44 protein-coding genes (1 of these 44 running past the window's edge) are annotated in these 57,671 nt (G+C 61.4%); 31 read left to right on the forward strand and 13 right to left on the reverse strand.

Going from position 1 to position 57,671, the window contains the following annotated elements; all coding sequences use genetic code 11:
• Positions 1-247 (forward strand): hypothetical protein (locus RDW26_RS03125; protein WP_307982483.1); only part of this gene is annotated, 247 nt, incomplete at its 5' end.
• An 80-nt stretch (positions 248-327) separates the two neighbouring features.
• Here the strand turns inward: RDW26_RS03125 and RDW26_RS03130 are convergent.
• The 3 genes from RDW26_RS03130 to RDW26_RS03140 all read right to left on the reverse strand — a co-directional run bounded on the left by RDW26_RS03130 (position 328) and on the right by RDW26_RS03140 (position 4,643).
• Complete coding sequence (locus RDW26_RS03130) at positions 328-1,836, reverse strand: amino acid permease (protein WP_307982484.1); 1,509 nt, start codon at positions 1,834-1,836, stop codon at positions 328-330.
• Positions 1,837-2,219: 383 nt separating this feature from the next.
• Positions 2,220-3,401 carry a MalY/PatB family protein gene (locus RDW26_RS03135; protein ID WP_307982485.1) on the reverse strand — a complete coding sequence of 394 codons (1,182 nt, stop codon included), beginning with the start codon at positions 3,399-3,401 and terminating at the stop codon, positions 2,220-2,222.
• Positions 3,402-3,431: 30 nt separating this feature from the next.
• Positions 3,432-4,643, reverse strand: coding sequence for a PLP-dependent aspartate aminotransferase family protein (locus RDW26_RS03140; protein WP_307982486.1), 1,212 nt, complete (start codon positions 4,641-4,643; stop codon positions 3,432-3,434).
• 518 nt (positions 4,644-5,161) lie between these two features.
• On the opposite strand from RDW26_RS03140, the gene RDW26_RS03145 reads away from it, so the two are divergent.
• Positions 5,162-6,541 carry an MFS transporter gene (locus tag RDW26_RS03145; RefSeq protein WP_307982487.1) on the forward strand — a complete coding sequence of 460 codons (1,380 nt, stop codon included), beginning with the start codon at positions 5,162-5,164 and terminating at the stop codon, positions 6,539-6,541.
• A 28-nt stretch (positions 6,542-6,569) separates the two neighbouring features.
• Here RDW26_RS03145 and RDW26_RS03150 read toward each other — a convergent pair whose 3' ends face one another.
• The gene (locus RDW26_RS03150) at positions 6,570-7,628 is read right to left on the reverse strand and encodes an AraC family transcriptional regulator (RefSeq protein WP_307982488.1); all 1,059 of its coding nucleotides are present in this window, start codon (positions 7,626-7,628) and stop codon (positions 6,570-6,572) included.
• A gap of 94 nt (positions 7,629-7,722) precedes the next feature.
• On the opposite strand from RDW26_RS03150, the gene RDW26_RS03155 reads away from it, so the two are divergent.
• The 5 genes from RDW26_RS03155 (at position 7,723) to RDW26_RS03175 (ending at position 14,340) form a co-directional block, all read left to right on the forward strand.
• Complete coding sequence (locus tag RDW26_RS03155; RefSeq protein WP_307982489.1) at positions 7,723-8,496, forward strand: energy-coupling factor transporter transmembrane component T; 774 nt, start codon at positions 7,723-7,725, stop codon at positions 8,494-8,496.
• 2 nt (positions 8,497-8,498) lie between these two features.
• Entirely contained in the window at positions 8,499-10,067 is a 1,569-nt protein-coding gene (locus RDW26_RS03160; protein ID WP_307982528.1) for an ABC transporter ATP-binding protein, read from the forward strand.
• A gap of 18 nt (positions 10,068-10,085) precedes the next feature.
• On the forward strand, positions 10,086-10,709 hold the full coding sequence (locus RDW26_RS03165; RefSeq protein ID WP_307982490.1) for an MptD family putative ECF transporter S component: 624 nt from the start codon (positions 10,086-10,088) through the stop codon (positions 10,707-10,709).
• Positions 10,710-10,781: 72 nt separating this feature from the next.
• Positions 10,782-12,605, forward strand: coding sequence for an ABC transporter ATP-binding protein (locus RDW26_RS03170; protein WP_307982491.1), 1,824 nt, complete (start codon positions 10,782-10,784; stop codon positions 12,603-12,605).
• A complete protein-coding gene (locus RDW26_RS03175; RefSeq protein ID WP_374110307.1) occupies positions 12,595-14,340 on the forward strand; it encodes an ABC transporter ATP-binding protein in 1,746 nt (581 codons plus the stop codon). The genes RDW26_RS03170 and RDW26_RS03175 overlap by 11 nt, the downstream gene beginning before the upstream one ends.
• A gap of 438 nt (positions 14,341-14,778) precedes the next feature.
• Here RDW26_RS03175 and RDW26_RS03180 read toward each other — a convergent pair whose 3' ends face one another.
• A complete protein-coding gene (locus tag RDW26_RS03180; protein WP_307982493.1) occupies positions 14,779-15,435 on the reverse strand; it encodes a hypothetical protein in 657 nt (218 codons plus the stop codon).
• A gap of 112 nt (positions 15,436-15,547) precedes the next feature.
• Between RDW26_RS03180 and RDW26_RS03185 the strand changes: the two genes are divergently transcribed.
• The 9 genes from RDW26_RS03185 (at position 15,548) to RDW26_RS03225 (ending at position 24,528) form a co-directional block, all read left to right on the forward strand.
• Positions 15,548-15,880, forward strand: coding sequence for a DUF4213 domain-containing protein (locus tag RDW26_RS03185; protein ID WP_307982494.1), 333 nt, complete (start codon positions 15,548-15,550; stop codon positions 15,878-15,880).
• Between the two features lie 224 nt (positions 15,881-16,104).
• Positions 16,105-16,371, forward strand: a complete 267-nt coding sequence (locus tag RDW26_RS03190; protein WP_307982495.1) for a DUF4160 domain-containing protein — start codon at positions 16,105-16,107, stop codon at positions 16,369-16,371.
• 10 nt (positions 16,372-16,381) lie between these two features.
• Entirely contained in the window at positions 16,382-16,648 is a 267-nt protein-coding gene (locus tag RDW26_RS03195) for a DUF2442 domain-containing protein (RefSeq protein ID WP_307982496.1), read from the forward strand.
• A 149-nt stretch (positions 16,649-16,797) separates the two neighbouring features.
• Positions 16,798-19,416, forward strand: coding sequence for a DUF3516 domain-containing protein (locus RDW26_RS03200; protein ID WP_307982497.1), 2,619 nt, complete (start codon positions 16,798-16,800; stop codon positions 19,414-19,416).
• A 246-nt stretch (positions 19,417-19,662) separates the two neighbouring features.
• On the forward strand, positions 19,663-20,601 hold the full coding sequence (locus tag RDW26_RS03205; protein WP_307982498.1) for a 3-hydroxyacyl-CoA dehydrogenase: 939 nt from the start codon (positions 19,663-19,665) through the stop codon (positions 20,599-20,601).
• 302 nt (positions 20,602-20,903) lie between these two features.
• Positions 20,904-21,539, forward strand: coding sequence for a hypothetical protein (locus RDW26_RS03210; protein WP_307982499.1), 636 nt, complete (start codon positions 20,904-20,906; stop codon positions 21,537-21,539).
• A 91-nt stretch (positions 21,540-21,630) separates the two neighbouring features.
• The gene (locus RDW26_RS03215; protein WP_298629475.1) at positions 21,631-22,614 is read left to right on the forward strand and encodes a YafY family protein; all 984 of its coding nucleotides are present in this window, start codon (positions 21,631-21,633) and stop codon (positions 22,612-22,614) included.
• Positions 22,615-22,714: 100 nt separating this feature from the next.
• The gene (locus RDW26_RS03220) at positions 22,715-23,902 is read left to right on the forward strand and encodes a tetratricopeptide repeat protein (protein WP_298629473.1); all 1,188 of its coding nucleotides are present in this window, start codon (positions 22,715-22,717) and stop codon (positions 23,900-23,902) included.
• 92 nt (positions 23,903-23,994) lie between these two features.
• On the forward strand, positions 23,995-24,528 hold the full coding sequence (locus RDW26_RS03225) for an adenine phosphoribosyltransferase (protein ID WP_298629471.1): 534 nt from the start codon (positions 23,995-23,997) through the stop codon (positions 24,526-24,528).
• Between the two features lie 215 nt (positions 24,529-24,743).
• On the opposite strand, the gene panD is transcribed toward RDW26_RS03225, so the two are convergent.
• The 4 genes from panD to RDW26_RS03245 all read right to left on the reverse strand — a co-directional run bounded on the left by panD (position 24,744) and on the right by RDW26_RS03245 (position 28,040).
• Positions 24,744-25,139, reverse strand: a complete 396-nt coding sequence (gene panD / locus RDW26_RS03230) for an aspartate 1-decarboxylase (protein WP_114620913.1) — start codon at positions 25,137-25,139, stop codon at positions 24,744-24,746.
• 36 nt (positions 25,140-25,175) lie between these two features.
• Positions 25,176-26,024 carry a pantoate--beta-alanine ligase gene (gene panC / locus RDW26_RS03235; protein ID WP_307982500.1) on the reverse strand — a complete coding sequence of 283 codons (849 nt, stop codon included), beginning with the start codon at positions 26,022-26,024 and terminating at the stop codon, positions 25,176-25,178.
• Between the two features lie 237 nt (positions 26,025-26,261).
• On the reverse strand, positions 26,262-27,089 hold the full coding sequence (gene panB / locus RDW26_RS03240; protein ID WP_298629465.1) for a 3-methyl-2-oxobutanoate hydroxymethyltransferase: 828 nt from the start codon (positions 27,087-27,089) through the stop codon (positions 26,262-26,264).
• Positions 27,090-27,107: 18 nt separating this feature from the next.
• A complete protein-coding gene (locus tag RDW26_RS03245) occupies positions 27,108-28,040 on the reverse strand; it encodes a DUF2520 domain-containing protein (RefSeq protein WP_307982501.1) in 933 nt (310 codons plus the stop codon).
• 340 nt (positions 28,041-28,380) lie between these two features.
• Here RDW26_RS03245 and RDW26_RS03250 point away from each other — a divergent pair, with 340 nt between their 5' ends.
• From RDW26_RS03250 to gatB, 6 genes are all read left to right on the forward strand, one after another.
• Positions 28,381-29,775: a molybdopterin-binding protein gene (locus RDW26_RS03250; RefSeq protein WP_307982502.1), complete on the forward strand. Its 1,395-nt coding sequence runs from the start codon at positions 28,381-28,383 to the stop codon at positions 29,773-29,775.
• 309 nt (positions 29,776-30,084) lie between these two features.
• On the forward strand, positions 30,085-30,351 hold the full coding sequence (locus RDW26_RS03255; protein ID WP_302798738.1) for a hypothetical protein: 267 nt from the start codon (positions 30,085-30,087) through the stop codon (positions 30,349-30,351).
• A complete protein-coding gene (locus RDW26_RS03260) occupies positions 30,348-30,656 on the forward strand; it encodes a hypothetical protein (protein ID WP_307982503.1) in 309 nt (102 codons plus the stop codon). The genes RDW26_RS03255 and RDW26_RS03260 overlap by 4 nt, the downstream gene beginning before the upstream one ends.
• Before the next feature lie 343 nt (positions 30,657-30,999).
• Entirely contained in the window at positions 31,000-31,311 is a 312-nt protein-coding gene (gene gatC, locus RDW26_RS03265) for an Asp-tRNA(Asn)/Glu-tRNA(Gln) amidotransferase subunit GatC (RefSeq protein ID WP_042436539.1), read from the forward strand.
• Entirely contained in the window at positions 31,311-32,798 is a 1,488-nt protein-coding gene (gatA, locus tag RDW26_RS03270; RefSeq protein ID WP_307982504.1) for an Asp-tRNA(Asn)/Glu-tRNA(Gln) amidotransferase subunit GatA, read from the forward strand. Before gatC ends, gatA begins: the two co-directional genes overlap by 1 nt.
• Complete coding sequence (gene gatB / locus RDW26_RS03275; RefSeq protein ID WP_307982505.1) at positions 32,798-34,375, forward strand: Asp-tRNA(Asn)/Glu-tRNA(Gln) amidotransferase subunit GatB; 1,578 nt, start codon at positions 32,798-32,800, stop codon at positions 34,373-34,375. The genes gatA and gatB overlap by 1 nt, the downstream gene beginning before the upstream one ends.
• A gap of 351 nt (positions 34,376-34,726) precedes the next feature.
• Here gatB and RDW26_RS03280 read toward each other — a convergent pair whose 3' ends face one another.
• From RDW26_RS03280 to RDW26_RS03295, 4 genes are all read right to left on the reverse strand, one after another.
• Positions 34,727-38,755: an ATP-binding protein gene (locus RDW26_RS03280; RefSeq protein ID WP_307982529.1), complete on the reverse strand. Its 4,029-nt coding sequence runs from the start codon at positions 38,753-38,755 to the stop codon at positions 34,727-34,729.
• 117 nt (positions 38,756-38,872) lie between these two features.
• Positions 38,873-39,832: an extracellular solute-binding protein gene (locus RDW26_RS03285; protein WP_307982530.1), complete on the reverse strand. Its 960-nt coding sequence runs from the start codon at positions 39,830-39,832 to the stop codon at positions 38,873-38,875.
• The gene (locus RDW26_RS03290; protein ID WP_307982506.1) at positions 39,727-40,440 is read right to left on the reverse strand and encodes an extracellular solute-binding protein; all 714 of its coding nucleotides are present in this window, start codon (positions 40,438-40,440) and stop codon (positions 39,727-39,729) included. The genes RDW26_RS03285 and RDW26_RS03290 overlap by 106 nt, the downstream gene beginning before the upstream one ends.
• A 12-nt stretch (positions 40,441-40,452) precedes the next feature.
• The gene (locus RDW26_RS03295) at positions 40,453-40,779 is read right to left on the reverse strand and encodes a hypothetical protein (RefSeq protein WP_307982507.1); all 327 of its coding nucleotides are present in this window, start codon (positions 40,777-40,779) and stop codon (positions 40,453-40,455) included.
• Positions 40,780-41,145: 366 nt separating this feature from the next.
• On the opposite strand from RDW26_RS03295, the gene RDW26_RS03300 reads away from it, so the two are divergent.
• The 9 genes from RDW26_RS03300 to RDW26_RS03340 all read left to right on the forward strand — a co-directional run.
• On the forward strand, positions 41,146-42,855 hold the full coding sequence (locus RDW26_RS03300; protein ID WP_307982508.1) for a phospho-sugar mutase: 1,710 nt from the start codon (positions 41,146-41,148) through the stop codon (positions 42,853-42,855).
• A 485-nt stretch (positions 42,856-43,340) separates the two neighbouring features.
• Entirely contained in the window at positions 43,341-43,991 is a 651-nt protein-coding gene (locus tag RDW26_RS03305) for a Crp/Fnr family transcriptional regulator (RefSeq protein ID WP_307982509.1), read from the forward strand.
• A gap of 503 nt (positions 43,992-44,494) precedes the next feature.
• Positions 44,495-45,085 carry a twin-arginine translocation signal domain-containing protein gene (locus tag RDW26_RS03310; RefSeq protein WP_307982510.1) on the forward strand — a complete coding sequence of 197 codons (591 nt, stop codon included), beginning with the start codon at positions 44,495-44,497 and terminating at the stop codon, positions 45,083-45,085.
• Positions 45,086-45,166: 81 nt separating this feature from the next.
• Positions 45,167-52,519, forward strand: a complete 7,353-nt coding sequence (locus RDW26_RS03315; RefSeq protein WP_307982511.1) for an MBG domain-containing protein — start codon at positions 45,167-45,169, stop codon at positions 52,517-52,519.
• A 364-nt stretch (positions 52,520-52,883) separates the two neighbouring features.
• Positions 52,884-53,750: a KilA-N domain-containing protein gene (locus tag RDW26_RS03320; RefSeq protein WP_288579170.1), complete on the forward strand. Its 867-nt coding sequence runs from the start codon at positions 52,884-52,886 to the stop codon at positions 53,748-53,750.
• Between the two features lie 227 nt (positions 53,751-53,977).
• A complete protein-coding gene (locus tag RDW26_RS03325) occupies positions 53,978-54,577 on the forward strand; it encodes a hypothetical protein (protein WP_307982512.1) in 600 nt (199 codons plus the stop codon).
• A 314-nt stretch (positions 54,578-54,891) separates the two neighbouring features.
• Positions 54,892-56,133, forward strand: a complete 1,242-nt coding sequence (locus RDW26_RS03330; protein ID WP_307982513.1) for a hypothetical protein — start codon at positions 54,892-54,894, stop codon at positions 56,131-56,133.
• Positions 56,134-56,147: 14 nt separating this feature from the next.
• A complete protein-coding gene (locus RDW26_RS03335; protein ID WP_307982514.1) occupies positions 56,148-57,302 on the forward strand; it encodes an ABC transporter permease in 1,155 nt (384 codons plus the stop codon).
• A 1-nt stretch (position 57,303) separates the two neighbouring features.
• Positions 57,304-57,671: the beginning of an ATP-binding cassette domain-containing protein gene (locus RDW26_RS03340; RefSeq protein ID WP_307982515.1), read on the forward strand. The gene runs 385 nt beyond the window's last position; only the first 368 of its 753 coding nucleotides appear in the window; it begins with the start codon at positions 57,304-57,306; the stop codon falls past the right edge of the window.

Consider the following 57,671-nt stretch of genomic DNA (forward strand, 5'->3'; position numbering starts at 1 on the left):
GGCGTTGCAAGATGGCCCGTTGGCCTGCGTGGGGCAGGCCAACGGGCCGTTGTCGGTTTCGGGGCGTTTTGCGGGGTGCGTCGGCGATAGCCGTCCTGTGTATTCGCGCTATTTGCTGAAAAGTGCAGTTTATGGCGATTTCTATTTGCGAAAAAGTGCAGAATTAGGCCGATGCTATTTCCCGATTCGTGCATTAGCGCTGGTAAAGCCGTTGGCAAGCGATAACTTTATTGCGAGTAAGGGGTGAAGCGCTTGGCGGTGTTAAGGGTGCCGCCGCCAAGTGCCGTCCCGTACTTTTGTGTTCAAGCGTCGCATGCATTCGCCGCCTTACCCCAGCAGGTTGGGCAGCAGGTAGAGCAGGGCCACCAGCGCGCAGCCGATGGCGGCTGCGGCGATCCAGATGTGGAACTCGCGGTCCATCTTGGCGCGCTCGGCGGGGGTGGGCTCGCTGGTGTCCTGCACGGCGTTCACGTCGATGGTGCGCGTGCCGTACACCTTCGCACACACTGCGTAGATGACAAGGCCCACCACGCAGTAGATCACGCCGGTGACCAGGGCGTCCGTGTCAAGCTGCGTCATCATGACCAGGTAGATGACGATGCTGATCACCGCGCCGGGCACCATGCCGCGCACCTTGAATGGGCGCTTTAAATCGGGCAGCTTGCGGCGCAGGCCCAGGCACGCCACCATGCCGATGGCGTAGTAGAACAGGTCGGCGAACAGGGAAAGCGACGCGATGTAATCCAGCGTCGACGTGGCCACCAGCGCCACCGTGAGCACGCCGAGCGTGATGACGGCCACATAGGGCGTGCGGTATTTCGGGTGCAGCTTGGCGAACGCGGCGGGCAGGCTGCCGTCGCGGGCCATGGTGAACAGGTAGCGCGGCGGCACCGCGATGGATGCGTTCAGGGTGGAGAAGTCGCCGCCGAACGCCACGCCCAGTGCCAGCAGCGCAAGCGGCAGGCCCAGGATGCCGGCGCTCATCATGGCCTCGGCGTAGGGCGCGGAGGATTCGGCCACGGCGGCAAGCCCGTCGGCGGGCACGATGCCCACGAGGAACCACTGGAACAGGGCGTTCACCACGAAGATGATGAACGGCGAGAGCATCATGGCGCGGGGGATGTTGATCTGCGGGTGGCGGATCTCCTCGCCCATGGCGCAGCACGTCTCGAACCCGGCGAAACACCACCAGATCATGGCCACGGCGGCGATGAACCCGCCGGCGCCCAGGTCGCCCATGAAGTCGGGCGCGGTCACGAAGTTCGGCAGCTGTACGTTGGGGATCATGGTGAGGAACCAGATGGCGGCCACGCCCCAGAAGAAGAACATGAAGCCGTTCTGCAGCTTGCCCGTCAGCTCCACGCCGCGCACGTTGGCGATGATGAATCCGATCAGCGCGATGATGGCGATGACCACGTCGTCGACGGGAAGCTCTATGCCGAACGCCAGGAAGATGGTCTTGAAGTAGTAGCTGAATGCCAGCGCCTCGCCGCCGGTGACGGCGATGAGCGACATGATGAAGTTCCATCCGGCAAGAAAGCCCGCGGGGCGGCCCAGGCCCAGCGACGCGTACTGGTACGTGCCGCCGGCGAAGGGTAGCGCCGCGCCCATCTCGCCGTACATGAGCGCCGGGTAGATGCTGATGAGCGCCGCAAGCGCGGTGGCCAGGACCACGAAAGGGCCCATCTCGCCGACGACGTTGCCGCCGGTGGTGAACAGGCCGACGCCGATGACGGTGCCGGCGGTGATGGTGATGGCCTCGCGCAGGCCGAGCGTGCGCTTGAGGCCGACGGCAGGCTCCTTCTGTGCGCCGCCTTCGTTCGGTTGGTTGCCCATGGGCCTTCCTTTCAGCGTGCCGACCGTGCTGGCAGGCCGGCGCGCTGTCGCATGCCCGATGCTTATCGGGCATGCGACAGCGCCATGCGGATACGATGAAATCACTTTATCACTCTACCGTACTAAAGCAATAGGGATTTTCGGGTGGCGAATGATTGAGGGCGAAGGGGTTTGCGGGCGAGAGGGCGCGGGACGGCAGGTGGGGCGGTGGCCTCGCGAGGGTGCTGAGGGCGCGCGGAGGAAGGCAGGGCTGCGTGCGCGAGGGTGGACGGAGCGAAGGGGGTGCGAAAGGCGCAAACGGGTGCGATTTTCCCGTTCGCGCCTTTTTTGCTCTCCGTCTCCGCCGCTTGCTCCGGCGTTTGCCGTTGTCGCGGCCCGCGCGGCTATTTCGCCAGCTTGGCCACCGCCTGCTCCAGGCGATCGCAGGCTTGTTCGATCAGGGTTTTCGGGCTTGCCAGGTTCATGCGCACGAACCCGCTGCCCTTGGGGCCGAACATGGTGCCCAGGTCAAGCCACAGCTTCGCGTCCTGCTCCACCAGGCGTTTGATGCCGGCGTCGTCCAGGCCCAGGCCCCTGCAATCCAGCCACGGTAGGTACGTGCTCTCAAGCGGCACCAGGCTCATGCCCGGCATGCGGTCGACGGCAGCCTGCAGCACCGCGTAGTTTTCGTCCAGCACCTTCTTCAGCTCGTCGAGCCATTCCCCGCCGCGCTCGTAGCACGCCTGGGTCGCCGTGATGCCGAGCACGCTCGGCTCGTCGTAGCCCGTGCGGTTGCGGGCGCGCTTGAACGCCGCGCGCAGGTCGGGGTCGGGGATGAAGATGTTGGACAGCTGCAGGCCCGCCAGGTTGAACGTCTTGCTGGGCGCCGTGCACACCACGGCGTGGCGCGCGTAGCGCTCGCCGAGCGAGGCGTACGGCACGTGCTTGAAGCCGGGGCGCGCGAAGTCGGCGTGGATCTCGTCGGCCACGACCGTGACGCCGTGGCGCAGGCAGATGTCGCCGATGCGGCGCAGCTCGTCGACGGTCCAGGCGCGGCCGACGGGGTTGTGCGGGTTGCACAGGATGAACAGCTTCGCGCCCGTCTTCTCCAGCTGGTGTTCGAAGCCCTCGTAGTCCATGGTGTAGCGCCCGTCCTGGTAAAGCAGCGGGCTTGTGGCCATTTTGCGGCCGTTGTCCTGGATCATCAGGCGGAAGGGGTAGTACACGGGCGGTTGGATGATCACGTGGTCGCCCGGCTGCGTGAATGCGTTGACGGCTACCGCCAGGGCGAACACCACGCCCGGCGTCATGACGAGCCACTCGCGCTCGGGGCGCCAGCCGTGACGGCGCTCGAACCAGCTTTGCACCGCTTCGCAATACCCGTCCGTGGCCATGGTGTAGCCGAACACGCCGTGCTGCACGCGCTCGGTGAGCGCCTCGATGGCGGCAGGCGCCGTTTTGAAGTCCATGTCGGCCACCCAAAGCGGCAGGTCGTCGGGGGCGTGGCCGCGGCGGCTCCACGCGTCCCATTTCAGACACCCGGTGTCGCGGCGGTCGATGATGGTCTTGAAATCGTACTTGGTCATTTCCTTCTCCGTTCCGCTTCCCGTCCTGTGCTACGCGAGCGCCTGGTCAAGGTCGGCCAGCAGGTCCTCCACGTCCTCGATGCCCACCGACAGGCGCAGCAGGCGGTCGTCGATGCCCAGCTTGTCCAGCATGGGCTTGGGGATGGCGCCGTGGGTTTGCACGAGCGGGTAGGTGATCAGGCTTTCCGTGCCGCCCAGGCTTTCGGCGAACAGGATGAGCCTTGTGCGCTCGAGCGCATCGATCGCGCGCCGATGCGTGTCGGTCTTGAACGATATCATGGCGCCGAAGCCCGCGGTCTGGCGCTTCGACAGCGCGTAGTCGGGATGGTCGGGGTCGCCCACGTAGAACACGTCCGTGACGTGCGGGTTCGCCTTCAGCGCCTTGCAGATGCGCTTGGCGTTGGCCTCCTGCTGGCGCAGGCGCACGCCCAGCGTCTTCAGGCTGCGCAGCATCAGCCAACTGTCGAAGGGGCTGAGCTGGTTGCCCTCGCTCATGGTGGCGTTGAACAGCGGCTCGAGCAGGCTGTCGTCGCGCAGCACCAGAAAGCCCGACAGCACGTCGTTGTGGCCGCACAGGTACTTCGTCCCGCTGTACACCACCACGTCAGCGCCCAGTTCGAAGGGCTTTTGGAAGTACATGGTGAGGAAGGTATTGTCCACGGCAAGCACCGCGCCGCGGCTGTGCGCCAGGTCGGCGAGCGCCTGGATGTCGGCCACCTTCATGGTGGGGTTGGTGGGCGTTTCCAGGAACACCAGGCGGGTGCTGGGCGTGAACGCCGCCTCGGCGGCTTCGAGATCGGTCAGGTCGACGTAGCCGAATTCTAGCCCGTATTGCGTGTAGATGTTGCTGAACAGGCGGTAGGTGCCGCCGTACAGGTCGTCGCTGACGAGCACGCGGTCGCCTGAGCGCAGCAGCTTCAGCAGCGTGGCGATGGCCGCCATGCCGCTCGAGAACGCCATGCACTTCTTCCCGCCTTCCAGAAGCGCGATGGTGTTCTCAAGCTCCAGGCGCGTGGGGTTGCCGCAACGCGAATAACAGTAGCCGGTCGATTCGCCCCAGGCGGGGTGCGCGAACGTGGCCGACTGGTACAGCGGATAGCTGATGGACCCGGTGCGCGCGTCGATGCCCTCGTATCCGCGCACGGCGATGGAGTCGGCGTGCCAATCGGCATGTTTTGCCTGGTCGATGCCGAGCAGGCCGTCGATCTCCTGCGCCATGGCCTCGAAGCTTGAGTCGTTCATGAAGCGGCGTCCCTTTCTTCGCTGTCGTGATGGCGGTAAGCCATACTATATTTCTAGGGTTTATTTCCAGGTGGACAGTTTACCGGAGAATGCGGTGTAGTGCGCGTGAAACCAGATAGCCTGGATATCCGAATTTCCGAACGATGGTTATCGGGGATAGGCGGCGGGTGAGGCGCGCGAGCTGGGGCCCGGACGGCGAAACGCGATTCGTTCGCGCTGCGCGTCCTTCGCCATGCGGTCCGCTGTGTGACGGGTTTGTGTCTTATCCCTCGGGTTCGCCGACGGAAATTTCGAAACCCAAAGCTAAGTAGTATGATTTGGCGCCGTAGAACGATAGGTGTTACGAAACAGGCTCCTTGCCGATGCCCGAAGCGATCCTTCGGCCATCGGCAAGGAACCCGCAACCAAGAACGATGAATCCGCTCGTCGGCTGCACGCTAACCGCATTGTTGTTAGCCGTGCATGCCCTCGTGCGGATTTTTTTGTTCCGGTTGCAGGCGGAAGCAGAAGGGGAAGATATGTCACAAGCAGGCGAAACCGCGTCGAGCGGGCAGGTGGGCGAAGGCGTCGACCGCGCCGCGCAGCTCATGCATCGCATGGACGCCACGCAACCGACGGCGACGTTCAAGAAGGTGATGGCGCTGACTTCGGCCGGCGTGTTCGTGGACGCCATGGACGTTTACCTGGCGGGCGGCGTGAAGAGCACGCTGGCCGAAACCGGGTTCGCCACCAACGAGCAGACCGCGGCGTTTCTATCGGCGGGCTTTCTGGGCCTGTTCATCGGCTCGTTGATCGCCGGCCTGATCGGCGACAAGCTCGGGCGCCGCAAGGCGTTCCAGTTCAACCTGCTGCTGTTCGGCTTCGCCACCATCTTAGGCGCGCTTTCCCCGAACATGACGTTCATGATAGCCATGCGCTTCTTCGTGGGCCTTGGCCTGGGGTCGGAGCTGGTGACCAGCTTCAGCATGATCAACGAGTTCGCGCCGGTCGCGCGCCGCGGCCGTTGGTGCGCCATCGGCTCGACCATTGCCAACTGCGGCTCGCCCATCGGCATGTTCCTGTGCCTGTTCTTCATCACCATATGGAGCCCGCTTGGGCAGGAATCGTGGCGTCTGGTGTTCGCGGTCATCGGCGTTGCGGCCATCATCGTGTGCATCGCGCGCCAGGCGATGCCGGAAAGCCCGCGCTGGCTCATCCAGCACGGCCGCTTCGACGAGGCGGAGCGCATCATCTCCCGTATCGAGCGCGAGATGGCGGATTCCGGCATCTCGCCCGCTGAACAGGTGGTATTCGAGAAGAGTGCCATGGATTCCGATGCGCATCTGGCGCGCAACCTGTTCCTGGGCATCGTGGTGGTCATCGGCACGTCGCTGACGCAGTACACCTACACCACGTTCGGCCCGTCCATCCTGAAGAACATCGGCCTGGCCACGCAAACCTCGCTGCTTTCCACCACCATCACCATGCTCGCGGCGCCGCTCGGAGCGCTCATCGGCGCGCTGCTCATCGAGAAGCTCGGCCGTCGCGTCGAGGTTTCCGGCGCGTTCATCTGGGTTGCGGTGTTCGCGTTCGCCTACGCCATGGCGCTCAACGCCGGTTCGACGGCGCTCATCACCGTGCTGGGCTTTTTGATGACCATTGGCTTCTATGTGCTGAACGCGTCGGTGATCAGCGTGTACGTGGGCGAGCTGTTCTCCACCAGGTACCGCTTCCGCGGCGCGGGCATCTCGCAGGGCGCCGGCAAGGCGGTCAACGTGGTCATGCCGTTCGCCGTCACGTGGATTTTGGCGAACCTGCAGCCCAACGTCATCTACTTCGGCATCGTGGCCATCGCGCTGGTGGCGGCCGCGGTCACGCTGGCGATCGGCCCTGAGACCAAGTCGCGTCGCTTGGGATAGCGGATCGGCGAGTGGGCATCGCTTGATGCTATTCCAATTCGACTCGTAGTCTTTTGCGATAGGTGCGTGGCGTCGTGCCGTAGGCACGCTTGAATGCGTCAGTGAACGCTCCCTGGTTGCGGTAGCCCGCGCTTTTGGCGATTTCGCTGATTTTGCGGCTTTCATCAAGGAGAAGGCGTCGTCCGTGCTCCAGGCGCCGTGCGCGGATGTAGCTTTGCGGGGTGTCCCCCTGCACATTGCGAAACGCCGATATCATCTTCCCCTCGCTTACATGGGCGATGTCGCACAACGTTTTCGTGCTGAGATCGGATGATAAGTTGTCGTCGATGTAGGAGCAGAGGCACTCGACGCAGTCCCTGTCGCTTATGTTCGCGGCATCGGCTGACGCGACCCTTTCGGGAATGCTGCTTGCCAGCAGCGCGAAGCATTCAATCACCTTGGCGTGATAATACGAATCGGCGACCGATGCGGCGGGGTAGGTGATGTCGAGCCCTCGAAGCGCCGAGGGCAAGCCGGGCACGCCCTCCGACGTGGTGAGCCGTCCGATGGCGCGGTGCAGTTTCTTCTCATCGCAGTGCAAGGCATCCGCATAGCGGTGTATCGCTTCAGGGGCTATGGTGATCGACGCCGATGACAGCCGCTTGTCGGGCTCGAACGAGCTTATGTAGGGGCCGCCATCCCAGTCATGTCCCATGAGCATGCAGTTGGATGCGGCGCACTCGGGCGAGCAATACATGGGCATCGCATGTTCATAGAGGCCGAATCCCAGATAGGGAACAGTTTCCATAGCCGATTCCACGGCGCGTCTGTACGTGATGTCCATCGACACGACGATGGTGTCACCGTCCATGAGATAGAACCAGTAGGAGCCCCTGCCGTATTGGGGGTCGACGAACCATGTCTCGCCGATGCTTCGCACCAGGTCGGCCCGTCCGAATCCGCGCGCGAGCGCTTCCTTCGCGCATACGGTGTGCAGCTGCGAAAGCTGTGTGACGAACATGTCGTAAAGCGGGTTTCCCTGTCCTGCGGCGTAGCTTCCGTTTGATTTTTCGGCAGAACTTGAATTCTTTTCGGCGTAGTTTTCCATCTTCCCGTTCCGTCTTTCGCATTGCCTTATTGAACGGTATTTTACCGTAAAGAGTTACATATAGCTAACTAGCAGGAAGAAGGACGGTAATCGCATGGCTCTTTCGATGGGCGCGCCTTTGCCCTTGAACGCGGTAGTGCAGACGCAGCCTTCGACGTCTGCCAACGCCGCACCGCGCCATCTTGACCCGCGTACGTCGCTTGCGGTTCTGGCGGCGATCAACGTGCAGATGGCGCTTGCGCAAAGCCTGTTCGCCGAGATGGGCGTTTTGGTGCTTACCGTTGTCGTGATGGCGTATTGCCGTCGCTTCTCCGCAATCGTGCGCTGGCTTGCCTTCTATGCGCTGTTCGCCGTGACGGCGCAGCTGTTCGTGGCGAGCGGGAACACCCTGCTTTCGCCCTTTGCGGCGTCGCTTCTCATGTACCGCCATGTTTTGCCCGCCTTCATGTTCGCTTTCAACATGATCGCAACCACGCGTCTCGGCGAGCTCGCTTGCGCACTGCAGGCGATGCGCGTTCCCGCGAACGTGTCGGTTGGCGTGTGCGTGGCGTTTCGTTTCCTTCCCACCATGGGACGCGAATTCTCCGCTGTCGCCGATGCTATGAAGACGCGCGGTATCGCGCTCACGCCGAGGTCGGTCGTGCGCCATCCTGCGAAGACCGCCGAACATTTCCTTGTGCCCGTGATCGCGCGTTTGGGCCAGATCGCCGACGAACTGGGGAATGCGGTCGTCGTTCGCGGCGTGGGGGCGAGTGCGCACCGCACCTCGTATTACCACTTAAGGGTGCGCGCTATCGATGTTGCGTGTCTCATCGCTGCGATGGTGCTCCTTGCGCTTTCCGTTTGCTTTAGAGCGGGGGTGCTCTGATGATGGAAAATGCCGCCGCGGCGAAGGCTTCGCCCTATGCTATCGAGCTCGATGGATGCACGTTTTGCTACAAAGGCGCATCCCGTCCATCGCTTCGTGACGTTTCGCTGAAGATCCCTCGCGGTCAATGCGTTGTTGTGACCGGGCAGTCAGGATGTGGCAAGACAACGCTTACGCGCCTCGTTAATGCGCTTATTCCTCTTATGTACGAGGGGGACCTTCAAGGCGAGGTGCTTGTTGCGGGAAAACCCGTTTCCGCATGGACGATGGGCGAGCTTTCCGCGCATGTCGGGTCGGTGTTCCAGAACCCGCGTAGCCAGTTCGTCAATCTCGACGTGACCTCGGAAATCGCCTTCGGATGCGAGAACTTCGGAATCGATCGCGAGGAAATGGTCGAACGTGTGGCGCAGGCAGCGGCAACGCTCGGTGTCGAGGGCCTGCTCGGGCGCGGCACCGAGGCGCTTTCCGGCGGGCAGAAGCAGTCGGTTATCCTGGCATCGGCCTATGCGGTGCATCCTGACATCTTCGTGCTTGATGAGCCGACCGCGTCGCTCGATGTGCACGCGATGCGGAATCTTGCGCGCACGGTTGCGCTTCTGAAGAGTCAGGGGAAGACCGTGCTTATCTCCGAGCATCGCCTGTGGTGGCTTGACGGCATCGCAGACCGCTATGTGGTTATAAGCGATGGTTCGGTTATAGGAGACTGGGCGGCGGCAGAGTTCCTTGCTATGCCGTTTGAAACGAGAACAGATATGGGGCTGCGCGCCGCCTCTCTTGCTGAAATCGACTCCGTTGTGGCGGTGTCGCCCTTGGGCGACGCGGTCGCATCGAATGCCTCCAGATCACCTTCTTGCGGGAAACCCGTCGTACGTATGAGCGGCGTAGTTGCTGGCTACCGCGGTGCGTCTGCGGTCTTGAACGGTCTCGATTTCTGCCTCCTTCCAGGTAGCGTCGTCGGTATTGTGGGGCACAACGGGGCTGGGAAAACGACGTTTGCCCGGTGCATGGCCGGCCTTCTCAAGGAAAAGGCGGGGGTGATCGAGGTCGACGACGTGCCGCTTCGCGCAAGGAAACGGGCGGGGCGCGTGTACCTGGTTATGCAAGAACCGGGATACCAGTTGTTCAGCAGCACCGTCGACGATGAGCTTGCAAGCGCGTGCTCTTCGGATGGCGCGGAAGACAGCCTAGGTAATAAGGACCGGATTGCAGCAATAAAGGCTGCGCTTGCTCTCGAAGGTCTTGCCGACAGGCACCCGCTCTCCCTTTCAGGCGGGGAGCGCCAACGGCTTTCCATCGCTGCCGGCTTGCTTTCGAGTGCCCGCGCGATGATTCTCGACGAGCCTACGAGTGGCTTGGATTATCGCAACATGCGTCGAATAGATGCCCAGATCGCGCGCATGCGCGATGCGGGAATCGCCGTCTGCGTCGTCTCGCACGACTATGAGTTCCTCTGCTCGGCATGCGATGAGATAGCCCTGGTCGAAGACGGGCGCATCGCCGAGCGCTTCCCCTTAAACAAGGCAACGCTTCCGAAGTTGAAGCTCAATTTCGGGTTTGCAGAAATACGGTAACAAGAGAAAGGTTTCACAATGACAAGCAAAGCAACAATCGGTTCTGCCGCCAAGGAACGTAATGGCTTGAGCCCGAAAGACTTCGTCTTCATCGCCGTGTTCGGCATCCTTTTGTTCCTGGTGTTCATGGTGTTCTCGATTATCTTTAGCGCGAATGCCAACCTGTGCTGGTTTACTCACACGGTAGGCGCGTTGTTCGCCGGTACCGTGTTCATGTACCTGGCCTATCGCGTCCCGAAGCGTGGCGCGATCGCCATCATGGGCATCATCGTTGGTGCGGTCGGACTTCTGATGGGCATGTTCTGGAGCGGTCCTGTCGGCATTGTCGTGGGCGGTATTGTGGCAGACCTTATCGCAGGCGATCCGCAGAAGCGCACCAAGACCAAGCTTATCTGTGCCTTTGCCGCGTTCACGTTCTGCTTCTGGCTGGGGCAGATCTCTCTCATCCTTATGATGGGCGAGGCTTATGCCGAGATGTGCGTTCAAGCCGGCATGACCCTCGAGTACGGCCAAACGCTTGTTAACTCGATTCTAAGCCCAATGGGCGTCGTTACCGGCGCTGCCACCATCGCTGGCGGCCTCATCGGCGGCTTCATCGGTACCAAGGTGTTCTCGAAGCACTTTGCCAAGCTTGGCATGTAGATTAACGGCCGGGAGGTAAATATGGCAATGACCAGGGAAGACGGTACTCTAACGGCAGGAGTAGGAAAGGACGTGGGGAAAGAAGGTCCTGCCAAGAAGAAAAACGCGATTCTCGAGCTGTTGGGGTTTGCTGGCAAGCGGCGGGTCTTGGCGTATGTAGGATGCGGCCTTTCGGTGCTGAACGCCGTGCTCACCGTGATGCCGCTTGTTTGCGTATGGTTCGTGGTTCGCGACTTGGTTTCGGTGTACCCGAACTGGGCAGAAGCATCATCTGCCGCGATGTGGGCTGTGCTTGCTGTGGTTTTCGCCGTGTTGGGCATCATCGTGTATTTTGGCGCGCTCATGGCCTCGCATCTTGCGGCCTTCCGTATTGCGGCAAATATGCGCAAAGCGATGGTTCGCCACGTGGCGCGGATCCCGATCGGGTATTTCAGCGCGCACTCGTCAGGGGAGATGCGGCGCGTGATCGATGGGTGCGCGGGTCAGACTGAAGACCTCATCGCCCACAAGCTGCCCGATTTCGTTGGTTCTTTCGCCACCCCGGTGATCTTCTTCGTCGTGGCGTTCCTGTTCGACTGGAGGATGGGCCTTCTATGCCTTGTCCCCATCGCCGTTTCCTTTGCTGCGATGTGGTGGATGATGGGCCGCGAGGACGCGAAGGGCGGCCGCCATTTCATGGAGCTGTACCAGGCGGCTCTCATGCGCATGAGCGCTGCGGCAACCGAATACGTACGAGGCATACCCGTGGTAAAGGTATTCCAGCAGACGGTGCTTTCGTTCAGGGCGTTCCACGAGGCGATCATCGGCTATCGCGACATGGCGACGAACTATACCGAGTATTGCCGACGACCCCAAGTCGTGCAGTTGGTTGCGATCAACTCGACTTTCGCGGTGCTCGTACCTGCGGGTATTGCGCTTGCAGCCGTCTCACCTGATTTCCCAGCGTTCCTGATTGACTTCCTGTTCTATGCGTTCTTCTCGGCGATGACGACGACGATGATGTCGAAGGTCATGTATTCGTCGGAGGCCGTCATGATCGCCGAAGACGCGCTGCGGCGGATGAGCACGATCATGGAAGTCGCTCCCATCGACGAGGTGGAGTCTGCCAAAGCTCTCCATCCGAAGGAGGCGAGCATCGAGCTTGCGGGCGTCAGCTTCTCGTATCCGGGGTCCAGGGAACCGGCGCTTTGCAACGTGTCGCTTTCCGTTCCCGCCGGGGCGACGGTGGCTCTTGTCGGGCCGTCGGGCGGAGGCAAGTCGACGCTCGCGTCGCTCGTCCCGCGCTTTTGGGACGCAGATGAGGGTGTCGTTCTTGTGGGCGGGGCGGATGTGCGACGCATTCCTGCCGAGGAACTGATGGGTGCCGTTTCTTTCGTGTTCCAAGACGATCGACTGTTCAAGCAAAGCTTGGCTGATAACGTGCGTGCGGGCCGCCCTGATGCGAGCGATGCCGAGGTGCTCGCGGCTCTTCATGCGGCCCAGTGCGATGACATCATTGCCAAATTCCCCGATGGCGCGAACACCGTAGTAGGAAAAGCTGGCGTGTATCTTTCCGGGGGAGAGCGTCAGCGTATCGCGCTTGCGCGTGCCATATTGAAGGGAGCCCCAATTGTGGTTCTCGACGAGGCGACGGCGTTTGCCGACCCCGAAAATGAGGCACTGATCCAAGCTGCTCTTGCAACGCTTTGCGAAGACAAGACGGTGCTTATGATCGCACACCGTCTGTCAACCGTTGTGAATGCGGATCGCATCTTCGTCATCGACCGTGGTTCTGTCGCGGAACAGGGTACCCATGAAGAACTCGTCGCGCAAGGTGGACTGTATGCGCGCATGTGGCGAGACTACCGAACGAGCGCGACGTGGAGGATTGAAGGGGGTGACAGCCATGTGGCGTAGGATTCAAGATGCTTTTGCCTTGACCGATCAAGGCATGAAGGATTTTATGCGCGGTGCTGGGTTCTGTGCGTTGGCGAACCTGATGCTGATGCTGCCCATCGTGGTGCTGTACTTCGTCGCAAGCGATTTCATAAGGTACTTGGACAACCCTTCAGTTGGCCTGCCAGGCATGGCGCTCTACGCAGCGGGCATTGTGGCGGCACTTGTTGTGATGTTCGTCACGCAGATGTGGGAATATCGCGCGACGTACACGGTGGTCTACCAAGAAAGCGCCCGCAAGCGTATCGCCATAGCGGAGCGTTTGCGCCTGCTTCCGCTCTCGTTTTTCGGAAGGCGCGATTTGTCCGATTTGACGAGCGTTATCATGAAGGACTGCTCCGATCAGGAGCGCCTGTTCTCGCACACTATGCCGCAGATTTTCGGCATGGGCGCTTCGACGCTGGTATTCGCCGCTATGATGTTCGCGTTCGACTGGAGGTTGGCGGCATCTGCCCTCTGGCCCATTCCCGTGGCGCTCGCGGCGTTGCTTCTGACTGCGCGCATCCAGAAGTCGCATACCGCGAAGAAGAATGCGGCGTCCCTTTCGTTTGCCGATGGTCTGCAGGAATACCTTGAATGCCATCGTGAGATACGCTCTCTCAACAAGGTGGGCGCATTTCAGGATGAGCTTGATTGCCGCATCGATCGTTTCGAGAGAGAGAAGATCGATGCCGAGCTGGCTATGGGTGTGGCGGTATGCTCTGCCCAAGGCTTTCTGCGTCTGGGAATCGCATCCGTCATCGTGGTGGGGACGATGCTGCTCGTGACGGGACAAGTCGACTTTCTCGTGTTCTTTGTATACCTGTTGGCGGTGACGAGGGTATACGATCCCATCAACGTTGTTTTGCAGGCTGTAGCCGAGCTGATGGACATGAGTTTAAGTCTGGAGCGCATGCGCGCCATCGAGAACGAGCCGGTCCAGACGGGCAGCACCTCGTTCGAGCCTCAGGGCTATGACGTGGTCTTCGAAGACGTGGGCTTCGCATACGCCGACGGCGAGGACGTCTTGAGCAGCGTATCGTTCAAGGCGCGGGAAGGGCAGGTGACAGCGCTTGTGGGCGCGTCCGGTTCGGGCAAGAGCACGGCTGTCAAGCTCGCTTCGCGTTTTTGGGACGTAAGCTCTGGCGCGATCTTTGTGGGCGGCGTTGACGTCTCTACTGTCGATCCGGAAACGCTGCTTTCTGCATTCTCCGAGGTGTTCCAGGACGTGGTGCTCTTTGACGACACCGTGCGTGAGAACATTCGCCTCGGGAAGAAGGATGCTACGAACGAGGAGGTTCTCGCTGCGGCGAGGGCGGCGCGCTGCGACGAGTTCGTGGAGCGTTTGCCCAACGGCTACGACACGACGATCGGGGAAAACGGCAGCAGGCTTTCCGGTGGTGAACGCCAGCGCATCTCGATTGCGCGCGCCCTGCTGAAAGACGCTCCGATCGTGCTGCTCGATGAAGCAACGGCCTCACTTGACGTGGAAAACGAGACATACGTGCAAGCTGCTCTTTCTGAACTGCTTCAAGGCAAGACGGTCCTCGTTATCGCACATCGCATGCGTACGGTTGACAATGCCGACAAAATTGTGGTGCTCGAAGGCGGTTGCGTGGTGGAGCAGGGAAGCCCGGCAGAGCTGCGTGAGAAGCCCGATGGTAGATACCGCCGCATGTTGGAGTTGCAGCGCGAAAGCGAGGCGTGGGTGCTCTAACGCAAAGGCGATGCCAGGCGGGGCAGACGAGTGTGTGCCGAAGCTCCGCCTGGCATATCTGCGAACCAGTGGCACGGAGGAACCTTTGATAGCGATATGTTTTGCCTCTTGAAACCACGAGAGCCGACCGTACGTGAACTGCGCCCCAAAACTTGGACGGCCTAAATAAGAACTACGCAGCAAGGGACTGATTCCGGAACTCCTCCGGGGTCAGTCCCTTGCGGCGTTGTTCTGCGCGATGCTGTCAGGTTGCCCGTTTCTGCGAGGTTTGCCCCTGTGCCCGATCAGGCTTTGATCTGCGTTTTGCGGCAGCAGACGGGCGCGTTTGGGCGTAGGTGAGCCGAATGTGCGACGCATGGCGCATGGTGCCTGGTCGTGGCGTTTGCGAGGGGCTTGCACGCCGGGTTTGTGCCGGCGGTTTCCCGCGTGTGCGCGGGCTCAGTGGGCGCCCCCGGCGGCTCTCGCCGTTTCGAGCACGAGGTTGCGGGCGGCGTCGTCGGGGCCGATGACGGTTACCTTGCCCCAGTGCGGCTCGAAGCGTTTGCGCGCCTCGTCGAGCAGCGTCTCACGCACCACGGCTATGGCATGGGGAAACTGCGGCGTGGGGCCGGCATCGAGGATGGCCAGCGCGTTGGTCAGGCCGCATCCGCGCAGAAGCTCGAGGCGGCCCAGCTCGTCCACCACGAGCATCGCATGCGGGGCGAGTTTGGTTTCGTTGGCGGCCTGTTTCGCCAGCATGGCAAAATGGGCGTTGACCTGCGCTATTGCGGTGTCGGAGATGGCCCAGCCCAGCTTCGCCGCCTTCGCTTGCGTCCCTTCCGCGAATGCCTTGCCCCCGGCCGCAAGGTCGCGGCGGCGGGCGAACTCGATGCGTTCGCCCTGCGGCAGCAGCACGTTGTCAATGCCCAGCTTCTCGAAGCGCCCGGCCCCGTCGAAGCCGTGCTTGCCGCCGGGCTGGCCTTCGGGCCGCGGCACCCATTGCCCGGGTGCCACCACGCCTGCCACGCACGTGCCTGCTGCTTGCAGGCTGGCGCACAGGTCCTCCAGCCATCTGGTTTTCCCGATCTGCACGTCGCCGGTGAGTAGAAACAGCACGCTGACCCCTTCTTTCGTTCTTGTGATGCGTTACATCATAGGCAAGCGGCAATAATACTGATAAAAGAATAGCCGTAAACTGGCATTTCGATGTCATTAAGGAAGGGGTGTTATGACGGAGCGGCAGGAACAGGTGGGTTTGCGGGAGTCGGCGACGATCGCGTTTCCGGGCACGGAAGTGCCGGGGACCGCGTGGGATTTGTACAACCAAATGATCGCGGGTATTCCCGAGGGCGTGCCGGTGCGCGATTACTGCTTAGGGCTGAACTGGTCCTATGTCGATGCGGATTGCGGCATGGGCGTGGCGTTCACCGTGCGCGGAGGCGGGAAGCGCACGTATAAGATGGATTTGCGCGGCATGGAGCTGCGTCAGGTGGCCGAGCTTTCGAAGTCCTGGTGCTTCCAGGAGGCCACGCTGGGCATCGTGAGCCTGAAGGCGGAATAGCGGGTCGGCGTTACCCCTGATAAACGTTGTGAAATTCGAAAAAACGAACGCTTGTATTGACAGTACAGGCGTTCGCTTTTATACTGGTTGCAATGAGCCAGTGCGAATGCTCGGCGGTCTGCCGTGCCCAAGCTGGCGAAGGGTCCCGCCTTCGCCCATACCACGTTCGCAAGATCCTCTTCATCACGGGAAGGCGGCGTGCGCCGCCTGGGAAGGGGACGGGTATGCCCGAGCTCAGCAGGTTTTACGGGATCGTCGTGAGAATGTATTTCGACGACGATCAGCAACACTCATTGCCTCATATCCATGTGTACTACGGTAGTATGGACGCATCGTATTCGTTGCAGGGAAAGCTGCTTGGCGGTAAGATTCCGCCAAAGCAAGAGAAACTGCTTCTGGCCTGGATAGCCCTTCACGAACAAGAATTGCAAGAGAACTGGTATCTGGCCAATAGCACCGGCGAATGCTATCGCATTCCGCCTTTGAGATAGGGGATTCGCCATGAAATGGGTTTGCGGTTTAAAGATTCTGTCTGTCGAACCTACCGAAAAGGGCACCCTTGTCATGAAGTGGTCCGATGGCACGACACGCGTATTCGATCCTATGCCGCGATTGCAGGGCGAGTTCATGGGAAGGTTGAGGGACTTCGGGTATTTCAAGAAAGTTCGCATCACAGAATTCGGCGATGCGGTCGAATGGCCTGCTGGCCAGGATTTCGCGCCTGAGTCGCTTTATGAGAACTCGGCGTTGTTGAGCGCCGGCGAGTAGAGGGCCTCCTTCGGAGAGCGGTTCTTCTTCGCAGGGGCGTTTGCTTGTGCAATCGCGATACGATTTGCATTGGACACACGAGCGTTCGATTTGCTGCTGCAGCAAGTCAAATGCATTAGATTCTGCATGCTTTGTAAAGGAACTGCCCTATGGCTGATATTCATACGTTCGAAGGCGAGGACATCGTTGAGACGCTGGCCGCGCAAGCTGAAGGCCACGAGCCCGGCGAGCTGGGCGCGCTTGCCTACCATCTATACGACACAAACCCGGAGCTTACCGAGGAGGAGGCGTTCGAGGCGTTCACCAATTGGGTTGCTGACCGCGGCATCGAGCTGTGGCCCCACCAGGAGGAAGCGCTCATGTCGCTTATGGTGGGCGATCACGTCATTTTGGGCACGCCCACGGGTAGCGGCAAAAGCCTGGTCGCACTGGGTATGCACTTCATGGCCATGTGCTTCGGGGAGACCTCGTACTATACGGCGCCTATCAAAGCGCTGGTCAGTGAGAAGTTCTTTAACCTGGTTGAGCTACTCGGCCGCGACAACGTGGGCATGATCACGGGCGATGTCCATATCAACACCGAGGCGCCCGTCATCTGCTGCACCGAGGAGATCTTGGCGAACCAGGCGCTGCGCGAAGGGCCGGATGCCCTCGTCCACAGCGTTGCCATGGACGAGTTCCATTTCTTCAGCGATACCGACCGCGGCTGGGCATGGCAGGTGCCGCTGCTCACGCTGCCGAAGACGCAGTTCTTGCTCATGAGCGCCACGTTGGGCGACGTCACGCAGATCGCCGATCTGCTGCGTCGCCAAACCACGCGCGATGTCTCGAACGTCACCGACGCCCCGCGTCCGGTGCCGCTATCGTACGAATACGCGCTCACCCCGCTCGAGGGAACGGTCGAGCTTGCGCTGCGCAAGGACGAGGGCCCGCTGTACGTCGTCCATTTCTCGCAGGATGCGGCGCTCACCAGCGCGCAGAACCTGGCAAGCTACGGCGTGGCAACCAAGGAGCAGCGTGAGGCGGTCAAGGAGGCCATGAAGGGCGCGCAGTTCTCCACGGCGTTCGGCAAAACGCTGAAGCGCCTGCTGGGCTGCGGCGTGGGCGTGCACCATGCCGGCATGCTGCCGCGTTACCGTCTGCTGGTGGAAAAGCTTGCGCAGCAGGGCCTGCTGCCCGTCATCTGCGGCACCGATACGCTGGGCGTCGGCATCAACGTGCCCATCCATACCGTGGTGCTCACGCAGCTCACCAAGTTCGACGGTCGCAAGATGCGCCGTCTGCGCAGCCGCGAGTTCCATCAAATCGCCGGTCGCGCAGGCCGCTCGGGCTTCGATACCGAGGGCGTGGTCATTGCCGAGGCTCCAGAGCACGAGATTGAGAACCACAAGGCCGAGGTGAAGGCCGCCGGCGACCCGAAGAAGCTCAAGAAGATCAAGAAGAAGCGCCCGCCCGAGAACTTCGTGAACTGGAACGAGGACACGTTCAACAAGCTCATCGAATCGGTTCCCGAGCAGCTGACGCCGCGTATGCGCATTACACATTCCATGGTGTTGGCCGAAGTGGAACAAGGCGGCAACGCTCGTGCCCGCGTCGACCAGCTTATCGAGGATTCGCTGCAGCCGGCGGAGGAGAAGGTCAGACTGCACGTGCGCGCCGCCGAGGTACTGCAAACGCTCATCGATGCCGACGTGGTGGTGCGTGAGGTGGACGAGAACGGCGAGGATGTGTACTCGGTCACCATGGACCTGCCGGAGGACTTCGCGCTCGATCAGCCGCTGTCGCCGTTTTTGCTGGCGGCGCTCGAGCTGCTCGACCCCGAAAGCCCCGAGTATGCGTTCGACCTGGTATCCATGGTCGAGGCAACTTTGGAAGACCCGCGGCAGGTGCTGCGCGCGCAGGAGCGCAAGGCGCGCGATGCCGCCATGGCGGAGATGAAGATGGACGGCGTGGACTACGACGAGCGTTTGGAGCGCATCGCCGATGTCACGTATCCCAAGCCGCTGGAGGACCTGCTGGATGCGGCGTTCTCGAAGTACTGTGATGCGGTGCCGTGGGCGCGCGATTACTATCTGCGCCCGAAGTCGGTGCTGCGCGACATGCTGGAAAGCGCGGCGGACTTCAAGGGGTACATCCAGAAGCTCGGTATCATGCGCTACGAGGGTATTTTGCTGCGCTACCTGTCCGAGGCGTTCCGCGGCCTTGACCGCACCATCCCCGAGGATAAGCGCACCGAGCAGCTGAAGGACATCATCGCTTGGCTGGGCTTGATCGTGCGCAGCGTCGATAGCAGCTTGGTGGACGAATGGGAGAACGCCGGAGCGGTGCTGGACGCCGCCCCGCCCGACGCCGCCGGCGTCGAAGCGGTTGTGCGTGACCGACGCGGGCTCACTGTGCTCGTGCGCAACGCCCTGTTCAGCCGCGTTCGCATGGCGGCTCATCGCGATGCGGCGGGGCTTGGCGAGGCTGATGGCGATTGGGGCTTCGGCGAACGTGCCTGGATGCAGGCCTTGGACGAGTACTACGAGGCGCATGAGGAGATTCTACTGGACGCCGATGCGCGCTCGAAGGCCTATCTCATGTTCGACGAGGCGGATGAGGAAGAGCTGCACGTGTGGCACGTGCGTCAGATCTTCCATGACGAGGCGGGCGATAACGATTTTGTCATCGTTGCCGATGTGGACCTGGATGCCACGCAGGAAGGCGACGGCGTGGTGTTCGCGAACTATCGCGTGGGCTTTGCCGACGAGCTGCTCGACGAGCTCTAGCCGGTTCGCCGGCTATATGCTTGCCGTCGTCGCTGCTGTGTATGTGGGCGAGCGGCGGGTTTCGAGCGCTCATCGGCGGCGATTTGCCGCTGCCAGACCCGCTAAGCGCCGGTAGCAACGAATTGGCACCGTTTGCGTGGCAAATCGATGCGGCTTCCTAGAGGCGTGCTAGGCTTATGGCGCGGGACCCCAATCCGGTCTCGCGTCATAAGCAAGTTAAACATACGCGCGGATCGGAGGTCGGATATGACTATCAAGAACGTTGTCGTCGCTGGTGGTGGAGTGCTGGGAAGCCAGATTGCGTATCAGGCGGCATACAAGGGCTTTAACGTTACGGTGTGGTTGCGCAGCGAAGGGTCCGTCGAGCGCGCGAAGCCGAAGTTCGAGCAGCTGCGTCAAACCTATCTGGTAACGCTTGAGGCGATGAAGAGCGACTCTGCGGCGTATTGCCGTGGTTTGGCCGACACGCCCGAGCTTTCCGTTGACGAAATCGAGCAGTTTAAGCAGCGCGCGCAACAGGCGTTCGAGAGCATCGTATTCACCACCAGCTATGAGGATGCGGCAAAGGATGCCGACCTGGTGATCGAGGCTATTGCGGAGGATCCCAAGCAAAAGGATGCGTTCTATGCGGAGCTGGCAAAGTATCTGCCGGAAAGCACCATCCTCGTCACCAACTCCTCCACGCTGCTGCCTAGCCAGATCGCGGCATCCACGGGTCGCCCCGAGAAGTTCTTGGCGCTGCATTTCGCCAATCGCATCTGGCGCAACAACACTGCCGAGGTCATGGGGCATCCCGGAACCGATCAGGCTGCTTACGACGAGGTGGTTCGCTTCGCCGCTGATCTGGGCATGGTTCCGTTGCAGCTGCACAAGGAGCAGCCCGGCTATATTCTGAACAGCATGCTCGTGCCGTTCCTGAACGCTGCTGAGGCGCTGTATGCAACCGGTGTCGCCGATCCGGAGACCATCGACAAAACGTGGATGCTGGGCACGGGAGCGCCTTTGGGCCCGTTCCGTATCCTGGATATCGTGGGCCTTACCACGGCGTACAACATCGTGGTGCTCGACCCGCGCACGAAAGACCCTGATTCCGTTCCCGCGAAGATCGCGGCAGCGCTCAAGGAGCGCATCGACGCAGGCAAAACGGGCGTTGACGCGGGCGAAGGGTTCTATCGCTACAACTAGGCTTCTGGGACTTGCGCGAGGTCGTCTTCAGCTACAGCTAAGCTTGTGAGGCTGCTTCTTTATGAGGTTGCTTCCTGCGACAACTAGGTTTGTGAAGGTCGTTTCTTTGCGGGCTCGCCTCCTGCTACGGATAGGCTTGCGAAGCTGTTCGCCGTATAGACGGGCGTTGCAATCGGCATTCATGGGGGACTCGAGAAAAACCGGCGAACTTTTCTCGAGTCCCTTATATGGGACACTAAAAACATCGAGACGGCGTACCATGCGAAGCATCAGCTAAGAAACGCGCAGGTAAGGAGCCTGAAATGTTCGCCAAGAAGCACACGTCCATGTTCGGAGCATTTGCAATCGATTCGAAAGCGTCCCGTGGCCGCCATGCGCGTGTGGAGGGGCGTGTGCAGTCCGCACGCCGCGCATTCGGGAGTTCGGCCGGGCGGGTTCAGTCCTTTGCGGGCCACCGCGCCCCACAGCCCGCACGTTGCGCAATCGAGGGGCAGGTGGAGCAGGTTCGATCGTTTGCAGACCAGCGCGCCTCGCAGCCCATCTGCTTTGATGAAGGCGAGTTTCTAATCGATGGGTACGGTGCATACGCGCCGTACGATCAGGCAACCGAGCGGTATGCCGCTGAGGATCTTCTGCTGGGCGAGGACTCGGACGAAGCGGTAGACGATGAGCCGTCGTACGAGAAGGCTTCCTCCTCGCAACTCGAGGACATGTTCCAGGAGTTTTTCCGCATGGGCGCTGCCGTTGCCATCGGCGAGCTGTACGACGAGGGCATGCTGGGCGACAAGAACGCTGTGGCGTATGATGTGCGCGATTATTTGGAAAGCTTCGGCATCGCCAGCTTCGACGAGGTTTGCAAACTGGGCATAACCGGTCCGTACCTTGAGGACTTCAAGCGGATTTTCGCCGCAAACGCCAGTTTCCCGCCAGCAGCATAGGGTTGCCTGCGTGACCATCACTCACTCACTCAAATCGCCTATCATATGCAGATGCGCAATGTGCGCGAAGGAAGCTGCGTGAGGGGTCTGTATGGCGAAGGAAGTCAGCAAAGAGCGTTTGTTGGCGCTGTTGAAGATCATGTTCGAGAACACCGACGACGAGCAAGGGCTGACGCTCGAGCAGATCATCGAGGAGCTGGAGGCAGCGGGCGTATCCGCGGAGCGCAAGGCCCTGTATCGCGATTTCGAGGCGCTGAACAACGCAGGCGTTGAGATTCAGCGGCAACACGTCAAACCCGTGCGCTACTTCCTTGCCAAGCGCCCGTTCACCAAATCAGAGCTGCTGCTGCTTATCGACGCGGTGCAGGGAAGCCGCTTCATCACGGCGCGGCAATCGACCTCGCTCGTTCGCTCCATCAAAAGCCTGGGTTCGAAGCACCAGGTGAAAGGCCTGGAAAAACACGTGCATGTAGGCGGGCGCGTGAAAAGCCAGAACGATAGCGTGTTCCGCAACGTCGACGTCATCCAAGAGGCCATCGCCGCCAAGCGCATGCTGTCGTTCAAATACACCGGCTACGATTGCTCCGCTCGGGTGCAGTTGCGCCACGGTGGCCAGCCGTACACCCAAACGCCGGTGCAGCTGATGTACTCCGACGGCTTCTACTACCTGGTCTGCTACAGCGAGAAGTACGACGACTTCGCCAACTACCGCGTCGACCGCATGTGCGACATTCGCGTGACGCAGCAGCGCGCTACGCGAAACGCCCGCATTGCCACGTTCGACGCGGACGAGTACGACCGGCGCGTGTTCGGCATGTTCTCTGGCAGCTCGGTGCGCGCGGTTTTGCGCGTGAGGGAAAGCGCCATGAACGCCGTGATCGATCGCTTCGGGAAGGACGCGCGCGTGAGCGACATGGGCGACGGCACCGCCCGCGTAAGCGTGGCCGCCATGGCGACGCCGGTGTTCTTCGGCTGGATATCCCAGTTCGCCGGCCAGATCACGGTTGAGTCGCCGTCAAGCTTGCGACAAGGGTATGCCGGCTACCTGCATAAGCTCCTGCAGGACTACGAATAGCGGCATCGCGTTCGTCCCGTTCCCTTCTGCGCACAGCGGCTTCGGGCCATCCTCGTTGATTCTCTGCTATGGTGGAAGGGTATATCTCGAAGGGAACCACATGGACCTACGCAATCTTGACCCCTCATACGACGAAGCGCGCGACAGCCAGCAACGCGGCGGCTTGTCGTTGGATATCGGCGCGCGGTTTTACAACGACGGGCTTGCCTCCGATGACAAGCGGTGCTTCGAGGCGGCGCGACAGTTCTATGAGAAAAGCCTGAGCTTTGGCAATCCTCAAGCCGCGGTGAACCTTGGCTACATCTACGAATACGGTCGTTTGGGCGAGGAGGATGCTGAGCAGGCACTGGAGCTGTTCGAGCAGGCGGCGTTTTGCGAACATCCGGAGGCGCTGTACAAGCTCGGCGACATGCTGTATTGGCGTAATATCGACGTTGCGGATGAATCGGCTGCAGATATCCAGGCGTTTGCGCTGTACGGCAAGGCGCATCGGCTTGCCCAGGGCCGCAACGAGCCCGATTGGCTGGGAAGCTCGGCCTTTAGGCTCGGGGGTTGTTTCGAATACGGGCGCGGCTGTGCACGGGATTATGCGCTGGCGCAGGCGTATTACGTGCAGGCTGCGGCGAATTTCGAGGCAGCTCTTGACGATGGGTTCGACTATTACCGCGGCAACCTGGAGAAATGCCACCGCGCATTGCAGCGCCTTGGCGAGCGTTCCGACTCGTACGCGCAATGGAAGCCGCTGCCCTCGGGTGCGAAGTTCGATGTCGACGGCATTTTTCGCATCGATGGCGACTCGCTGGTCCCGGCGGGGTGTTACCGAGCCCGTTCGGGCGAGCAGCTTATCGTGGGCCAGCACGATGTGGATGAGGGCATGCGCGTGGACCGGCGTTTCGAGGTTTTGCGTTGCGCGCGCATGGTGGAGTTCAACCTGGCGATGCGCGGCTCTGTGGAGAATCGCAGCACTGTGCGCATCACGTTCGATGAGCTGGGCGCAGCGCTCGAGCAGGAGCTGGGCGTGATGGGGCAGCGCGAGTTTTTGCAGCTGGACCCTGAGGACGCCGCCGCATTGCGCGGGCAGCTGCTCGGCTTCGAGCTTGCCTCATGGGAGGAGGCCTATCAGCCGTATACCGCTCAGGACGATAGCTTGGAGTGGAGCGTCGAGGTGCTCAGCGATGTGCAGGGCTTTTCCAGCAAAGGTTCCGGCGCGTGGCCGTATTACCTGCCGTTTCTGTTCGAGGAGCTGCAGCGTTTCGGCGTGGCGAACATGTGGGTTCGTGGGCATTAACGCCGGAAGCGTCCGATTTCGGCGCACGGCGGCGTCGGACGTGCCCGGTGGCGCTACAATGACCAGGTTGCATATTCTAGGAAAGGACCGCCATGTCGTCGTTCGATTTCGAAGGCCACATCACCGACATCGTCGATTATCCGAAGCCGGGCGTGGTGTTCAAGGACATCACCACGTTGTTGAAGGACCCGGACGGCTTCGAGGCCACCATCGATGCCATCGCCGAGCACTTTAAGGATGCGGGCGTGACCAAGGTTGTCGGCGCCGAGGCCCGAGGCTTTATGATCGGCGCGCCAGTTGCGTATCGTCTGCATGCCGGCTTCGTGCCCGCTCGCAAGCCGGGCAAGCTGCCGCGCGAGGTGCGCAGCGAAAGCTATGACTTGGAGTACGGAAGCGACGAGCTGCAGATCCACGCCGACGCCATCGACCCTGAAGACGTGGTGCTGATTGTGGACGACCTGGTTGCCACGGGCGGCACCGCCGAGGCGCAGGCCAAGCTTATCAAGCAGTTCGGCGCCTCGCTGGCGGGCATGGGCTTCCTCATGGAGCTGGCGTTCTTGAATCCGCGCCAGGCCATCGCCAAGGTCACCGATGCCGAGGTCTTCTCCCTTGTGCAGGTGCGCTAAAAGCTAGCACCGTTTCAACAAAGCAAGAGGCCGGGATGCGCAGTTGCTCTGCGCATCCCGGCCTCTGTTTGTTTCCGGCGCCTTCGTCCTTGAGCTTCGAGCCGCTTTGGCGACGTAACCCTGACTGTCATTCCGTCAAAGCACGCTGGCGGTCCGTGCGCTTTGCGCGGACCGCTTCGGGGACGTAGCGCTAAGCGCCCGATTCTGTCGGCGCGCTAGCGATCCATGTCCTCCAGTCGGCCATGGCGCTCGTAGCGCGTGATGCGCTCGGGGCGGTTGTCGTCGTCGACGAACACCACGCGCGGCGGGTTCGCATCGGCTTCCTCGGGGGTCATCAGGGCGTAGCACATGATGATCACCTTGTCGCCCACCGAGACGCAGCGAGCGGCGGCGCCGTTGAGGCAGATCATGCCGCTGCCGCGCTGACCTGCGATGACATAGGTCTCGAAACGCTGGCCGTTGTTCACGTCGACAATCTGCACCTGCTCGTACTCGCGGATGCCCGCGGCATCCATCAGGTCCTCGTCGACGGTGATGCTGCCCACGTAGTCAAGCTCGGCCTGGACGACGGTGGCGCGGTGGATCTTGCCCTTCAGCATGGTAGAGAACACGGTTGTTGGTCCTTTCGTAGGTTTTGAAAATCGAAGTTATTCGCCGAAGATGAAGTTGTCGATAAGGCGCGTCTTGCCGATGTAGACGGCCATGGCCACCAGAACCGGGCCATGGACGGTCTCGACGGGCTTGATGCCGTCCCACGACACCATCTCGACGTAGTCGATGCGCGCCAGGGGCTCGGCCTCGATAAGCTGCTTCATGGCGTCGAGCACCGTGGCGGCGGAGCGCTCGCCGGCTTCCATCAGGCGCTGGCCCTCGGCCACGGCGCGCGAGAGCACGAGCGCGGCTGCGCGCTCTTCAGCGGACAGGTAGGTGTTGCGCGAGCTTTTCGCCAGACCGTCCTCCTCGCGCACGATGGGGCAGCCCACAACCTGCACGTTCATGTTCAGGTCGCGCACCATGCGGCGGATGACGGCCAGCTGCTGGGCGTCCTTCTGGCCGAAGTAGGCGCGGTCGGCCTGGGAGATGTTCATCAGCTTGTTAACTACGGTGCACACGCCGCGGAAGTGCGTCGGGCGCGTCTTGCCGCACAGCTCGGCGGTGATGCCCTCGACGTTGACGTAGGTGCACGCATCGGGGAAGTACAGGTCGGCGGGCTCGGGATGGAACGCCAGCGTGGCGCCGGCTCCCTCGATCAGGCGCTTGTCGGCCTCGAAATCGCGCGGGTAGGTTTCCAGGTCCTCGCCCGGGGCGAACTGGATGGGGTTGACGAACACGCTGACCATGACGCGGTCGTTCTCGGCGACGGCGCGCTTGATCAGGCTCTCGTGGCCCTCGTGCAGGTAGCCCATGGTGGGCACGAGGCCCACGGTCAGGCCCTGCGTCTTCCACTCGCTGATAACCTGTTTAGCCTGTTCAGGGGTAGTGGCAACGGTAAGCATCTTAGTAGGTTTCCTTTCGGGTTCGGTAAATCGTGAGACGGCGGGAGTCGAGGTGCCGTGGACGCAGCACATCTGGGCGCTTCGACGCGCGGCCTGTCGTGTTAGGGCCCTGAACGACTCGCGGCGCATCCGGCCGCGTCGGCGTTCGTCGCGCCGCGGGATGCAGGGTGTCTGCGAATCGTTTGGGAAGGCGGGCGCGGCGGGGCATCTCGGCCGCGCCGCGCCCGCCGGTTATGGCTAGTACAGCTTCTCGAGCACTTCGTCGTCGATCTTGAACGTGTGCTCGGCGGAGGGGAAGGAACCCTCGCGCACCTCGCTGATGTAGCTGGCGAAGCCGTCGCGCATGGCCTCGCCCACGTTTGCGAAGCGCTTGACGAACTTCGGGCAGAAGTCGCTGAACATGCCCAGCATGTCCTGGTAGACGAGGATCTGGCCGTCGCAGCCGGCGCCGGCGCCGATGCCGATGGTGGGGACGCCCACTTCCTTGGTGACCAGGGCGGCAAGCTTGGCGGGCACGGCCTCGAGCACGATGGCGAACGCGCCGGCGGCCTCGAGCGCCTTCGCGTCGGAAATCAGCTTGCGGGCAGCTGCCTCGCTTTTGCCCTGCACCTTGAAGCCGCCGAACGCGTTGATGGACTGCGGCGTCAGGCCCAGGTGCCCCATGACGGGGATGCCGGCGGCCACCATGGCGGCAACCTGCGGGCACACCTCTTCGCCGCCTTCCAGCTTCACGCAGTTCGCGCGGCCTTCCTTGAGCAGGCGGCCGGCGTTGCGAACGGCGTCGGGCACGCTGACCTCGTAGGACAGAAACGGCATGTCGCAGACGATCAGCGCGTTCTTGGCGCCGCGGGCGACGGCGGCGCTGTGGTGGATCATGTCCTCAACGGTCACGGACAGGGTGTCCTCGTAACCGAGCACCACGTTGCCCAGCGAGTCGCCGATGAGGATGCCGTCGATGCCGGCCTCGTCCTCGAGCTTGGCGGTGGAATAGTCATAGGCCGTGAGCATGGCGAGCTTGCGGCCCTCGGCCTTGGCCTGGGCGAACGTTGCCACGGTGTTCTTCATGGGTCTTTCTCCTTCGCTTTACCTGCGGGTTTGTGCTGATTCCAGCAGATTCCTCATCGGGGCGTGATCGCGCTCGGGGTGGCGCCGCGCAGCAAGTTCGCAAACGGAAAGCGACAGCGTGGCGTAGGTTTCGCGCGCCTGCCCGTCCAATGCGGCCAGATGCTTGCGCACCGTTTCAAGGTCGTTGCGCTCGATAGGGCCGGACAGGGCGTTTTGCGGGCCCTTTTGCGCGATGGCGGCGCAATTGCCGGTGAACAGGGGGCCGGCTGCCTGCAGGGCCTGCTCGGGCGTGAACCCGCAGCCCTCCAAGATGCCCAACCCCTCGGAGGCAAGGCCGCACACCAGATTGCTCAGGAACACCGCCGCGGCGTGGTAGCGCACCTTTGCGTCGGCCGCGATGGTGCAGTGCGGATTGCCCGCCGCATCCAGCAGCGCGCCCGCCGCGTCGACCGCGGCCTGGTCGCCTTCAAGCGTGAAGAACATGCCGGCAAGGCGATCGGGCGCATCGGCGCTGGTCGGGACGTCGGGCACGGCGCACAGCGGGTGAACGCTCGCGCAGGCTGCCCCGGCTTTTCGGCATGCGTCGAGCTCTTCGGAGGTCAGCGCGCCGCTTGCGTGGCACACCAGTTTTCCGGAAAGGCCGCCTGCCGGCGTGCTCGCCGCGGCGTCGGCCAGCTGGCCTGCCGCTTCGGCGATGGCGCCATCGGGCACGGTTATGAAGATGAGGTCCGTGGAATCAAGAAGCGCTTGCAGCGAGGAAAAGGAAACGGAATGCGTGCACTGCGATGCCCAAAGCGCCGCCTTTTGCGTGCGGCTTGCATAGCCTGAGACCTTCGAACCGTGTTCGAACAGATGCGTTCCCAGGGCGAACCCGATTTTGCCGGCTCCCACGAACCCCACGCGCAAGCGCGCGTCACGTTCTGCGGGGCACGAACCAACCGATGCGGTCACGTCAGTGCCTTTCGTTTCTTTGCTGCGAGGCTGGATGCCTGGACTTGTTCCGGGTCACCCGCGCTCCTTTACGAGGGGGCAGTATACGCCGTGGCGAAGCGCCGATGCAAGCATCGTGGGCATTCGATTCCGAATCCAAATGAAAGGCACGCAAACGCATGAAGTTGGACTATAGTTCGGGTTGTATTCAACCGAGAATAGCTTGCCGAAGGCAAGCTCTCGGCGTAGGCAGGTGACGCGCGCTGCGTCTCGTCGTCATCCGGGCGGTCGGGTGCCGGGTGGCGGGTTGCGTGCGCGCAATGTGCCGGCTTCGCGCTGAGCATCAGGGAAAGAGGCGGCCATGAGGGACCATTCGCAACATATACAGCTGTCGCGCGAGGAGGCGGTTGCGGCGACGTTGGCGGCGTTGGACGCGCTGCCGGAGGGTTTCGGCTGGCGCGGCGTGCAGGCGCAGGCAAAAGGCGCCGATGCCGGGAAATTCCATGCGCGTGAGGTTGCGCGCAAGCTGGTGGAGCGCGTTTCCCTGGCGGAATCGGTAGGGCGCGTGCTGGCGTATGACGTATGCGCCGTGAACGACATGCCCAGCGCGCTCACCTGCGCCATGGATTCCATCGCGCTGCACTGGTCCGATTTTGCCGACCTGGCAGATGGCGAAGTGCCCGACACCAGCGCGTGGGTGCGCGGCCGGGACTGGGAGTTCGCCAACACCGGTGTTGCCATGCCGGAAGGGTTCGACACGGCCATCGTCATCGAGCATGCGCAGGTTTCCGCAGATGAGCAGCATGTGGCCATCGACGCGGCGCCGTCGAAGCCCGGCGCGGGCACGCGTCCGGTGGGCAGCACCATGCGTCGCGGCGACGTGCTGGGCCGCGCCGGCAAGCTGATCACGCCCGACCTGGCGGCTCGCATGGGTTCGGGCAACAACGGGTCGGTGCCGGTGGTGCGCCGCCCGCGCGTGGCGTTCATCCCCACGGGCAACGAGCTGGTGGCCCCCGGCGTGCCCTTCGACCCCGAGCGTGCCGCATCCTTCGCCGCCCGCGGGCGCAACTTCGAGACGAACAGCGTGCTCGTGAAGGCGAAATGCGAGCAGTGGGGCGGGCGTTTCGTCCCGTTCGATATCGTTCCCGACCGCCGCGACGCCATCGAGGAGGCCATCGCGCAAGCCGTCGAGCAGGCCGACATCGTGGTGCTCAACGCCGGGTCCTCGAAGGGAAGCGACGACTGGTCTTGCGAGGTCATGGAGCAGATGGGGCAGATGATCTGCCATCAGACGAACCACGGCCCGGGGCACCATTCCAGCTTTGCAATCGTCGACGGCACGCCCATTGTGGGCATCTCGGGCCCCAGCGCCGGTGCGTCGTTCACGCTGAACTTCTACCTGCGTCCGCTCATGCGCGCGTTCTCGGGCCTGGATCCCGAGGTGCCGCGCACGCCCATGGTGCTGGCTGAGGCGTTCCCGGCGGGTGGGCACGGTCCGAAGGGGCATGGCGGCCCGGTCCGCGGCGAGGACAGGCCCGCGGAGCATCCGGCGCACAAGCCCGGCGAGCCCGAGTTCTTCGGCATCAAGCTGCTGCGCGCCGAGCATGCCGAGGACGGCACGCTGCGCGCTTGGCCCGTGCCCGGGCGCCCCGGCAGCCCGGAGAGCTTCGAGGCCAACGCCTATTACATGTTGCCCAACGGTCCGGGCATCGAGGCCCCCAAGCCCGGCGATGTGATCTGGGCAGAGTGGAGGTAGAGGCCGGCAACTAGCAACCTGAGCAGCGGGCGGCCACGCATGGCGTGTGGCCGCCCGCGCATGTAAGAGCGAAAATACGTTCTGCTTTCGCTTGCACGAACATCTGTGCGTGTGCTAGAATCCTTGCATCACATGAGCCAGTGCAGATGCTTTCCCCTTCGGGCGTTGTGCCTGCGGGAATGTCGTGGCCGGCATCCGTTTCCGGGATGCCCTTTCCTCTTCTGTAAGATCCTCGAAACCACGGAATGCAACGATAGTTTTCGCAGGTAAAGCCTGTTAGAATATCGTTGTACGAAATTCGAGGAATTAATGGATGACGTACAGATAGATGCGCATGCTTTCAAGCATGGCGTCACAAGCGATGAGATCTTGCAAGTATGGAACAGCATCGTGGCCATGAGACTCAGAACGGCACCATGCGAGGAAACGATCGTCGCAATCGGCCTTTCGGCAAAGGGCGAGGCCATCGAATTGGTTGCCTCGCTGAAATGGCAAGGTGTCCTTGTCTATCATGCGATGAAGCCGCCTACTGAAAAGGTCTTAAAGGAACTGGGGCTTGTAAGGAGGAAGCGATGACGGTGGTAACTGCTGAAGAAGTTGAAAAGCGGTTCGGATACACTCCTGAACAACTCGACAAGATGGAAGCTGATGCAACGGCGGGCGTTTTCCATGGCGAGCCCAGCGGTCCTGTTGTATATGCGCCGGGTTACGGTCCCGGCCGCCCTCTTATGTTCGATGAGGAAATGAAGCAGGTGGGGTTTAAGGAGCCGGTGAATAAAATCCTGCTCATTGATATTCGTGCGGCGCAGCTGGGAATGAAGCGGTCGGAATATCTTCGCCATCTGGTAGATGAGGACTTGAAGCTTGCTGGCATCGCGTAGCGGTCAGCGTCGCGATGGGGCTGGGTTCCGTGTCTATCGAATCGCTGTCGCCTGAGGGTTCGCGGCCTGATGGGCGGGCTTGTTTGCTATCATAGCCAAGTTAACGGTCTAACCGCTTTCAGCGTGCGTGGAGCTGGGTTGCGCCGGCTTTCCCGGCGTGTCCGCGGGTGTCGCCATCGTGTCGGCTTCCCCCGGGCGCGTCCGCAAGTGTCGCGATTGCGGTGGCTTCCCCGGGCGCGTCCGCAGGCGTCGCGATTGCGGTGGCGGCAATCGGATGTGGGGTGGTCGTCGTTTTGCAGCGTAGCCGCTAACACGTGCGTTGGAATCGAAAGGAAAGAAACCAATGACCCAATACCTTACCGAGCGCGAGGTCCGCGGAATCGCGGAATACGCGCGCATCGGCCTTTCCGGGGAGGAGCTCTCCGAGATGACGGTCGATCTGAACAACATCATTGAAACGCTGCAGTCCATCAAGCAGCTGGACCTCGAGGGCGTGGAGCCTACGTTCCATCCCATCGGAAGCCTGTCCAACGTCATGCGCGAGGACGTGGAAACCGAATCGTTCACGCAGCAGGTTGCGCTTGAGAACGCGCCGAAGCAGCAGGACGGCAGCTTCTTGATCCCGTCCATCCTGGGCGAAGGGGGCGATGCGTAATGGCCATCTCCGATATGGGCATCGCGCAGATCCGCGAGGGTCTGGCGTCCAAGCAGTTCACCGCCTGCGAGGTCGCGCAGGCAAGCCTCGACCGCATCGCGCAGGCCGATTCTCAGGTGCATGCGTTCCTGGAGGTCACCTCCGAGGCCGCCATGGCCGCCGCGCAGCGCGTTGATCAGGCAATCGCCGACGGCACGTTCGATACGCTCGGCCCGCTGGCCGGCGTGCCGGTGGCGTTCAAGGACAACATGAACATGACGGGCACGCACACCACCTGCTCCTCCCGCATGCTGGAAAACTACGTGTCCCCGTACACCGCAACGTGCGTGCAGCGCATCATCGACGCCGGTGGTCTGCCGCTGGGCAAGCTGAACATGGACGAGTTCGCGTTCGGTTCCACCACCGAGTCCTCCGCGTTCGGCCCCACGCGCAACCCGTGGGATCTGGGTCGTGTTCCGGGCGGCAGCTCGGGCGGCTCTGCGGCGGCGGTCGCCGCGGGCATGGCGTGCGTCACGCTGGGCTCCGACACGGGCGGCTCCATCCGCCAGCCCGCCAGCTTCTGCGGCATCGTGGGCGTGAAGCCCACGTACGGCACGGTCAGCCGTTACGGCGTCGTGGCCTTCGGCAGTTCGCTCGACCAGGTCGGCCCGTTCGCCCGCAGCGTCGAGGACGCCGCTGCCGCGATGGACGCCCTGTGCGGCCATGACCCCCTGGACTGCACGTCGCAGGACGTGAAGGCCGGTTTCCGCGCCGCATGCCAGCAAGACGTTGCAGGCATGCGCATCGGCGTGGTCCGCAGCTTCATGGGCGCTAAGGGCCTGTCCTCCGAGGTTTCGGAGCGCGTGTCCGAGGCCGCTGCCAAGCTCGAGGCTGCCGGCGCCACCATCGTCGAGGTCGACCTGCCGCATATCGATGCCGCCATCAGCGCCTACTACGTGTTGGGTCCGTGCGAGGCGTTCTCCAACCTGGCCCGCTTCGACAGCGTGCGCTACGGCTACTGCGAGGAAGGCCACAAGGACCTGGGCAGCCAGTACGAGGCAAGCCGAGCCCATGGTTTCGGCGAAGAGGCGAAGCGCCGCATCATGCTGGGCAGCTACCTGCTTTCCGCCGGCGTGTACGAGCAGTACTACTATCCGGCCCAGCAGGTCCGTACGCTCATCACGCAGGACTACCGCAACGCCTACGAGCAGTGCGACGTCATCTTGGCGCCCACGGCCCCGGCTACGGCGTTCAAGTTCGGTGAGATCGCCGATCCGGCAACCATGTACCTGTCCGACGTGTTCACCATCTCCATCAACATCGCCGGCAACGGCGGCATGAGCGTGCCGTGCGGTTTGGGTGCGCAAAGCGGCATGCCCGTGGGCGTGCAGCTGATCGCCCCGCAGTTCAAGGACGAGAACATGTTCCGCGCCGCCATGGCGCTCGAGGCCGCCTACGGCAAGGCCCCCGTGGCCCCGAACTTCGCCGACGGGAAGGTGATTGAGTAATGCGTAAGCTTGAAGAAGTCCTCAAGGATTGGGAGGCGGTCATCGGCTTGGAGATCCACGCCGAGCTGACCACGTTGAACACGAAGATGTTCTGCGGCTGCAAGCTTGAGTTCGGCGCCGATCCGAACACGCACACCTGCCCGGTGTGCCTGGGTCTTCCGGGTGCTCTGCCCGTGCCGAACAAGGCTGCTATCGAGTCCATCGTGCTTGCCGGCCTGGCCACGAACTGCGATATCGAGAAGCACAGCATGTTCTACCGTAAGAACTACATGTACCCCGACATGGCTAAGAACTTCCAGACCACGCAGGGTCCGGTCGCGTTCTGCATGCGCGGACATCTCGATCTGGATGTCGACGGTCCGGCAGCCAAGGAGCGCGGCGATATCGCCGGCCTGAAGCCGGGCGAGACCTGCGAGAACGTCACCGTCACCGATTCCGGCTACACGGCGCACGTTGGCATCACGCGCATCCATATGGAGGAAGACGCCGGCAAGATGATCCACATCGGTGGCGACGAGGGCCGTATCGCGGGCGCCACGCATTCGCTGGTGGACTACAACCGCGCCGGCACGCCGCTCATCGAGTTGGTCACCGAGCCCGACCTGCGCACGCCTGAGGAGGCGCGCCTGTTCATGCAGAAGCTGCGTCAGATCTATCTGGCCATCGGCATCTCCGACTGCTCCATGGAGGAAGGCTCCATGCGCTGCGACGGCAACGTCAGCCTGCGTCGCCGCGGCTCCACGAAGCTGGGCGTGAAGACCGAGCTGAAGAACATGAACTCCTTCAAGAACCTGCACGATGGCTTGGCCTATGAGATCTGCCGTCAGGCCGAGGTTCTGGAAGAGGGCGGTCAGATCTATCAGGAGACCCGCCATTGGGACCCCACCATGAAGCACACCATCGTCATGCGCGTGAAGGAAACCGCTGACGACTACCGCCTGTTCCCCGAGCCCGACTTGGCGCCCTACGACCTTTCCGACGAGTTCATCGAAGGCGTCCGCGTCAAGCTGCCCGAGCTGCCCGACCAGAAGGCCGCCCGCTTCGCCGATGAGTTCGGCCTGTCCGCCTACGATGCTCGCCATCTGGTTGATCATCGCGCTACGGCCGATTTCTTCGAGGCGTGCATGGAGGTTGCGGGCAAGGATGCCGCCAAGCTGGCGAAGCCTGTTGCCAACCTGACCATCAACGACGTCACCGCATGGCTCAACGCCAGCGAGGATGCTGACCTTGCGCAAAGCCCGCTCACGCCCGCCCGTGCGGTGGAGCTGGTGAAGCTGCTCGCCGAGGACGCCATCTCGTCCAAGCAGGCCAAGCAAGTGTTTTCCGCCATCATGGACGAGGACAAGGATCCCTCGGCCATCGTCGAGGAGCGCGGCATGAAGCAGGTGTCGGACACCGGCGCCATCGAGGCCGTTGTGGATGCCATCATCGCGGCGAACCCCGACGAGGTTGCCCGCTACAAGGAAGGCAATACGAAGGTCATCGGGTTCTTCGTGGGTCAGTGCATGAAGGAGATGCGCGGCCAGGGCAATCCGAAGATCATCAACCAGCTGTTGGCGAAGAAGCTGGCAGAATAGCGTAAACGCAATCGCAAACGTAAACGAGGGGCCGCTGATGAGCGGCTCCTCGTGCGTTATAGGACGTGCAAGCAATGCGAGCGATGATGCGCGTGGGTCGATTCGGAGTAAGTGAATCGACTCACACAGACATGGTCAGAGTGTACCGTTGGCAGTTGCGGCGCGCGGTTTGAGCGCGCCGGCAAGCTGCAAGGCGCAGCGCTAGCAAACGCAGAGGGCTCGCAGTGCGCGGCCTGCAAGCCGTGGGGCGCAGCGATTGTTTGCATCCTGCGTGTAGCGTGCGCCGGCAAGCTGCAAGGCGCAGCTTGCGCCGCACGCAGGCAGTCATCTGCGCTCTGCGCGCAGGCGCCCTTATCGCATTACCTTGGCTAGCACCTTCGCGAGCTTCGCCGGGTCGATGGGCTTGGAGACGTGGGCGTTCATGCCGCTGGCAAGCGAGCGCTTCACGTCCTCGGCGAACGCGTTCGCGCTGGTTGCCACGATGGGCACGTCGGCGGCATCGGCACGGTCAAGACCGCGGATGCGGTGCGCGGCGGTAAGCCCGTCCATGACCGGCATCATGACGTCCATCAAGACGATATCGTAGCGCCCAGCGGGGGATTGCTCGAACGCGTCCACCGCTTCCTGGCCGTTCATCGCCTTATCCACGGTGAACCCCATGTCGTCGAGCACGTACGCGATGATCTCCATGTTCAGCTCGTTGTCCTCCGCGACCAGGGCGTGCTTTCCGGTGAAATCGACTTGCTCGGCGTCTGCGCCCACCGGCTTGCCGACCGCGTCGGTTATCGGCAGCGGTATCTCGAAATAGAACGTGCTGCCATGCCCCAGGCGGCTGTTCGCGCGGATGCGATCGCCCATCATGAGCACGATGCGGTTGCTGATAGCAAGTCCCAGCCCCGTGCCCTGTTGGCGGGCGTCTGTGGTGTCTACCTGTTCGAATTTGGCGAAGATGCGATCGATGTCCTCCTCGGCGATGCCTACGCCCTCATCGGTGACGGCGAAGTACACGTTTGCCGTTCGGATGTCGCTCGCCCGGACGCCGCTTCCCGTCGCCTGCGTGCCGGCATCAGCAGCTTCGCAGCCCGCCGGCGGCATACCCGCCGCCGCGCCTTCCGTCGCCCGTGCGTCAGCCCGCGCGGCCTCGCAGCCAGCCGGTAGCGCACTCGTCGTGCCGTCTTCCGCAGCCTCGCAGCTCGTCGGCAGCGCCCCCGCGGCGCCGGCGGCAGCCCGCTCCTCGATGGTCACCGTGATGGTACTGCCGTCATCGGAGTACTTCACGGCGTTGCCCACTAGGTTGATGAGCACCTGGTTAAGGCGCAGCGCGTCGCCCATGAACCAATCGTGCTGCAGCCGCATGTCCACGACCAGCTTCTGGTTGCGCGCGGCAAGGCGGCCGGCGCTTACGGCGTTGAGCTCCTCGACCACATGGCTCATGCTGAAGGGCGCATCGCCGAGCAGCATCTTGTTGTTCTCGATCTTCGTCATATCCAGGATGCCGTTGAGCAGATCGAGCAGGTACAGCGACGACGCGTGCACCTTGTTCAGGCAATCGACTCGGCGCTCGTCGCTCTGCTCGGGTTTCAGGGCTATTTCGGTCATGCCGATGATGCCGTTCATGGGCGTGCGGATCTCGTGCGACATGCGCGCGAGGAAGTCGGACTTCGCCTGTGCCGATTGGTCAAGCTCCTCTTGGTTGATGCGGTTTTGGATGATCGTGCCCACCTCGCGCAGGGTGTTTGCGGTCTCATCGTCGTCGAAGGCCTTGCCGGCGTTGCTCAGGAAGAACACGGCCCCCGAGTATTTCCCCACGTTCATCATGGGGAACGCGACGCCGTTGGCGTAAGCGCGCGTTTCGGCGGACATGGCGAAGATGGGCATCTCGCTCACGGGATGCACAAGGCCTTGCTCGCCGAATCGCTGCAGCGTGTCGACGGCCTCCCGCGAAAGCGGGAACACGGCGCCCTCGTCGATGCCCGGGATGGGGCCGAAAAAGTAGCGCACTGATGCCGTTTGATAGTCTTCTTGGAACGACGTGATGAACAGGTTGGTCACGTCGAGCCTCTCGTTCAGCTGCCGCATAAGCAAATCCATACCCGCCGCCAGCGAAAGGCGTCGGTCGAGCAGGTTCAGCGTCAGGGCGGGTAAGGTCAAGTCCTCGACGTGGTTGAACGAGGATATGGGGTCGAACGGCCTTGGCTCGAACGCGCCGTCCATGGACGGGTCCCAGCATGCGCAGGCCGCGCGATGCCCCATCGATGCCTGAAGCGCCGTGCGCGCCCGGCAAAGCAGCTCGGAGGTGCTCCTGATGCCCTCCGCCGATGCCGTGCCCACGTGGAAGCTCAGCTCCAGCACTCCGGGGCGCACCAGCCGCGCGAACCGGCGCTGCAGCTCGGCCGCCTCGTCGATCGCATCGTCGGCGCATTTGCCGGGAAGCCAGCAGACGAACTGCCCAGCGCCGACGCGCACCAGGATGGCGTCGTGGTTGCCTTTGTCGCGGTTGAAGGCGCGCATGACCTTGGCCAGCTCATTGAGCAGCACGTCGCCGAAGGGGATGCCGTAGTCGCGCACGATGTTCGCGAACCCGTCAATCTCGATGATGGCGAGCTGCCCCGCGTTCGCGCCTGCGCGCGCCGCCGCAATGGCGTCCATGCCGGGCTCGAAGCGATATGCCGATGTCGCGGGGTCGAGCGCCTGCTTGCGCGCGGCTTCGATCTCGCGGCGCTTCCTGCCGTCGATGTCGTGGATGACGCACACCATGCAGTCCTGCCCGTTGTCGGCGTCCTGAACGCGCGATGAGCTCACCTCGAGCCAATGACCTTGCGGCGAGCGTTCGGTCACGGCCTCCACCTGGATGCTCGTCTCCTGCATCAGGCTTACGGCCTGCTCGATGGCGTCCACCGCCTCGGGGTTCGCGCTGTCGTGGCGGAACAGGTCCCAGAAGCGCGTGGCATCGTACTCGCCGTCGTCGAGGGAGTTCACGATCTCGATGGATCCTGTTTCGGGATGGAAGGTGAAGAAGGCGTCGTTGGTGCCCTTGACGGCCAGGCGATAGCGCTCCTTCTCCTCGTTGAGCTTGCGCTGCTTCTCCAGGCCGTCCTCGGTGAGGTCGAGGATGACGCCATGGAGTTGGTCGACCTCGGCGACGGGTGTGCGGAACGCGCGCAGCTTCTCCATGCCTCCTTGGACGCTTTCAATCAGGTCCCTGAGCGGCCGGTTGATGGCGCGCGAGACCAGCGCCACCAGCACCAGGCATCCGAGGGTGGTAAGGCCGATGGTTACGCCTAGGCGGTAGTACAACGAGTTGCCCGTGGCGAAGATGGAGTCCTCGGAGAACAGGACGACAACCGCCCAGTTCGTGTCGTCGTAGGGCACGATGCCGGAATACAGCTTGAGCGGTTCGGCGATTGCGTACACCTGCTGATCGCCCATGTTGATGCCTTCGACCTGCATAAGGCCCGCATTGCGCGTTTCCTTGAGTGCGAAGGCGGGCCCTTCGGCGTTCACCGCGTTGTAGAGCACGCCGTTTCCCGTGATGACCTGGTACGAGCCGTTGCCGTCAGCCAGCGCAAGGGCGTACCCGCCGGCTTCGCTGCCGTCAAGCTCGGAGATGGGGAAGCACGTGTCCGCCAGGTACGCGGTGGACACCTCGATTCCCAGCACGCCGTACACCTGCCCGTTGAGCATGAGCGGCACCGAGTAGGCGATCATGCGGTAGCTGTCGCTCGGATTACCCTCCAGCACGAACGGCTGCGACCAATACGCCATGGCATTCGCATCGGCGCCCGGGTTTTGCAGGGCGGCCTCGTAGGGTTTGTAGAAGAAGTCGTCGGCGCCGCGCGCGCCGTTGCCGGCGAGGTGCAGTTTCGGCGCCCAGGTGTTGTCAAGGGCGATGGACGCGTCGCGGGCGATTTCCTTGTCTCCTCGCTCAAGCAGCAGGTCGGAATAGGAATCCGACCTGCCGGTGGGGTCGGAATCGCGCAGGAACGCCCCGATGTGGTCCTGCGCGGCGGAAAGGTCACCGTCGTTTCCCAAGATCAGGTACGCGCCGCTGGCGGTGTTGGCCCCTATGATGGAGAGCAGCCGCGGGAAGGCGGCGGCTACGAAGGCCTCCTTCTGATCGTTATCGGCAAGGAACTCCGACACGTCGAGGCCCGATCGGGCAAGTTGGTCGGAGAGGGCGGAGTTGAAGATGACGGTCTCGCGGGATATGCCGGACCAGCTTTTGACCATAGCGCTTTCCAGGTTCACCTTGCGGTTGTCCACCGCGCGGGCGTCGATGGAGATGGCGTTGTCCTCAAGCGTGCTCTTCACTCCGCTGAACGTGAGGACCGAGATGGGCAAGGCGCTCTGGATCAGGACGATCGCGGCAAGCGAGATCATGAGCACTCGAAGGAAAGATACCTTTCGCTTCCCCTTTGCGGCGTTTTTGCCCGTGCTCGCGCCTGCGCCGGCGCCCGTACCCGCATCTATGTTCTTGCGTTCGTTTCGCACCTCTTGCTACTCCGTGCCCTCGGCTGCGGCTTGGAGTTGCTGGCAGAAGGAGGCGTACCATTGCTCGAACGCGGCATCGCCCACGTACGGCTCAAGCGCCTCGGTGCGCGATTGGCCGGCGGCTATTGCCGCCTGAACAGCCGCTTTGTCGGCGGTTGCCTTATCGTCGAGCGAATGGTCGAGTACCTTGCGCGCGGCATAAGCGTTGTCGAAGCTCTTAAGCGAGTACAGCTCCACGTCGTCGAAGGAGTCCATGGCCATGGCGATGCAGTCGCGGGTCTTGGGGTTTACGGAGAGGTTCTCGTTCTGAATCGCGTTATCAAGCTCTTCGACGCTGTTTGCATCAGTTCGCACGGGAAGATACGACGCCGCCGTCGCGAAGCGCAGGTTGTTCTGCTTCTCGGTGAACCACTTCAGGAACTCGTAGGAAGCGTATTCGTGTTGCTCGTCCGACTTCGCCACCGCCATGCCGGCGCCTTGCTGAGGGGCCACGGCGTTGCCTTCTTCGAAGGTTGGCGGCATGATGATCTGATAGCCGATCTCGTGCGTTCCGTTGTCGTCGACCACCTGGTCGGGGAAGTACGCCGCCGATGCGGTGGAGCCCGTGTAGCAGATGATGTCGCCCGTCTTCATGTCGTCGGAGCGGAACTTGCCCTTGGCGTCGAAATATCCGCTGACGAAGGGTATGTAGTAGTTGTCCCACAGGCGGCGGACCTTTTCCTTGTCGGCGTTGACCGCGGTTTTGCCGTCGGCGTTGGGCGCGAGCAGATCGACGCCCATCTGCCTCATGCCGATGATGAAGTAGTTGGACAGGGAATCGCGGCCGTAGAACGCCTTGCCGTCGTTGGGGATGTCGGGCGTTAGCGCATCGGTGTACTCGTAGTAGCGCTTCGCGGTGGCCGCGATGCCTTCCTGCGTTGCCAGGTCATCGACGGTGCGCCGGTGGCCTGGGCGAACGGCTCCCAGTCGGTTTCGTCGAGTATGGTCACCTCGGTGGATTTCGCCACCGGCAGCAGGTACAGGGAATCGTCGCCGTCGAAGCGTCCCTCGTCAAGGTAGTCGGGCACATAGTTGGACAGCTCATCGGGCGTGAAGTAGTCCGTCAGATCAACGAGCTTGCCCTGTTGTTGCACGTTGTAGGCCGTGTCGGCGTAGGAGGAGAACACGTTGGGCATCTGGTCGGCGCCGACCTCGCCTGCCGACGAGTTCGAGATAGCCTTCTCCAGCTCGGCGACCGACCCTTGGGTCTTGCTTTTCACGTAGATGCCTTTCTCCTTGCCCACGGTGGAGTTGAACTCGGACACCAGGCTGTCGAAGGACGCCTGCTGGGCTCCGTTGTAGTAATCCCATACGGTGATGGTGGTGGGGTTGCTCGGGTCCAGCTTGACGGCGGTCTTCCCGCTATCGCCGGCGCAGCCGGTGGATAGCGCAGCGGCAAGCACGCCGGTAAGGGCGAATGCGGCCAGCGCGGCTTTCCGGGGGCGGATGCGGCCCGCGCTGCGGCTGCGGCGGTTGTCGGTTGCGCCGTCTTCCTGGGTGACGCCTGCGGCGTGGCGGTTGGTGCGCATATGCATACTGGATTCCTCCTAGTGCTCGGCCGGCGTGGTTTCGGCGCTGGTCGAAGGTTCCGTATCGGTTGGGCGAGCTTCCGTGGCCTCGATGGCCGGGCGGGCGGTGGGGCCGCCGCCCGCGTCGTCGCTCGAGCCGTCGCCGCCGTCATCGGCGAGGTCGGCGCCTGCGGCGTCGGCCCCATCGGATTTGTCAGCGGGGTGCCAAATTCCATCATACCCGTTAATGCCGGCGGAATCGGCGATTCGCCCTGCTTCGCCGGCGGATTTTGCGTTCGCGGCGGTATTCGGCTCGCTTGTCGGCGGTGCGACGGAGTCTTTCGTGTCCACGCGGTCGACGACCACGGTGGACGGCGGCTCGACAGTTCGTCGGTGCGTTGCCGGTCGTCGAGCAGGCGCTCGGGCTCGGCGCTGTGATCGCGGGCGAGCTCGATGATGCCCTTGATGGCGCGCCGAGGGCGCTGCGTGTTCATCGAGGATCGCGGCGCCGCTGCGCCGTCCGGCGCGCAACTGCGCTGATGCTGTCGGGTTCGCCCGCTTCGCCGGCGTGTCGTTTACAATGGCGGCATATGCAGGAAAGCCTGGTTGGAGGGCGGGCGGAGGCCCGTGCCGCACCGGACGGAAGCCGGCCGCGTGCAGAGCGCATGCCCACGCCGCGCCCGATCGCGTCTGCGCAACCGGGGAGAAACCGCTAGAAGCGAAGGAAACCTTATGAGCGATATCGATGTGCGCGCCGAGCTTGCGCATTGGATTGAGAACGTGCAGGATGCCGATCTGGCGGCCGAGCTGGCCGACATGCAGGCGAAGGCCGACGCCGGCGATGACGCCGCGATGACCGACGCCTTCTTCCAGAACCTGTCGTTCGGCACCGCGGGCCTGCGCGGCGTGCTGGGCGCCGGCACGAACCGTATGAACATCTACACGGTGGGCCGCGCCACGCAGGGCTTCGCCGATTATCTGAACGCGAACTTCGAAAACCCCTCCGTCGCCATTGCCCGCGACAGCCGCAACAACGGCGAGCTGTTCGTGCGCACCACCGCCGCCATCATGGCAGCCAATGGCGTGACGGCGTACGTGTACCCGCGCATCTCCCCGGTCCCCACGCTTTCGTGGGCCGTGCGCGACCTGGGCTGCTCGGGCGGCATCTGCATGACGGCCAGCCACAACCCTGCGCCGTACAACGGCTACAAGGCCTACGGCCCCGACGGCTGCCAGATCACCAGCCAGGCTGCCGCCGCCATCTCCGCGGCCATCGCCGGAACCGACGCGTTCACCGGCGTGAAGTCCATGGATTTCGATGAGGCCGTGGCATCGGGCAAGGTCAAGTGGATCGAAGACGCCGTGCTCGAGCGCTACTACGACGCGGTGCTGGCGCAGTCGGTGAACAACCTGTCCGACGAGCAGATCGCCGCCGCCCCGCTGAAGCTCGTGTACACGCCGCTTAACGGCACGGGCCTGGTCCCCGTTACCACGGTGCTCGCGCGCGCCGGTGTCTCCGACGTCACCGTGGTGCCCGAGCAGGAGCAGCCCGACGGCAACTTCCCCACGTGCCCCTATCCTAACCCCGAGATCCGCGAGGCCATGCAGAAGGGCATCGACCTGTGCGAGCAGGTGCATCCCGACCTGCTGCTGGCCACCGACCCCGATGCCGACCGCGTGGGCGTGGCCTGCAAGGACGGCGACGACTACACGCTGCTGACCGGCAACGAGATGGGCGTGCTGCTGCTGGATTACGTGTGCCGCATGCGCGCCGAGCGCGGCGAGGACCTGACGCGCAAGGTGGCCGTGACCACCATCGTGTCGTCGGCCATGGTCGATGCGCTGGCTGCGGAATACGGCTTTGAGCTGCGCCGTTGCCTGACGGGCTTCAAGTACATCGGCGACATCATCACCGAGCTGGCCGACGCGGGCCAGGCCGACCGCTTCATCTTCGGTTTCGAGGAGAGCTACGGCTACCTGTCCGGCGACCACGTGCGCGACAAGGACGCCGTGAACGCCAGCCTGCTCATCTGCCAGATGGCGCAGGAGTACAAGCTGGCGGGCAAGAACCTGGCCCAGGCCATGCGCGACCTGTACGCCAAGCACGGCTGGTGGCTCAACCGCACCGTGTCGCTGTCCTATCCCGGCGCCGACGGCGCGGCGAAGATGGCCGACCTCATGGCGGGTTTGCGCGCGAACGCTCCGGCCGAGCTGGCCGGCCGCAAGGTCGAGGCCGTGGTCGACTACCAGGGCGGCGTGAACGGCCTGCCTTCCGCCAACGTGGTGGAGTTCGACGTGGAAGGCGGCAACAAGGTCATCGTGCGCCCGAGCGGCACCGAGCCGAAGATCAAGCTGTACGTGTTCGCGAAGGACGCCAGCCGCGAGGCAGCCGACGCGCTGCTGAACGCGCTTGAGGAGGCAGGTCGCAAACTGTTGGCTTAAGGCCGCGTGACGGGAACGGATGGGTCAGTGCCTTCGGAAGGTTTTGACTCGCTAACTTTTGCGAGGGGCTCGCGGTTGAAATGCCGCGGGCCCTTTGTTGCTTTCTGCGCCGGGTACGGCTGCATGATGGGCGGGGCGCGAAGGGCGTGAAGCGCGACAGGGGGCCGGATGCTTTGCCAGGTTTGCTGCGAACAAGATTGCTTGCAAGAAGCGCTTCCGAAGCGCTGGTTTGGGGAAAGGCAGCCGAGCGGGTCGCCTTTCTTGTTTGGGAAAAATATGACCCTGTGTTTACAAAAAGCTGCGCAGTGCGATAATGAATTAGATAAAGGTAACTTTCGGTAGCAAATGTTACCCGGTGGTTGGTTTCGGCGCGATGGCGGGAATGGCTGAAGCGACGGTACCGCCATGTGCGGCCGCATGCATACGAGGCTTGCGCGGGGGACGTTTGCCAGGGCGACGAGCGTAGCAAGGAGTTGGTGGGTCGCATGGAGTTTACGCAGGATCTTATTCGCTCGCTGCATTCGTCGGCCGTGTTCGAGGGCATTCCCGTGAAGGACCTGCGCGATTTGCTGCGCGAAATCGATGCGCGCGTTATGGAGCTGTCAGAAGGCCAACTGCTGCGACGTGCTGGCGACCGTATGGATTTCTATCCCGTGGTTGTTTCGGGCATCGTGCAAGCAAGCATGCCGCAAGGTGGGCAAGACCGCCCGGTGGCGCAATTCGGCTCGGGCGAGTCGTTCGCCGAGGCCGTGCCGGCGACGCTTAAGCATGCGCCGGTGAATATTCGCGCGCTTGAGCCCACGAGCATACTGTGCATCCCCGCAAAGCAACTCGAATCGTGCACGAGCCCGCATGCGTTTCTGCTGCGCGAAAACCTGTCGACCGAAATGTCGAAGAAGATAGGCGTGCTTACGCAAACGCTCTCCGTGGTTGGCGAGCCGCGTCTTTCCGACCGCATCATGGCGCATTTGCGCACGCTACCCCAGGACGCGGACGGTCGCGTAGAGGTTCCCATGAATCGCCAGGAATGGGCCACGTATCTGCGTGCCGCCGACAAATCGCTCATTCGCGAACTAAGCACCCTGCAAAAAGAAGGCGTGCTAGAAGTGGATGGCCGCTTCATCCGCATGCTGTAGGTAGTAGCCCCTCGGCTAGGGGGAACGCCAAGCGCGATCTGTATCACCAAACATCCGTTCAGAACACAAGAACAAATGTTTGGGAATCTTTACGAGTTGACGTGTTCGCCGACCGACGTACCCCTCTGACCTGGGGTAACATATGTTACCCTTGGAGAAGATTTTGTCGAAAAAGGAACCCATTTCGAACTTTTTTCTTGTAATTTCGGTAACCCCAGGCTTACAATAGCAGCCGTCAAGCCAGTTACCCGCGTGTTACTTGCCGGCTGGAGCGCCCTTTCAACCAGGGCGAACGCCGAGCTCGCGCGGGCAAGCGCACAACCCCTGCAACAACCCAATCCCACACGCAACGCGGGCGCGCGTCTGTCTTGTCGTACCCAGATTCCACATGGCGGGGCCCGTATCGGCCCGCCTCGGGATGCCTTGGGAGCCGAGGATGCGGCATCGGCGCTCAAGGTTGCACCACCAAATATAAACAAGCCGCAAAGAAAGGGTGATTCGCTATGAACACCGAAATGATTTACACGCGTCGAGGTTTCGTCAAGATGGCGGCCGGCACCGTTGCCGCCGCCGCGCTGGTTGCCGCCGGTGCTGAGTCGATTGACTTCAGCAAGGCGTTTGCGGTAACGTCGCTGGACGGACTGGATAAGTCGAAGACTTACACGATCACCGCAAACCTTTACGTGCCGGCTGAATTGAACGCGGTTATCCATATGGATGCGTATCTGACCAATTTGACCACTCCTACGTTGTTTGGCGCTCGTCCGACTACTCCCGTGGCGGACAATGCGGTGCTGTCTTTCGATGCTGACAAGAAGCCGGTCATCACGATTAATCAGCTCAACAATACCTTTGGCCTGTACTATATCGACCCCGCTTCAAGCAACGGTGGTGCGACGGTGACGCAGCAGGGCGAATACCTTTGGAACAAGGGCGGGCATGTAAATCGCATTCAGCCGATTGGGTTCACCATCAACGATGTCTCGCTCGAGAATTACGAGTTTGGCGCAAAAGAATATGCTGACTTCTCTTTGGCGCGTGGAGACAAGGAATGGAAGGTCACGCTGATTATCGATTGGGACTCCATCAAATAATTAGCGACGTTTAGCAGACTGGGCAACACTTCTGTATTGGAAGCGTTGCCCTTGTTTGCGATTAAGAGAAAGGAGGATAGAGTGAGTTTTGCGAACAAAAAGCAGCGCCTGTTGGATGGGTTTATGCGGATTGCGTTATCCGTTTTGCTCGTGGTTTCGTTCTGGCCCGCTTCGGGGGCGCTTGCTTTTGCTCAGTCGTCTGAGGATGACTCCGTCGGCGCGACTGCATCCCAGGCCCGCGACTACAACTACCTCAACGACCTGTCGAAGCTCCACACGCCCAACGGCGGGTTCGTCTGGATGCTCGGCGTCAACACCGCCGACGCGGACATGCCGTCCCCGCTCGACCTGGCCGCCGGCTCGTACGGCGAGTTCTTCGACTTCGCCGCGCCCGCCGACGCGCAGGCCGCCCGCGACGCGGTGGCCGCGCTCTACGACGGCGTGGACGAGTCCAACGTGTCGGTGGGCACCTTCGAGCTGCCCGGCGGCAAGCAGATGCCCGCCGACGCCGAGCTGACGGCGTGGTGGCTGGGCGGCGAGAACGCCGACCCCAAGGTGGACCCCTCGAAGGTGCGCGCCTTCAGCTGGGACGGCTCGTCGCTGACCGAGCTCGCGGTGACCGTGGGCGAGGAGCCCACCGGCGCGTTCGGCGGCGCGAAGCTGGCGCAGGTGTCGCCGGAGCCGGGGCGGGCCCTGGTGCTGGTGGACACCACCTCGCTGACCGAGAAGTCCCAGGCCCGCGACTACAACTACCTCAACGACCTGTCGAAGCTCCACACGCCCAACGGCGGGTTCGTCTGGATGCTCGGCGTCAACACCGCCGACGCGGACATGCCGTCCCCGCTCGACCTGGCCGCCGGCTCGTACGGCGAGTTCTTCGACTTCGCCGCGCCCGCCGACGCGCAGGCCGCCCGCGACGCGGTGGCCGCGCTCTACGACGGCGTGGACGAGTCCAACGTGTCGGTGGGCACCTTCGAGCTGCCCGGCGGCAAGCAGATGCCCGCCGACGCCGAGCTGACGGCGTGGTGGCTGGGCGGCGAGAACGCCGACCCCAAGGTGGACCCCTCGAAGGTGCGCGCCTTCAGCTGGGACGGCTCGTCGCTGACCGAGCTCGCGGTGACCGTGGGCGAGGAGCCCACCGGCGCGTTCGGCGGCGCGAAGCTGGCGCAGGTGTCGCCGGAGCCGGGGCGGGCCCTGGTGCTGGTGGACACCACCTCGCTGACCGAGAAGTCCCAGGCCAAGGCGGGTGTGTATTCTGTTACCGCAAATCTTTATATTCCTTCATATGCCAATCAGGTTCTTCCTGGCGTGCAGGTATATATGCAGTGCCCGACTATGCCTCCGACCGTGCCCGTTTCCCGCAGCGCAACGCTAACTATCGCTGAGGACGGGACGAAAACCGTTCATATCGAGCTTAGCAATGAGCCGGCAGATGTTTTCACCTTGCAACAGATTAGCGGCGCTCCTGGCGAAACCGAAATAGTGAGCACACCTCGAATCAAGGAAGACCACCTGTTTGGCACGGACATGAAAACGCAATCTCAGGTGTATGGTCGAATTGGCTCGCTGGATGTCAAGCTGCTCAACGATAGCGGTGATTATTCCTTTACCGGCTATCAAGAGTTCCCGACCATTCTGGGCAACTACATGAACATGGAGGTGCGACTGTCCGTTGACTTCTCCAGCGCGGTGCGTAAATACATTGCTCCTTCCGATGGATCTCAGGCTGTTACGAAGACGCTTACGGATGTTGGTACCGGGTTGAAAGCAACGGTTTCCACTTCTGAAAAAGACGTTGCTCAGAAGCTGCAATCTGGTGCGCAGCTTGTTGTTGAAAAGCGTTCTGATGGCGAAACGTATGAGAATGCGCTGTCCGATTTCGAAGCCATGCATACGGGCGAAGTGTCCCTGGAGTACTTCACGTACAAAGTCATTGACAAGACTGGTGCCGAGATTGCGCTTGACGGTAATACGGAAGTATCCGTTGCGTTGCCAACGTCTAATTCGGGAATTTGCGATGTCTATAAAGTAAATGAAGGCAGCTATGACCAGTTGGTGAGTAACACGGCTGCGGATAACGGGTTCTTCTCGTTGGTCGGCATGCCGTCTTCGGGTTCGTTTGCCGTAATCGACAAGACCAAAGCAAACAAGTGGACTTCGAAGACCGTGGCTAATGTCGAACTTGGCATTAGCTGGACCGAGTCGCTTACCGATGCTCAATCCAAATATGACTCCACGGACGGTGGTCCTTATGCCGCTATGGCAACCAGGTTCGTAAAAGTTGGCAGCAGCAAAGTTTCTGATGCCGCAACGCTCGACAACGCTCTTGCTGCAATTAAAAAGCTGACTGGTACCTTTACCGACGCGGCGGTACTCAGCGGTTTCTATTGCTCTCCGATTTCGATTGCTGAGCAGCAAGTTCAGGATGCTTGGGTCCAGGACGAAAGCAAAGACTCTATTTCCGTGCCGCGCGCGAGCAACGATGGCGTTACTGCGGATACGAAGGCGTTTTTGATTAGCGTATCTGGAAAGAACGTGAGTGCGGTTCCTTTGGGAACGGTCGTTTCCGATGATGCGGTTTCGATTGATGTGCTTCCGTCTTCAATGACAAAGTCCGAAGCATATGCCCGTTATGTCGCTTTGCACAACGGCGTGATTGAAAACGATTCGTATGCAGATTATCCGACGTCGTTTATCGTTCTTGCTAATGGTGCAGAAGTGGGACAAGAAAGCAAGACGTTTGCTGACGAATCCGTTGCCGACGTTGCGGTTACCGTTGCGTCCAGTCGAGCGGAAGTTGTTGATAAGTTTGATTCTGCTCGTGCAACGTTTACCGAATATGGGGAAAGCGATGCTGCTGCGAAAGCTATTCGCGATGCATTTGATTCCCAGCTTTCGTGCGACCCCGTGTTTCGCGCATACGCCGTTTCGGTGATTGATGCTGACGGCAATGCATTGCCGGTTGCGTCCGATGATACGCTTTCACTGAACATCTCAAACGCTTTCGAACAGTCTGAACTTTACGTTTGGAATGGTGAAAAGCTTAGCAAATTGGATAGCAATTCAAACGGTTCGGCTTTGACGGCTTCCATTCCTTCGTTTGGCACCTATGTGCTTGTTGACAAGTCCACGATGGGCGAACGCGAATATCATGCAACGATTTCCGATCCCGAAACGGGTGCTACGCTTGATATCGTGACGACGCATTCGGCATTTGGCAAAGCGATTACTCAAGATGGCGTGACGTTAAAGGTGTCGAAAGCAGCCGAGGATAGCGACGAGCATTCGTTTGCCGAATCTCACCTTGATAAGGAATATGAGCAGGTTCCCGATTTTGGTGTATATTCCTTTGGCATCTATGGACCGGATGGCCAGAAAATCAGCTACGAGTCCTGGAAACTCAAGCAATCGCATTTAACGCTGCCTTCCAAGGTCGTAAAGCCAGCCCTGTTCTTTATATCGGACAGCTATGGTGGTGAACTTAGCTGGGTTAACAACAACGTTGTGAATATGCCTATCGCTACTTCCGATGGCAACAGCGTTGCTATTGATATGGGCTCTACCAGTATGGGCCTCTATCGATTCGTTATTGCCGATGAAGACGGCGTTGCGGCAAGAGAATGGATTACTCGGAATTACGAGGACCCGGCAACGGGGCTAAAGGTTTCCATTAAGTCCCGCGAAGCTTCCGTGTCGCCGTTTTTGAAGGATGAAGGGTCGCGCATTGAAGTGACCAAATACTCCGCTGGTGATGCTCAGTACGATGCCTTCTTGGAAATCATGAAGAAGGAGTGCTATAAAACAGTCGACTTCGAGGGCTTTTCGCTTCAGCTGAAGGACTCGCAAGGCAACACGGCTGTTTCAAATGACTCCGAAAATACGGTAATAACGATCAACCATTTGTCTACGCCCTCTACCTGGTGGTGGAATGCTAGCGATTATCCGACTTCGTTTACGGGCGCTAACGATGTGGCTGTTTTCAACGGACCGGATGACATCGAGAGCATGGAATATTTGAGGAGCCCGCAAACAGGTACGTTCTCCATGGTTGCGGATGACGTAAGTTCAGATGGAAAACGCTTGCATGGCGTCATTCAAAATTGCGTGCTGTCCGGCTTTGGCGATTTTTATACCGTGAACGAAAACATGCGCTATCTGAAATGGACGGATATCGATGTTCCTACGGTGAATGATTTGGTCTATACGGGCAAGCAGCAGACAGGTGTGCGCAAGGGCTCTCGCATTGACATTACTTACTATGATGTTATCGATGGCGTGTCGCGAGCTACCGATGCCGGAACGTATACGTGCACGATTTCGCTGCAACATTCGAACTTGAGATGGGCCGGCTGTGAGGGCGATGAGACGACTTCCGACAAGAAGATAACGTGGAAGATTGTGGAGGCTGGCGACGTCAGCACGCTTGAGCAGCCCATTGCCGAGGCGCAGGCGCTGCTTGACGCTACGACGGTTTCCGCTGACGGCAAGGATGTTTTGTCCAACGAGCAGTGGGTTTCCCAAGCTGACCACGATGCGCTTGCTTCTGCCATTGCCGATGCTCAGGCGCTTGCCAGCAGCACGAAGGCGGTTAGCAAAACAGCGGTAGAGGACCAGGCAGCAGCCCTGGCCGCTGCCGTGACGGCGTTCAAAGTCGCGCAAAAAGCAGGCCTGAAAGACGCCGGCACCGCGTACACGGTTACTGCTAACTTGAGCATGCCGGGTGAGTACAACCCGGTGCTTGCAAACGTAACGGTGTATGTGAACAACCCGAACAACCCGTTTACGGACAAGGCGGGCAATAGCCCCGTTCTGGACGGCAACGACCCGGCTGGTGTTGAGGCTTCGGCTCCGACTACGCCGGTTGCGAACAACGCAACTATCGCGGTTGCCCCCGACGGCACCAAGACGCTGACGCTGAAACTTCCCAACCCGGTGTTCACGTTGCAAGAGCTTGGTACGTGCGACCAGCTTCCCAATGTGACAGTTGACCGCGTTTCGCCTGTTGACAAGAGCGTGTGGGATTACGGTAAGTATGACACGCGTGTTGGTAGCATAACGGTGCAACTGCCCGAGGGTGCCGATTCCGGCCAGCAGCAGTTCGTGTTCAAAGGCAGCAAGCTGTACGCGGTGCCCATTAACACCGACATTACTCCTGATGCCAGCAAGGATGCGCTGATTCTGGACATCGATTACTCGTCGGCCAAGGCTGATGCCGTGGTTGATCGTTCGGCGTTGACTTCTGCGGTGGCCGATGCCGAGCAGCTTGCTGCTGGCGTGGCTGTTTCCGCAGACGGCTCCGATGTATCGACCGAGGGCACGTGGGTGACTGAGGAAGCTATGGCGGCGTTCAAGGACTCTATTGCTCAGGCTTCTGCGGTGATCGATGCCAACTTGGTGTCCAATCAAATGGTGGCCGATGCTGCCGATGCCTTGCGGGCTGCGGCTGACGCGTTCCGCGCTTCCATGAAGCCGGGCACCAAGGACGAGCGCGTGAAGGTTGCCAAGCCTTCTGCGGTTGCTGGCCTCGTGTACACGGGCGCCGAGCAGGCGGGCGTTGAGGCTGCGGAGGGCTTCGCGCTTTCCGGTGCCACCGCCACCAATGCCGGCTCCTACACGGCGGTGGCTACACTGAAGACGGGCTTTGTGTGGGACGACGGCTCCACCGACCCGGTGGAGATTCCCTGGTCCATTGCCAAGGCAACTTTGACGGCCGCGTATGTGGGCGAAACGGTATCGGTTGGCATTGCGCCGCAGCTGGGCGTGGAGGTTACGGGCTTCGTGGGCGGCGAGACGGCTGTTTCCGCTGCGGGCTATGAAGCCCCGACGGTTTCCGCACCCGCAACGCTTGAGGCTGGCAAAACCTACGACTTGACGCCCGCTGGCGGCAAGTCGGCCAACTACGACTTCGTGTACGTTGGTGGCAAGCTTACGGTTGAGGCTGCGTCCACGGGCACGCTGAAGCCGGGCACGTACACCATCACGGCAAATTTGAGCATGCCGGGCGAGTACAACCCGGTTATCCCGGGCGCTACGGTGTACGCCAACAACCCGAACAACCCGTTCGCCGACAAGGCGGGCAATGAGCCTGTTTTGGACGGCAACAACCCGGTAGGCGTGGCGAGCACCACGCCTACCACCCCGCTGACGAAGAACGCCACGTTGGTGGTTGCGGCCGATGGCTCCAAGACGCTTGAGCTTGACGTGCTGAACCCCGTGTTCACCACGCAGGAGCTGGGCACGTGTGCCGAGCTGCCGAAGGTTGACGTGACGCGCAAGGCTCCGGCCGACGCATCGGTGTGGAGCTACGGCAAGTACGATACGCGCATCAGCCATGTGTCGGTGCCGCTGACTGACGACATGGTAACGGGCGTGAAGTCCTATACGTTTGCGGGTAGCAAGTTGTATGCAGTGCCGCTGGACATGGACATTGCGCCTACCGGCACGGTGGCGCTGCAGCTGACGGTGAACTACTCCAGCTTGCCGGCTTCGGCGCTGCCCGATGGCGTTGACCCGGTGCCCGATCCGGACCCGGAGCCCACGCCCGATCCTACGCCCACGCCGGACCCGACGCCGACGCCTTCGCCGAGCCCCAGCCCCACGCCGGGCGGCTCCACCACGGTGGGCACCACGACGAGCGGTCACTTCGCTGCTGGTACGTACACGGTTTCGGCCAACCTGTGGTTCGACAAGGCCACCACGGGCCTGCCGCTGAACCCGCACCTGACCAACGGCGGCTTCCCGCCCTCGACGCCGGTGAGCAACAACGCCACCATGACGGTGGACGCTTCCGGCCATGCGTGGGTGAGCGTCCCGGTTGTTATCCAGGACAAGGTGATGACCGTCAACAACGTGTGGGGCAGCGGTGTGAGCTACGACGGTTCCACGGTGACCATTGACCTGGGCACGCCCACGGCCGATCAGACGCAGTTCGCGGGCACGTGCACTTCCAGCGTGACCATAGGCTGGCTGGCTCAGACCATCGCCGCCGGCATCTTCAACGGCGTGTGGGACCACACGTGGTCCACGAATTGGGAAGTTGACCTGGTGGCAGGCTCGCTGCCCGCAAGCGGCGGCGGCGAGCTGCCGGCCGCGGCGCAGGCCATTTTGAATGGCGAGAACGGCGTGGCTGCTTCTGGCGACGCTGCGGCTGCTGCGCTGGCGGCGGCCGAGGACGGTGCGGCTAAGAGCGGCGACGCTGCCAAGAGCGGCAAGGCTGCCGACGGCAAGTCGTCCGGGTCCGCGAAGTCTGGCGTGGCCGGTGCGGTTGAGGACCTGGCCGACGCGGCCGCGTCCAACCCCGCGGTTGCGATTGCGCTGGGTTGCGCGGTCGTGCTAGCGGTTGCCGGCGCGGCTGGTGGCGCGTACGCGTACCGTCGCAAGAAGCGTGCGGCTGCGGCTGCCGACGGCGCGGCAAGTGATGTCGTAAGCAAGTAACGGCTGCTGCTGAGCAGATGTCGGCAAGCCCGCCGCCGTCGGCGGCGGGCGAGCAGGTGGGACGGCGCACGGGGTGCGCTGTCCCACTGCCTGATGCGCCCTGCAGGTTCGAAAGAGCCTGCAGGGCGTTTTTGTGTTCGGGGGACGGCCGGAGTGAGTTGGCGGCTCCGTAACGTTTTGACTCGCTAGCTTTTGTGGGGCCCGCAGCCAAGTGCTGCGGGCTCTTCGCGTTTTTCGCCTTTCGTGTAAATCAAGACTAGAACATATGTTTGTTTCTGATATGATTAAAACAAACACATGTTCTATATGAAAAGATGGTTGGCAATGTGAGATTTAGCGGATTTTGGTTTGAAAAGGGGCGAGGATGGACAAACAAATTAATGGGCACATCACAGCACTTGGAGTGCAAATTTGCGTTGTGGGCGATGGGACACAAGATGATTTTATTTCGATAACGGACATCGCAAGGTACAAAAGCGATGAGCCGAAGATGGTCATACAAAACTGGATGCGCAATCGTAACACCATTGAGTTTTTGGGTGTTTGGGAGGAAATTCATAACCCGCGTTTTAAAGGCATCGAATTCGATGCCTTTAAAAAGGAGGCCGGACTCAATTCGTTTATTCTGACGCCGACGAAATGGATTTCTGCTACACAGGCTATAGGCATCAGGTCAAAGCGTGGCCGCTATGGCGGAACGTATGCTCATATGGATATCGCTTTCGAGTTCGCATCGTGGATATCACCGGAATTCAAGTTGTACGTTATCGAAGATTATCGACGGTTGAAGGCTGACGAAAGTAGCAGGTTGTCACTTGGTTGGAATGAGAAGCGGCTGTTTTCAAAAATCAATTACCAAATTCATACGGAAGCAGTAAAGAGCAATTTGATTCCGGATATTGCTGGGAAAGGCGCGCACTTTACGTATGCAACGGAGGCCGATGTGCTTAATGTTGCATTGTTCGGGAAAACGGCGAAGCAGTGGCGCGACGAAAATCTTGGCAAACTAGGGAACATACGCGATGCGGCAACGCTGCGTCAGCTTGTGGTGTTGGCAAACTTGGAAAGTATGAACGCGCAGCTTATAAAGGCGGGGGCAAGTAGGGAAGAGCGCGCAGAATATTTAAATGCCATGGCCAGGGAGCAGTTTGCGGCGCTCGAGGGAAATCCAACGCTGAAAGCTCTTGAGCGAAAGCTACAAATCGATGATGCAGATAGCAAAAAACAGTGATTGAGCACTGGCGAAGATATTAAATACGCATGGGAGCATTACGGGATTGGCGCAGTGCGTGTACCGGGCGAGTGAGAAGTGAGAATCGGTCTTGGTTTGGACGGCAGTGAAATAGAGATTGTGGGCGCGTTGCTGGAGAACGGCGAGTGGCTTGCGTACCATGCTATGACACCTCTAACTAAGGAAATGATGCACGAGATAGCGTGCGCGCAAAGGAGGTTGTAGCTATGGCTGATTGCAAACTTGCGAATGGGCAAACACTCTCTGCGGAAGATATTGAGCACGAGTGTGCGGAATACGAGTCGGGCACGTGGGATGGTCGGCTTGACTGCATACCTGTTGGTCCTGCAGCAATTGCCGACGAGCCGCTGGTAACGGTTACGGTAAAGTTTCCGGCATCAATGATAGCCGCAGTAGATGAAAGAAGCTCCGATCGTTTCGACTACATCCGCCGGGCAGTTGCGGCAGCCATTTTTGCCGATGCCTGTGAAATGGCTGCAGAATGGTTGCAGGGTGAGTGTGAATATCGGGCAATCCACGATGAGCCTTTTCCGAAGCAGACGTTTGGCAACCAGCCGAAAAATGGCGGTAAGGTTGTTATTGTCGCGGTCAATGCCGACAAAGGCACTGTTCGCAAAGTTAACGCATCGCGCGCGGCTGAAATGCTCGGCGTTACCAAGGGTCGTGTTTCGCAGATGGTCAAGGCGAATCAGCTGGAAGCTTTTAGGGATGGGGGCACTGTTTGGGTGACGCTCGATAGCATAGAGGCCCGCCTTGTCGAAAAGCCTAAGGCCGGGCGTCCTGCAAAAGCTCAGGCAACGGCATAAGCGCAAGAAGGGTTGCGGCGATGGAAATAAAGAAGATTATAGAGCCATAAAGATGAGGCAAGGTATGCCTAATGCAATGTTTTCTTCTGTGATCACCGGTCCGTGAATTTCCCTTTGCAAACTTTTCGTGAAGTTGTCTATAGGTAACATAGGTCACTGACAAATTCGCCTCGTTTAACTAAACTTGTTAGCCGTATATAAAAGCGGCTTTGACAGGGCATTATGATTAGCGGTGATTAATCCGGGCGCATACATTGGCTGGCTTTCCACGTGTTGCTTCCGTCAAAGCCTTTCCGTGTGAAAGGCGGACATATATGGCTAACTTCTTGATGACGCGGCGCAGCTTCACCGCGCTTGCGGGCGTGGCGGCGCTTTCGGCGTTGGGGCTGGGCGGATGCTCGTCGGGCGAAGGCGCGAAGGGCGGCGTAGCAGCGGGCGGCAGCGATGTAAACGATGGCGTTACGTTCTCCACGTACACCGAAGCGCGCGAGCTTATGGGCAGCGCCGATGCGTGTGATGTGCGCGTCGGCCTTATCATGGGCCCGCCGTCTATGGGCCTGTCGCAGTTCATCGTGGCTGCTCAGACGGGCAAAACGTTCAACAACTTCACGTTCGAGCCTAACGGCGTGGACTATGTGGGCCTGTCTGCTCTGTTCAACAAGGGCGACTACGACATTTGCACGTTGCCTAGCAATATCGGCCCTATCCTGTACAACAACACCGAGCTGAAAAACCAGTACGAGGTTATCAGCGTGAATAATCTGGGCGTGCTGTATGTTATGACCAACGACGAATCGGTGTCCACGCTCGACGACCTGCGCGGCCGCACCGTATACAGCTACGGCGAGGGTGGCACGCCAGAGTACACCATTGAGGCGCTGTTGGCGAAAAATGGTCTCGAGGGCACGTTCAACCTGGAGTTCAAATCGAGCCCGCTTGAGGTGCTGAACATGATGCAGCAGCAAGATGGGTGCGTGGCCATTTTGCCGCAGCCGTTCGTGTCGCTGGCAAAAATCCTGGTCAACCCGCTGTATATTCCCATCGACCTGACGGTTGAGTGGGACCGCGCCTTCGCCGACACAGGCAGCCAGGCCGTCACCACCACAACCATCGTGAACAAGCAATTCCTGGAGGAGCACGAGCAGGCCGTCGTCGAGTACCTGAACATGGCGGGTCAGTCGGTGGCGTGGACGCTTGAGAACATGGGCGACGCCGCCGCGCTGCAAGAGGAGCTGGGCACGTTCTTGAACAACTCCGTGGCGCTTGACGCCATGCCCTACATTTCCATGGTGAACCTGACGGGCGAGGATATGCGCACGGCGCTGTCGGGATTTTTGCACGAGTTGTATCTGGCGAATCCCGATTCTATCGGCGGCAAGATGCCCGGTGAGGACTTTTATTACCTGCCGCCTGAAGGTCAGCTGGACGAGCGCTTCCTGCAGGCGGGCTTGGAGCAGGCCACGCAGCATGAAAGCAGCGCCGGCACCGGCAACGGCGGCGTGACCGCTAGCGCGGCCGACGCGCAGGCCGCCGTTGAAGCGCTTGGCGGCAAGTAGCGGAAAAGGGAACCATGTTCGAAAAGTTGAAAGGCCTGGTGGGCGGCATGGGCGCGCGTGGTGCCGTCGCCACCGATGCGCCCGATGAGCTGCCTCGTATGCAGTTCGCCGCCATTGCCGCGAAGGTGGGCATGCCTGAAGAAAAAGTTGCCATGATGGCGCAAATGGTGCGGCAAAACGGCATGGCCGACGCGCAGATGGGCTTCACGATGCAGACGGCAACCGCTAAAGGCGTCACCTGCGAGGAGATCATGAGCATGCTCACCAGCATGGGCGTGGCGAAAAGCCAGGTGGTGCGCGTGATGTCGGCGCAAGGGCTCATGGCCGAGGACGAGGCGCAGCGTATTTTGGACGCCGAACGCGCTGCGGCCGAGCGCCGCGCCGCCGCCAGCAAGACCAGCGTGCGCAAGCAGTTCGCCCGCAAGGCGATCATCATTGCGTTTTGGCTGGTGGTGTGGGAACTGCTGGACCACGTGGTCGACAACCGCCTTGTGCTTGCCGGGCCTATCCGCACCTTGCAGGCGCTGGCCGACCAGGTGGTTATGCCGAACTTCTGGATGATCGTCGGCGCAAGCTTCGGCCGCATCGCGCTGGGCTTTTTGCTGTCGTTCGTCGTGGGATTCCTATTGGCGTTGGTGGCGTGCCGTGTGCGCCTGTTTCGCGACTTCGTTGACCCCATCATCAGCCTGCTGCGCACCATCCCCGTGGCGTCGTTCATCATCTTGCTGCTCATCTGGGTAGGCAACCAGGCGCTCACCGTGTTCCTGGCGTTCTTCATCGTGCTGCCGCTCATCTACACGAACATGGTCACCGGCTTCGAAAGCGTGGACAAGCAGATGCTGGAGATGGCGCGCGTATACGGGCTGTCGAAGTGGCGCACGTTTCTGTACGTGTATCGCCCGGCGTTCATGCCGTTTCTACTGTCCAGCACCAAGATTTCGCTGGGCATGACGTGGAAAAGCGGCATCATGGCCGAGGTTCTGGCCACGCCGAAACCCTCTATCGGCAAAGAGATGGCCACGGCGCGCACATTTTTGGACACGCCCGATTTGCTGGCGTGGACCGTGGTGGTGATGGTGGCGTCGGTGCTGTTCGAGAAGGCGTTCATGGCGCTGCTGAAGCGCGCGAACCGTCCGCTTGGCGGATTCATCGGGAAGCGAGGCAAGTGACGTGGGGCTATTCGGGAAGAAGAGGGCGGCGGGCTCTGGCGTGGCCGTGGGTGAAGGCGCGTTCGCGGGTGCGGCGTTATTCGGCGCGGCCGACTCGCTTGCCTCTGGCGGCGCGTTGTCGGACGTGGAGTTTTGCCACGTGTACAAGGCGTATGGTGCCAACGAGGTGTTGCGGCGCGTGACGTTCACGTTGCCGGGCGGCGGCGTGCGCTGCCTGATGGCGCCGTCGGGCAGCGGCAAGACCACGCTGTTCCGGGTGCTGTTGGGCCTCGAACACGCCGACTCCGGAGAGATTCGCGGCATTTCCCCTGGTCGCATCAGCATGATGTTCCAAGAAGACCGCTTGTGCGAAACCTTGACGCCGGTGGA

The organism is uncultured Senegalimassilia sp., from assembly GCF_902464545.1.
Taxonomy (GTDB): Bacteria; Actinomycetota; Coriobacteriia; order Coriobacteriales; family Eggerthellaceae; genus Senegalimassilia.

Excerpts from the sequence above, each read along its gene's own strand:
- RDW26_RS03130 (WP_307982484.1), bottom strand. The coding sequence starts at position 1,836 with ATGGGCAACCAACCGAACGAAGGCGGCGCACAGAAGGAGCCTGCCGTC.
- RDW26_RS03135 (WP_307982485.1), bottom strand. The coding sequence starts at position 3,401 with ATGACCAAGTACGATTTCAAGACCATCATCGACCGCCGCGACACCGGG.
- RDW26_RS03140 (WP_307982486.1), bottom strand. The coding sequence starts at position 4,643 with ATGAACGACTCAAGCTTCGAGGCCATGGCGCAGGAGATCGACGGCCTG.
- RDW26_RS03145 (WP_307982487.1), top strand. The coding sequence starts at position 5,162 with ATGTCACAAGCAGGCGAAACCGCGTCGAGCGGGCAGGTGGGCGAAGGC.
- RDW26_RS03150 (WP_307982488.1), bottom strand. The coding sequence starts at position 7,628 with ATGGAAAACTACGCCGAAAAGAATTCAAGTTCTGCCGAAAAATCAAAC.
- RDW26_RS03155 (WP_307982489.1), top strand. The coding sequence starts at position 7,723 with ATGGCTCTTTCGATGGGCGCGCCTTTGCCCTTGAACGCGGTAGTGCAG.
- RDW26_RS03160 (WP_307982528.1), top strand. The coding sequence starts at position 8,499 with ATGGAAAATGCCGCCGCGGCGAAGGCTTCGCCCTATGCTATCGAGCTC.
- RDW26_RS03165 (WP_307982490.1), top strand. The coding sequence starts at position 10,086 with ATGACAAGCAAAGCAACAATCGGTTCTGCCGCCAAGGAACGTAATGGC.
- RDW26_RS03175 (WP_374110307.1), top strand. The coding sequence starts at position 12,595 with ATGTGGCGTAGGATTCAAGATGCTTTTGCCTTGACCGATCAAGGCATG.
- RDW26_RS03185 (WP_307982494.1), top strand. The coding sequence starts at position 15,548 with ATGACGGAGCGGCAGGAACAGGTGGGTTTGCGGGAGTCGGCGACGATC.
- RDW26_RS03190 (WP_307982495.1), top strand. The coding sequence starts at position 16,105 with ATGCCCGAGCTCAGCAGGTTTTACGGGATCGTCGTGAGAATGTATTTC.
- RDW26_RS03195 (WP_307982496.1), top strand. The coding sequence starts at position 16,382 with ATGAAATGGGTTTGCGGTTTAAAGATTCTGTCTGTCGAACCTACCGAA.
- RDW26_RS03200 (WP_307982497.1), top strand. The coding sequence starts at position 16,798 with ATGGCTGATATTCATACGTTCGAAGGCGAGGACATCGTTGAGACGCTG.
- RDW26_RS03205 (WP_307982498.1), top strand. The coding sequence starts at position 19,663 with ATGACTATCAAGAACGTTGTCGTCGCTGGTGGTGGAGTGCTGGGAAGC.
- RDW26_RS03210 (WP_307982499.1), top strand. The coding sequence starts at position 20,904 with ATGTTCGCCAAGAAGCACACGTCCATGTTCGGAGCATTTGCAATCGAT.
- RDW26_RS03215 (WP_298629475.1), top strand. The coding sequence starts at position 21,631 with ATGGCGAAGGAAGTCAGCAAAGAGCGTTTGTTGGCGCTGTTGAAGATC.
- RDW26_RS03220 (WP_298629473.1), top strand. The coding sequence starts at position 22,715 with ATGGACCTACGCAATCTTGACCCCTCATACGACGAAGCGCGCGACAGC.
- RDW26_RS03225 (WP_298629471.1), top strand. The coding sequence starts at position 23,995 with ATGTCGTCGTTCGATTTCGAAGGCCACATCACCGACATCGTCGATTAT.
- panC (WP_307982500.1), bottom strand. The coding sequence starts at position 26,024 with ATGCTTACCGTTGCCACTACCCCTGAACAGGCTAAACAGGTTATCAGC.
- panB (WP_298629465.1), bottom strand. The coding sequence starts at position 27,089 with ATGAAGAACACCGTGGCAACGTTCGCCCAGGCCAAGGCCGAGGGCCGC.
- RDW26_RS03250 (WP_307982502.1), top strand. The coding sequence starts at position 28,381 with ATGAGGGACCATTCGCAACATATACAGCTGTCGCGCGAGGAGGCGGTT.
- RDW26_RS03255 (WP_302798738.1), top strand. The coding sequence starts at position 30,085 with ATGGATGACGTACAGATAGATGCGCATGCTTTCAAGCATGGCGTCACA.
- RDW26_RS03260 (WP_307982503.1), top strand. The coding sequence starts at position 30,348 with ATGACGGTGGTAACTGCTGAAGAAGTTGAAAAGCGGTTCGGATACACT.
- gatC (WP_042436539.1), top strand. The coding sequence starts at position 31,000 with ATGACCCAATACCTTACCGAGCGCGAGGTCCGCGGAATCGCGGAATAC.
- gatA (WP_307982504.1), top strand. The coding sequence starts at position 31,311 with ATGGCCATCTCCGATATGGGCATCGCGCAGATCCGCGAGGGTCTGGCG.
- gatB (WP_307982505.1), top strand. The coding sequence starts at position 32,798 with ATGCGTAAGCTTGAAGAAGTCCTCAAGGATTGGGAGGCGGTCATCGGC.
- RDW26_RS03280 (WP_307982529.1), bottom strand. The coding sequence starts at position 38,755 with ATGATCTCGCTTGCCGCGATCGTCCTGATCCAGAGCGCCTTGCCCATC.
- RDW26_RS03290 (WP_307982506.1), bottom strand. The coding sequence starts at position 40,440 with ATGCATATGCGCACCAACCGCCACGCCGCAGGCGTCACCCAGGAAGAC.
- RDW26_RS03300 (WP_307982508.1), top strand. The coding sequence starts at position 41,146 with ATGAGCGATATCGATGTGCGCGCCGAGCTTGCGCATTGGATTGAGAAC.
- RDW26_RS03305 (WP_307982509.1), top strand. The coding sequence starts at position 43,341 with ATGGAGTTTACGCAGGATCTTATTCGCTCGCTGCATTCGTCGGCCGTG.
- RDW26_RS03310 (WP_307982510.1), top strand. The coding sequence starts at position 44,495 with ATGAACACCGAAATGATTTACACGCGTCGAGGTTTCGTCAAGATGGCG.
- RDW26_RS03320 (WP_288579170.1), top strand. The coding sequence starts at position 52,884 with ATGGACAAACAAATTAATGGGCACATCACAGCACTTGGAGTGCAAATT.
- RDW26_RS03325 (WP_307982512.1), top strand. The coding sequence starts at position 53,978 with ATGGCTGATTGCAAACTTGCGAATGGGCAAACACTCTCTGCGGAAGAT.
- RDW26_RS03330 (WP_307982513.1), top strand. The coding sequence starts at position 54,892 with ATGGCTAACTTCTTGATGACGCGGCGCAGCTTCACCGCGCTTGCGGGC.
- RDW26_RS03335 (WP_307982514.1), top strand. The coding sequence starts at position 56,148 with ATGTTCGAAAAGTTGAAAGGCCTGGTGGGCGGCATGGGCGCGCGTGGT.